Here is a 54784-nt window from a genome sequence, read left to right on the forward strand (position 1 = left end):
GCTGATCTTCGTGCATCGCGTCGTCGTGAAGCGGCGCCACTTTCTGATTTCAGCGTTGCTCCCCTACTGCTACATCATGTTTCTCGGCGTGGGCCTCTTGATCGTCACGTTCGTATCGAGCGCGCTCGACACCATCGGCGCCGAAGGTCTGCAACTGTTCGGCCTGCATGTGTCGTTGCAGGGCTTCACGCGAGTGCTGCTGTATCTGCTCGGGCTCGCCGGTGAAATCTTCGTGCTGACTTCGGTGTATCTGGTGATGCCGGTCGGACGTCCGTCGCTCAAACATGCGCTGATCGGTGGCGTGGTGGCCGGCGTGTTGTGGGAGGTTACGCGGCACGTGCTGGTCTGGTATTTCGCCACGCTGTCGCAGGTCAGCCTCGTCTATGGTTCGCTGACGATGGCGATCGTGATCCTGCTGAGCTTCGAATGGCTCGCCACTCTGCTGCTGTTCGGCGCGCAGGTGATATCGCAGTACGAGCGCTTCGGCACCGAAGCGCTCGACGCGCCGCAGCCGAAGATCAAGACCGGCTAAGCAAGCCAGTCGCAAGGTACAGCCCTTGCTCGTTCGATACCGACCCAAGCCGCCCATGCGACACGGCGGCTTCGACTGGATATTGAGGGAGCAAGGATCATGGCTGAGACGGTTGGCGATTTCATCATCGAGCGGCTGCATGCATGGGGCGTGCGGCGTATCTACGGCTATCCGGGCGACGGCATCAACGGCGTCTTCGGCGCGTTGAACCGCGCGCAGAGCGAAGCGAAGAAACGCCATAAAGGCACGGATCAGCCGGGCCCGATCGAATTCATCCAGGTCCGCCACGAAGAAATGGCCGCGTTCATGGCCGCCGCGCATGCCAAGTTCACCGGCGAACTCGGCGTGTGCATCGCCACCTCGGGGCCCGGCGCTTCGCATCTGCTGACGGGCCTCTACGACGCGCGCATGGATCACATGCCGGTGCTGGCGATCGCCGGTCAGCAGGCGCGCGCGGCGATCGGCGGACACTATCAGCAGGAGCTGGATCTGCCGGCGATGTTCAAGGACGTGGCCGGCTCGTTCGTCGGCTTTGCGACGATGCCCGCGCAGGTGCGTCATCTGGTCGATCGGGCGGTGCGTATCGCGCTTGCCGAGCGCGCGGTGACCGCGCTGATACTGCCGAACGATCTGCAGGACATTCCGTATGAACCGCCGGGGCGCAAGCACGGCACGCTGCATTCGGGCATCGGTTACGCGCGCCCGCGCGTGGTGCCGAGCGACCAGCAGTTGCGCGAGGCCGCCGACGTGCTGAACGCCGGCCGCAAGGTCGCGATCCTGGTCGGCGCGGGCGCGCTGCACGCGACCGACGAAGTGATCGCGGTCGCCGAGAAACTCGGCGCCGGCGTCGCCAAAGCGCTGCTCGGCAAGGCGGCGCTGCCCGACGATCTGCCGTGGGTGACCGGCTCGATCGGCCTGCTCGGCACGAAGCCGAGCTACGACATGATGACCCATTGCGATACGTTGCTGATGATCGGCTCCGGCTTCCCATACTCGGAGTTTCTGCCGAAGGAAGGCGACGCGCGCGGCGTGCAGATCGACATCAAGGCCGACATGCTGAGCCTGCGTTATCCGATGGAAGTGAACCTCGTCGGCGATAGCGTCGAGACGCTGCGCGCGCTGCTGCCGCTCATCGAGCAGAAGGAGGATCGGCTGTGGCGGGAGCGCATCGAAGGCTGGGTGTCGGACTGGTGGAAGACGCTGGAAAAACGCGCGCACGAACCCGCGAAGGCTGGCCTGAATCCGCAGCTGTCGGTATGGGAGCTGTCGAAGCGCATTCCGTCGAACGCGATCGTCACCAGCGATTCGGGTTCGGTCGCGAACTGGTACGCGCGTGATCTGCAGGTGCAGCGCGGCATGATGTGCTCGCTGTCGGGCGGGCTCGCGTCGATGGGCGCGGCCGTGCCGTATGCGATCGCCGCGAAGTTCGCGTATCCCGAGCGGCCCGTGATCGCGCTGGTCGGCGACGGCGCGATGCAGATGAACAACATGGCCGAGCTGATCACGGTCGCGAAGTACTGGCAAGGCTGGAGCGATCCGCGCTGGATCTGCATGGTGCTCAACAATGGCGATCTGAACCAGGTCACGTGGGAGCAACGCGTGATGGAAGGCGATCCGAAGTTCGAGGTGTCGCAGGACATTCCTTCCGTGCCGTATCACCGCTTCGCGGAGCTGATCGGTTTGAAGGGCATCTATGTCGACAATCCCGAGCAGATGGCGACCGCCTGGGACGACGCGCTCGCGTCGAATCGTCCGGTCGTGATCGAGGTGAAGTCCGATCCGAACGTGCCGCCGTTGCCGCCCCACGTTACGCTCGCGCAGGCCAAAGCGTTTGCCGAGACTTTGCTGAAGGGCGATCCCGATCAGGGCAACGTGGTGGTAGAGACGGCCAGGCAGGTGCTCGGTGCGGTGCTGCCGGGACATCACGACAAATGATGCGGTAGCGGCTCGACGACGTGTGCGCGCGCCAACGGTTCGACAGAGGACGTGACTGTTAAAATGGCGCGCGCTTCGCGCACACGCTCATTGGGCCTGCTTCAACGCAGGCCATCACGTCGCCCCTTATCTCATGCTCACACACGTCCTCGCCGTTTTCGCGGCGGCCCAGACTGCGTCATTCGCGCAGGTCGCATCGTTTGCATCACCTGGCATGGACGCCCTCGCCCATGCTTGACGAAACCCGCATCGCACGCGCACTGACCGCGCGCGGCATCACGCCCGATCCGCGCCAGCGTGAGGCCATCAGCGCGCTCGCCGGGTTGCTCGGCGCGCAGCAGCGCGCACGGCATGCATGGTCCACCGCCGCGTTCGGGCCGCAAGGCGTCTACTGTCACGGCTTGCCGGGGCGCGGCAAGAGCCTCGTCGTCGATACGCTGTTCGAGCTCGCGCCGTGCCGAAAACGGCGCCTGCATTTCCACGAGTTCCTGCGCGAGATGAACCGCCGGCTCGTCCAGGCGCCGCGTGGCGACGACCGACTCGGCGACGTCTCGCGGCAATGGCTCGACGGTATCGAGCTGCTGTGCTTCGACGAATTCCATGTGCACGATATCGCCGACGCGTTCCTGATGGGGCGCTTTCTCGATACCGCGATCAACCTCGGCACGCGGATCGTGCTGACGTCGAACTACGCACCGGACGATCTGCTGCCCGACCCCGAGTTCCACGAGCGCTTTATGCCGACCATCGCGCAGATCAAACGTGCCTTCACGGTGATCCATTTCGACGGCGCGCGCGATTACCGTTTCGGCGGCGAAGCGGCCGAAGTGCCGCGCTTTTTCTCGCCGCTCGATGCGTCGAGCGCGGCCGCGTTGCGCGATATCTTCGCGAGCCATGAAAGCGGCGCTGCGATCGAACCGGTCAGGCTGAGCGCGGCGGGCCGGCCGCTCGAAGCGCGCGCGGCCGGCAACACGCTGCTGTGGGCGGACTTCGAGCAGTTGTGCGTCGCGAGCCGCTCGCACCTCGACTACCTCGATCTCGCCGAGCAATGGCAAGGCTTGATCGTCGATCGTCTGCATACGCAAGCACTGAGACAGTCGCATACGCTGCAGCGCCTCGTGTGGCTGATCGACATCTTCTACGACCGCAAGCGCGCCCTCTTCATCGCGTCCGATCAGCCGATCGAGACCGCGTTGATCGGTCTCGAAGGCGCGCATGATCTGTCGCGTACGCTGAGCCGGCTCGCCGAGATGCAATCGCGCGCGTATCGCGGCGCGCTCGAGCGAGGCGGCGCGGACGAAGCGCAAGACGGCATCGACGCCGAAGCTTGAAAGCCGGGCATCTGACCCGCGCCCATTTCTGGAATTCTTGCAAGGCAGCGGTAAAGCGTGCCAGCGCCCTCTCGCGTCGACACACGCGCTCCAGCGGCGCGCGCTGCGCCGGAGCGACAGCGAAGCGGCCCCGGAGCCGGCCCGCCGCTTGCGCGGGAATGGGTTCTGCTAACGCCGAGCGCAGACTCCATTGTTCAGCGGATTACCGCCGCTCGCGCCCGCCCATGCTCAGAACCGCTTCCGTAGCCGCCGCATTGTGCGCGGCCTGCCTCACGTCCGCCTGCGTGCATATCGGCCCCTCGCGTCTGAAGGCCGATCAGGTCGACTATGCACGCGCGCTCGGCGACGCGAAGAAGCGCGCGATCCTCGCCGCCGTGATCGGTCTGCGCTACGGCGATGCGCCCGCGTTCCTGACCGTCAGCAGCATCATCGCCGCCTACACGTTCGACACCACCGGCGGCGCGACGCTCAACGCCGGCTCGGGCACCATGCCGAACTACGCACAGGCGACCGGCAGCGTGTCGTACTCGAACCGGCCGACCTTCACGTTCACGCCGACCACCGGTGAAGCGTTCGCGTCCGCCTATATCCGGCCGCTCGCGCCGGCGCTCGTGTTGCCGCTCGCCGAGGGCGGCGTGCCGATCGATCTGCTGTTGCGCATCACCGCGCAGTCGATCGGCGGTCTGCGCAACGGCGATGTGCTCGGCGGCAACAACAGTGCGGGCGCGCCGGGCTTCTTCGAATTGCTGCAGGCGTTGCGTCGTCTGCAACTGGCGGGCGAGCTGAACGTGGAGACGCGTCAGCTCGATGTAAAGGCCGATCTCAAAGGCGGCCAAAGCCCCGCATTGGCCGTGTTTCTGTCGATCGGTGCGACCAGCAGCGGCGAGTCGCCGGGCACGGCCGCCGATGTCGCGCGCGTGCGCAGGCTGCTGCATCTGTCTACGAAGACACGTAGCTATGAGGTCGTGTATGGGCCGTCGTCGACTTCCGCGAAGGGCGAGCGCATTACCATGGTCACGCGCTCGGTGCTCGGCATCCTCAGCGATCTCGGCGCGCAGGTGCAGGTGCCGCAGGAGCGCATCAGCGACGGTTCGACGAAGCCGACGGTCGGATTGGTCGGCGGTGAAACCAGGCCGACGATTATCGTGCACTCGGGCAACGCCGCGCCGGCCGATGCTTATGTGTCGATCGCATATGGGCCTTCGGTATATTGGGTCGAGCGCAATGACTTCGATTCGAAATACGCGTTTACAGTCGTGCAGAATATGATGGCGCTCGCGGAATCGGATACGAGCAGTAAGGCGCCGGTGGTGACCATTCCGGCGAATTGACGAGTGAATGAAAACCACCCGCCGCTCACCCGCCGCCCTTTCGCGGCAAAGGAGAAGCCATGCAAAAGATCCCCGTTACCACGGCCTTGTTCATCGCAGGCTTTGGCCCGATCGTGACCGACGCCCAGCCAAGCCGCGATCTCTACCGCCGCGCCTTCGGTATCCCCTTCAAGGAAGAGAACGGCGGCTATCTCCATACGGAGAGTCTGAACGGCGCAAACTCTTTCGCGTTGTGGCCGCTCTCTCACGCCTCTCAGTCGTGCTTCGGCACGCAATCGTGGCCTGCCGACGTACCCATCCCGCAAGCCTGGATCGAGTTCGACGTCGACGACGTCGAAGCGGCAACGGCAGAACTTGAATCGCAAGGGTATCGAATGCTGGTCAGGAACCGGACTGAGCCGTGGGGCCAGACTGTCAGCCGCTTTATCGGGCCGGAAGGATTGCTGACCGGCATCACGTTTACGCCATGGATGCGTGACAAGAAATGATCGCGGCCGCCGTGCCGATTAGGAACGAGCGCGCATCAGACTGCCCGGTTAATTCCGAAAATCGATATTCACCATTGTGAATAATGCGCATAACTATCAGCCTTCGCTTTCCTAAACTTGGAGTTTCGCGACACTGACGGAAACGTACGAGAGCATCGCGTTTGCGTCGAAATCGCAATCCATCAAAGGAGAAGCGCTTCATGAACAAGGCAACCAGCACATTGATCGCGGCCGTCGCCGCGCTGATGCTGTCGGGCGGCGTATATGCACAAAGCAACAACACGCTGGCGACTCCGTCCACGAAGTCGCCGGCCGCTCCAACGAGTGGCTATGGCACGCCTGGCGCCACCGGCACGGACAGCGGCGCGGCGTCGCCCACCTCGGGCCAGCCGATGAACACGATGAGCACGGACGGTAGCTCGACGTCCCGCCAGCCCGCTTACGGGGTCAACAACTCACTGGCGACCCCATCCACGAAGTCGCCAGTCGGCCAATAAGCGCAAGCTTGGCTGGAAACACCGCGCGGTAAATCGGACGTCGCCTGTGCCCCGGGCATACGGTCGTTCGATCCGCGTATACGTGGACTCGCCGCGCGCGACCTCGGTGGGCGCTGACCTAGAATAAAAGCATGGTCGCGACCCAACGAGGAGGCTGCCATGACACTCACGCTAACGTCGCAAGCCTTCCGACAGAGCGGCGAGATTCCGGTGCAGCATACCTGCGAGGGCGCCAATGTATCCCCGCCGCTCGCATGGTCCGGCGTGCCCGCGAACGCTAAAAGCCTGGCGCTGATCGTCGACGACCCCGACGCGCCGGACCCCGCCGCGCCGAGAATGACCTGGGTGCATTGGGTGCTCTACAACATCCCGCCGACAGCCACCGGGTTAGCCGATGGCGCTGATGCACAGCCTTTGCCGGGCGGCACGCTCGAAGGCACCAATGACTTCAAGCGTGCCGCTTACGGCGGCCCGTGTCCGCCCGTCGGACGTCACCGTTATTTCCACAAGCTGTACGCGCTCGACACCGTATTGCCCGATTTGAAAAGCCCCAGCAAGGCTGCGCTCGAGAAGGCCATGCAAGGGCACGTACTCACGCACGCCGAACTGATCGGCACCTATCAGAAGCGATGAGCGCAGACGAAGAGAATCCAGCGGTGCCGGTGCCCCAGAATCAGTGCGACGACACGTAGGCCGTATCAGCGAATGCCGCCGGGATCGCGAAGCTCTCGCGCATCCGCCTTGCCTCCGCGGCCGGCGTCAAGCCGAACAGACGCCTGAATTCCCTGCTGAACTGGGACGGGCTCGCGTAACCCACAGCGTGTCCCGCCGCCTCCGCCGTCAGGTCGTGGCGCACCATCAACAGGCGGGCCTGATGAAGGCGCGTCGACTTCACGTATTGCATCGGCGATACCTGTGTAATGGCCTTGAAGTGGCTGTGGAAGCTCGGAATGCTCATACCCGCTTCGTCGGCCAGTTGCCTTACGTCGAGGGGCTGCGCATAGCTTGCATGAATCACGCGCAGTGAGCGGCCTATCTGGCCGAACTGTCCTCGCATCGCCAAAGCCTCGCGCAACGAGCTTCCCTGGGCTCCGGTGAGCACGCGGAAATACAGTTCACGCAGCAGCCCGGCACCCAACACAGCAGCTTCGAGTGGCCGATGCATCGCCTCGAGAAAGCGCAGCGCGGAAGCTTGCATCGCATCATCCATCGGCGTCGACATCATGCTCTGAGGTGCTGGTGGGCGCTCAGCCACGCCTTCGCGGTCGATGCGCTCCGCGAGTTCGGCGGCCAATGCGAAATCGAGGTGCAGATACAGCGCGAGCAGTGGATGCTCCTCGGTTGCGTCGGTCTCCATGCTGAATGGCACAGGCACGGATACGGCCAGATAGTGGCTCTCGTCATACAGGTACAGCTGGTCGCCGAAATAACCACGCTTGCGGCCCTGGCAGACGATCACGATACCGGGGTCGTACAGAACGGGCGTGCGGGATAGCGCCCGGTTCGACCGCAAGATGCGGACGCTCGGCAGTGCCGTCAGGTTGTAGCCCTCGTCGGGCGCCAACGCGCGCAGCAACGCAACCATGCGTTTCTGGCTTCGCGAGGATAAAGCTGGGTGCTGGGTCGAAGCGCGGATTGTGCTCATAGTTTTGTGCAAGATACTCAGCGGAATTCGGCTTATTTTGCCTCGTTTGCCAGATTAGTATGCACTCTCCAATCGACATTCGGGAGAAGCTTCAATGGCATCCAGCAAAACTCTGCTCATCACCGGCGTCAGCAGCGGCTTTGGCCGCGCGCTCGCACAGGAAGCGCTGGCGATGGGTCACAAGGTCGTCGGTACGGTGAGAAGTGCCCAGGCAAAGCGCGAATTCGAGTCCCTGGCCGCGAACGCCGCTTGCGCACGCGTGCTCGACGTGACCGACTTCGACGCGATCGACGGCGTCGTGGCGGAAATCGAGGCCAGCGTCGGACCCATCGACGTGCTGGTCAACAATGCCGGCTACGGTCACGAGGGCATCATGGAGGAATCGCCTCTGTCGGAGATGCGCCGACAGTTCGATGTGAACGTTTTCGGTGCGGTCGCCATGATGAAGGCCGTCCTGCCATTCATGCGTGCGCGCCGCCGCGGTCACATTGTGAATATCACATCGATGGGCGGCTACATCACGATGCCCGGAATCACTTATTACTGCGGCAGCAAGTTTGCGTTGGAAGGCATCTCCGAGGCGCTCGGCAAAGAGGTCAAGCCCTTCGGTATCGCCGTGACGGCGGTGGCGCCGGGCTCGTTTCGCACTGACTGGGCGGGTCGCTCGATGACTCGGACGCCCCGCTCGATTCCGGATTACGACGAGATCTTCAATCCCATCCGCCAGGCCCGCGAGGAAAAAAGCGGTAAGCAATTGGGAGATCCAGGGAAAGCGGCGCGGGCAATGCTGGCCGCCATCGCAGCGGAACATCCGCCCGCGCATCTTTTGCTCGGTAGCGACGCACTCGGGCTCGTTCGAGACAAGTTGTCGGCGTTGAACGCGGAAATCGGCGCGTGGGAGGCCACCACCGTTTCGACGGATGGCTAATGACCGAAGTCTTGTTGACGCTGTCGGGCGGCCTCACTGTCAGGCAGCCGAAGCGTTCCGCTCTTGCAAACGCAGACCGCATGGCGATGCCCGCGTCGGCCGCGGCGGCGGAACATCTGACAACATGCTGCTGGAGTAGATACCGACAGTGGGATCCTTCATCCGCTAGCCCAACTGCAATGGGTTTTCAACGTTAGCAAACCAGGCCGCCTGATGACGGCATCGTCGACACACGGAGGCAGCACCATGAACGTTCGCAATCTGCCCGCCCATCCCGTCCAGTACAAGACTCGACAGGTCGGTGATGTCGAAGTGTTCTACCGGGAAGCCGGTCCGACAGACGCGCCCGTCATCCTGCTGCTGCATGGTTTTCCCACGTCGAGCCATATGTTCCGCAATCTGATGCCGCTGCTGGCCGACCGCTACCGGCTCGTCGCACCGGATCTTCCTGGCTTCGGTCAGACCAAGGCGCCGCCGCGCGGCGAATTCGACTACACGTTCGACAATCTCGCCAAGGTCATCGACGCTTTCACCGAGATGCTGCAACTCAGTCGCTACGCGATCTACGCATTCGACTACGGTGCGCCGACCGGTTACCGGCTCGCTGTTGCACATCCCGAACGTGTGACGGCGATCATCAGCCAGAATGGCAATGCCTATGGACGCGATATTCCATCGGCGGAAGTCCATTTGCTGGATGCCGGACACTTTGCGCTCGAAACGCACGGCGCGGAAATCGCCGCGTATATCGACGAATTTCTTTCGCGCAAGCTGTCGCATAGTCGTGCGTGATCGGCGATAAACGTGCAAACCTGCACAACGCGTGGAAAGTTTCCTTTGTGTGCGACGCGCGACTTTGCCTACACTTCATCTCACTCGCTCGAGTGATGTAGATAGAAGCTGTTCTTCGCAAATCGGCACGCGCAGTCTTCACCCTCTGGAGCTCGAATCATGAAATACGATCCCACGGATACCGCCGTTGTGTTTATCGATCCCCAAATCGATGTGCTCAGCCCTTTGGGGAAGAACTGGGGCGCTGTTGGAGCCAGCGTGACGGAAAACCGGACCGTCGAAAACATGCTGCAGATATTCAAGGCGGCAAAAGCGGCGAAATTCAGCGTTTTCATCTCGCCGCATTACTTCTATCCCACCGATCGCACGTGGAAATTCAATGGCCCGCTGGAGACGGACGAGTTTGCAACCGGCACTTTTGCTCGCACAGGCGCACTGAATCTGAGCGGATTCGAGAAATCGGGCGCTGACTGGCTGGAGGAGTTCAAGCCGTTCATCGACGATGGGGAAACCATCGTCGTGAGCCCGCACAAGGTTTTTGGTCCGCAAACGAACGACCTGACGCTGCAGCTTCGCAAGCGCAACGTACAGAAGGTCGTGCTGGGCGGCATGCTCGCCAATATGTGTGTCGAGGCTCACCTGCGCGACCTGCTCGAACAGGGCTTCGAAGTATCCGTCGTCGCCGATGCCACAGCGGGACCGCGGCATCCGGTTTGGGGTGACGGTTATAAGGCTGCGTTGACCAACTTTGCGTTTCTTGCGCACGCCGTCGTCAAGACCCGGGACGTCGTTGACGCAATGACTCAACGATAGATCAGCAGACCGGCGCAGGAACACGCTCGATGCTGATCAGGTGAAAGGGCCGCCTCAACTTGAACCCCAAGCGTTCATACAAGCCGATCGCAGCATGATTGTCATTGCGAACATGCAGGAACGCCGTGTCCCCGCGTGCCTCGATGTTCCTGCGCAAGACATTCACGAGTCGGCCTGCGAGGCCCTTGCCGCGATAGTCGTTATGCACGCAGACCGCGCTGATCTCGACATAACCATCGACCTGCATGCGCTCACCCGCCATCGAACCACCTTGCCGCAGATGCACCTGTCGGGTCGTCAACGCAGAGCAGATGGGGGTGCCCAGAATATGTTGGGACGGCTGATTCATATCGACTGCTTGTGCTCGTCAAACGGGTTTCGGTGACGAGTAATGTAGGTGCGCCGTTCCCGCTGTACCATTGCGGTAAATGTCAACTTTGATAGCGTTTACGCCATGAAGCTGGGCGTCCTCGCCCTCGACGACGTGTTCGATACCGGCCTCACTGCGGTACTGAATGCCATCAACACCGCAAACGATGTGGCGGCGCAGCAGGACCCGCACTCACGGCCCGTCGACCTTCGTGTGGTGGAAATGAAGCGTCAGGTGCGCACGGCGCTCGGAATGCGGATGTCGGTCGAGGCGCCGAGCGCAGCCGACGGGTTCGATCGGGTCATCGTGCCTGCGCTGGGAGGAGTTTTGCCATGACTGAACCTGTCGATCCCGCTGCCGATACCGGAGCAAGCGGGTTTCAGGGTGTCACGCGACGCGTGCTCGAACGTATGCCGATGCCGGGAAGTGGTCAGGAACTCGTTCTGACCGAGGTGAATTATCCACCCGGTGGCGTGGCCCCGCTGCACGCGCATCCGGTTGGTGGAATCGTCTACATCCTGGAAGGCGTAGCCGAGTCTGCATACGGCAGCGACGCTCCCCGACGATACTCGGCCGGCGCGTCTTTGCAGGACAGGACGGACGTGCCGCATACGCTTTTTCGCAACTGCGACCCGGAACGCCCACTTCGCTTTCTGACAATTTGTGCGCTGGAGCCCGGCCAGTCATACGTCATCGAGCTTTGAAGATCAGTTGCGCTGCGGACGCTTCGGTGGCATTGTCACCCTCGACGCTGGCCGAAGTTGCCGCCGAAGCAGGCACGGTGACAAGCATTGGAGGTAATTCGCGACCGCTTTGAATGTGTGCGATAGCGCACCAAATCGTCCCGATGTTGGGGGAGCATTGCGAGGCACTCCCTACCCACCAACCGGCGCTGCCGGTTGTGGGTACCCACGTGTTGTTGTGGCGTTAGGCTCCTCACATCACCCTGTGCAGGTTGCTACGGAATCGAAATTCAAATGCTGAACATCGATCTGAGGTCACAACTGCAGACGTATCTGCGAAACCTTCGCAGACCCGTCGAATTGATCGTGTCGCCGGGCGGTAGTCAAACATCGCACTTAATGCTGGCGATGCTGAACGAAATTGCGTCGTTGACCGACCTGGTCACGGTCGTCGAGGAGCAGCACGGCGACGAGCGCAAGCCCTCCTTTTCAATCAGGCAGGTGGGAGCAGATGCCTGCATTCAGTTTGCCGCCACCCCAACAGGGCCTGAATTTTCGTCCCTTGTCCTTGCAATCCTCCACGTTGGCGGGCATCCGGTCGTCGCAGACCATACGACCATCGAACGGATTCGAACACTGGAACGTGACTACTATTTCGAAACCTATATTTCGTTATCGTGCGGCAGCTGTGTGGACGTCGTGCAAGCGCTGAACATGATGGCGGTGATCAATCCACGGATTCACAACGTTACGATCGACGGCGGAATTTTTCAGAGTGAGCTGTCCGCGCGTGATATCAGCGTCGTGCCGACGATCTACATGAACGGCGAAATTTTCGGCGAGGGGCGCAGCAGCTTCGTGGAGCTCGGCGCAAGACTTCTCGACATAGAAATGAGCATGCGAGCGGCACTGCGTGCGGCGAGCAAGTCGTAACGCCGCCCCTGCAAGCCGCGAACGACACCAGCAGCGTCATGCCCTCGCTCGCCAGATCGCGCACGATATTGGGTACCTCGGAGACCGGCGTGGGGTCCAGTACCGAAGTAATTTCATCGAGAAACAGCACCATCGGGTCCATCGCCAACGCGCGCACGAACGCCACGCGTTGCTGCTGACCGCCCGACAAGCGATCCGGATATTCCTTCGCCTTGTGAGCGAGGCCAACGCGCTTGAGCAGCGTCATCGCGCGTTCTTCTGCTTCGTCTTCCCGCTGTTTCAGAACGCGAATCGGCGCGAGCGTCACGTTCTCGAGAACGCTCATGTGCGGAAACAGGGGCAAAAGCCCGGCTGGTCTCACTTCAAGCGTTTCCGGTAAGAATGCGGGCAAACGCCTACTTGGCGCCGCCCAGCAGTGGATGCAACAGCCCTTAACTGCCCCAACTCAGCCACGCCTGACTTCCCCAGCTGTAGAGGACATCACCGCATCACCCGGATGCCATTACGCGCAGCACCGGGTGTCCGTCTACGTTCTTCAGCGGGAAATACGAGTGATGGGTGGCAGGGTCGATTGCGACTACATGCGCGTTTGGACCGACCCGGCCCTCAGCGATTTTGGCAACGTTAGGGCCTTTGACATTGAAGATCGAGACAACGCCAGCTTCGCCAGCGACATAGACCCTCCCCAGGCCGGGATCGAACGCGAGCACGTCGGGGTCCTTGCCGACGGGGAATGACTGGACGACGCGCCGTGCTTCCATATCGAAGACGAGCAGTTTGTCATTGCCCTGACAGGCGACAAAAGCAAGCCGGTCTATCGAATCGATCAACAGTCCATGGTTGTGATCGGCCCCCGGGAGGGCAAACCGGGCGACGATCCTGTCGACTGTCGGGTCAATTTCAACCAGTTCATTGCGCGTCTGCACGTTGACAAAGATGTGATGCGATTGCGCATCGTATTGCGTGTTGCCAACCTCTCCACCAAGCGGAATGGTCGTGACGCGCTGGTTGGTCCGGACGTCAACGACTGTCTCCGTGCTCCCGGTCTCGTCTGACGCGTAAAGCTTATGCACATCCGGCGCATAAGCCATCCCGTCCGGGTAATGTCCGCCCGGCATGCGCGCGACGATCTTGAGTGTTGCTTCATCGATGGCCACAATCTCGTCCGTTCCCGTCGCCGAGGCATACACGCGCGACATCCCGGGAATGGCGAGCACGCCATGCACCGATGAAACATCAGGAATCCGTGCGACCACGCGCGAAGCATTCACATCAACGACAATCACCTCTGCGTCGCCGAGGTGCGCGATGAACAGCAGATGGCGCTCGGGATCGTAGCTTTCGTAGTCAAGCCGCGTGGCGCGACCCGGCAGCGGGATATCAGCGACGTGTGTCAGTGGGAGATTGTTGACCTCCTGCCCGGCAGCGGGCGGAATCATATGCACCAGCACACCCAAGGCTGTACACAGTCCGAGTAGGACGAGGTACAGGAGCACCGCCGGGCGCAAACGCCAAGGTTGAAAGATTTTCATCAAACCCTCCTGCGGCACGACGGCCACCGCTGCGCGCGAATGGCGGCTGCGGTGGCATCGCGCAGAATATGGCCGCGCAGCGTTAGCGCGTGATTGCGGCCTGCGCATCCAGAGCCGCCTTGACACCCCTGGCCAGGTCGGCGGCCTTACCCTTGCCCCAGTAATGCAGGAACATGATGCGGGGCGACTCGCCCGTCATATGCTGATGGATGGCCACGATATTGATCCCCGATGCGCGCATGCTCTTGAGTACCGCCTGCAGCTCGCTTTCACGCATCGCGAAATCGCCATCGACAACCGCTTCGTCGTCTGTGCCGGCGAAGGCGGCCCACGTGTTGACGCCCATCTCGTTGCCAACGGTGACGCCATGCATGGTGGCTGTCCTGCCGACGACCACCTTGAACATGCCGTTGTTCGTCTGGCCCTTCGCGCCGAACACCGCTTCCAGCGGTGCAGGGGTGATGTTGCTCTGCTCCGCAATGTGGCCAGCAAAGGCATTTTCTGGGTCGGTGTGGGCGGCCCGGACTTCAGCGATTCTGTCGTAGACCTTCTTGACACCCTCCGCGAGCTTTCCGGCATCGCCCGTGCCGCCGATATGCATGAAGTACACCTTGGGCTGGTCAAAGAAGAAATGATTGTGAAGCGCCGTCACTTCCAGTCCCGCGTCGAGCGCTGCACTCATGGCTGGACCGACTTCATCTTCGAACAATACGGTGTCGCCCATCATCATGACCTGCGAACCGTGTGCCGGCTTGAATGCTGCATAGGACGTGAGTCCCATGAACGGTGGCATTGTCCAGCCGTCTACCTGGACCTTTACATCGTTGCGCGGTTTCGTGATCTTGAACACGCCCTCCTGTTTGGAAAGTGTGCCCTTCAGGCCGGTGATCTGTTCAATGCGAGCCGTGTCCATTGACGCAGGCTGCCTTGCATTGGCTGAGCTGGTAAACGCACAGACACTGGTGGCGATCATCAATGCATGCGAGAGGCGTCTTAACGATGACATCAGAAATTCCTCCTTGAACTGGGTGCATCCAGTACGCAGCATTTTTTTGCTCTTCGGGAACTGCGCTCTGTCTGGTTTCCTCCCGCCTGCGTGGTGGAACTAGTCCGGGCCGTTTCGTTCAGCGATCCGGTTTGACGTGACGGAAGACGAAAAGTAGCGAAAGGTCATACGCGATCTTGAGCGCGCCGCAGGCGACAAGCGGCGCGCCAAGCCACCCGATGCCAATCAGGCCGCCCGCCAGAGACGGTGCGAGCGATGCAGCGAGGCTCCGTGGTACCGAAGTGAAGCTTGCCGCGGCGGACCGCTCGGCCGGCGTAACGACGGCCATCACGTAGGCGGTGCGCGTGGGAACATCCATCTGGGACAACGCGCTGCGCGCGAGCAGCAGCGCCAAAGTTACTGGCAACGAAGCAGTAAAGGCCGCGGCGATGAGGCACAGGCTTGCCGGGATGTGCGTGAACACCATCGTATTGAGCAGCCCGATCTTGCTGGCGAGTCGCGGTGCAGCAAGCTGGGAGAGAGCGGTAAGCAGCCCTGCCCAGAAAAAGAACTGGCCCGCCGCGCCCGCGGACAGGCCGAAGCGTTGCATGAGCCACAGCGACATCAGTGAATTGACGACCAGACCGCCGGCAAACGCATCGACACTGAACAGCAACGCCAGACGTGTCACGATGCGCCGTGACTTGCCGAGCGGTGCGCTCAGGCCAGAAGTGTGTGCGCCAGCAGGCGGCAAGCGACGATAGAGCAACCAGATCGCACCGCCCGTCGCCGCATACACGATGAACATCGTGCGCATGGCCGTGAGTTCCGCCATGTGTGCATGTGCTACCAGCCACGCGGGCACGCCCGCTGCGAGCGAACCGACTGCGGCTGAAACGGCACCGACCAGGCTGTAGCGGGCGAATAGCGCCGTTCGTGCATCGCCCGTCGCCATCCCGGCAAGCTGGGATTGTTCGAGGGGGAGAAAAAGGCTGACGTCGCCAGAGCTTGGGTTGAGCGTACCAACAAAGGCGACGATGAGCAGAGGCAGCAACGACGATAGCCCCGCAAAGCCAAGGCCAGTCGCGACCATCAGTACAGCGGCGAAAATAAACATCCGGCGTGCCGCAAAGCGATTGGCAAGCACACCGACCGCGATCGTGGCCACTGCGGAACCGACCAGCGTCGCGGTGCTGATCAGCCCGACGTCGACCTTGGCGAACCCAAGCGCAAGCAGATATGCGGGTAACAGCACCGCGATGAAACCGTCACAGAGGCCCCGCAGTCCACGGCTTACCAGCAGCAGTTGCGCCGCGCGGTCGGCTCCTGCTGGCAACACCCGTCTTGACATCCGCGCTGCCAGCGAAACAGTGTGACCTTCCTCACGTGTGTTCATTGCTGCTCTTGCACCAGGCATACAGCGCGTCGTAGACGATCATGCCTTGTCGCAACTGCTCATGATCGTCTGTGAAATTGCGTGACAGGCCGATAGAGATGGCATAGAGCCCGGTCGCCTCAGGAGCCAGATCGAGCCGGCTGGTGTCGGCGCCTCGCACGATGCGCGCGAGCCTGATCAGCGCGGGTTCGTCCAGTTGATATTTCTGCAGGAAGGCATCGAAACTGCAGAGTTCGCCGTGATGACCGAGTTCGACGTCCGGCACATCGAAGGGAATCGCCCCTGTTTGCTGAGCGAGGCGCATAACCACGTCGCGAGGCACGTAGAGGAACTCCGGTTCCTTGTCGATGAAACGGGCAATCAGCCACGGGCAGGCGATACGGTCGACTTTGGGTCGTTCGCGCGTAATCCATTTCATAACGCTGCTCCTCCTTGAACACAGCTGTGCAAAACGCTTGATCAGTCGTCGTCTTCCTCGGTTCTTTCGCCAGGCCGCTGCTTGCAGCCGGCGGGCGCAAGCATGCAGGCAAGCAACGGACTGGCGATCAAATATCGTCCTTTGGGAATCAACATCGCGTCCGCTTCCATTAGCCGTGCGCATGGATGAGCGGGTACACAGCAAGACCGATGAGGGCCGCGGCGATGACGATGATTGGCTCCTGCAGCTTCTTGAAACGCCACAGCAAGAGCACGGTTGCGAGCGCGAGCAGAACCGTCGGCAAGTCGACGATTGAGCGCCGCGCAATCACAATCACTGAGCCGGTAATGGCGCCCACTGCAGCGGCTGTGATGCCGTCGACAAATGCCTTGACGGCGGGCAGCTTGCCGTACTTCTTGAAGTACGGTGCCGGCAGCACCGTGAAGAGATAACAAGGCAGGAAGGTGCCGAGAGCCGCCACGCAGGCGCCCGCGAGTCCTGCGACCAGATAGCCGATGAAACCAACCGTGATCACGACCGGTCCCGGCGTAATCATCGCGACGGCCACAGCATCGACAAACTGCTTGTCGTTGAGCCAGTGATGCTCGGTGACCACCCCACCGTAAAGGAACGGGACGATTGCCAGCCCGGAGCCGAACACGAAAGCGCCCGCCTTCATAAAGAACAGCCCGATCTGGCCGAGCAGCGGCCAGTCAAGACCACTGAGCATGCCGCTCGCAGCCGGCAGCTGGGCGGCTGCGGCTGCGTTCAGTCCGCCCCTGCTCAACCATTTCGGTGGGGCAACGACGAACCAGTTGATGAGGCCGCCCGCAATGAACAGCCACACGATCTCCGATTCGGTGATGACGGTCACCGCCGCGAGCGTCAGGTAGATCGCCCACAGGAGCCTGTTCCTGCCGATGGTCTTCGTGGTGAGCTTGTACGCGCTCATCGCGATGATCCCCACGACTGCGGCACCGACCCCGTAGAAGGCAGCCTGCATCCATGAGAGACCGCCGAAATGAGCGTAGGCCCAGCCAAGGCCAACCACCATCAGGAACGACGGCAGCACGAAGGCGATACCGGCGAGCGTTGCACCCACGATGTGATAGTGCACGTGGCCCATATAGATGCCGAGCTGTGCCGCGAGTGGTCCCGGCATCATCTGCGCGAGCGCCAGTCCCTCACGGTAGTCCGACTCGCTGATCCAGCCGCGCCGTTCAACGAGGTCGCGGTGCATGTAGCCGACGAGCGCCACAGGTCCGCCGAATCCGAACGTGCCAAGCTGCAGCATGTACAGGACCAGTTGGCTGAGCGTGTAACCTGGAGCCGTCACCGTCGCGGTGTTCACGATCGTCCTCCAGCGTCCCTGCCTTTCGCGGCCGACGCAAAGTGCGTGTAAAGCGAATCCAGCACGCGGCCCATTTCATCAAGCAACTGGTCATCATTCGGCGCGCGTTCCCTCGCCCCTGCCATCACGGCTTCGAACCCAGTGGCTTCGGGCACGGGGGCGCCGCCCACGTCGAGCGCGTGAACCATCTCGCCGAGCCGCAGCAGCGCGGGATCCTTGTCGAGACCGAAGCTGACGACCAGCACTTCGAACGTCACGCGTTCGCCGACGTGGGTGAACGCGGCACCGTCGAAGTCGAAACCAAGCACATTGGGTGGGCAGGCACTGGGCGATGTGAGCCAGATGAAGTGCGCATCGCGATCGATGAAGCGCCGGATCAACCAGGCGCTTGCTACGCGGTCGACCCACATGTGTTGCCGCGTGGCCCACGTGCGCCCCTTGTAGTCGCTTACTGACAGGCTTCGGATGGGCCGCTCGGCGGAATGGGGTTCACCCGGCGAAAGCACGGTATCGACCAGACCGATGAAGTCCTGCCACGCCGCCTCGGCGCGAGTTGCGGAGTCGCCCGGAAAGAAATCGATCGCGACGATGCTTTCGTAATCCTTTCGCAGACGCCGAAGCAGCTTTGTAAGGTCCGCCGCTGACTGGCCGGAAACTGTCTTGCGTGCGTCCTTCAGCGTGCGCATGAACTCCGCATGGTCGTCACTGCGATCGAAAAGTGCCCGGAATTCCGCTTCCTGCGCGGCGTCGAGGCTCGCCGCGCGTAGCAGGTGCGCGGTGCCGCCACTATCAGCGATGGCTCCTGCGAGTTCGCGCAGCACCTGCTCGCGCTCTTCCGTGTGAGGCAGCAGATAAATGCCGTCCCGAAGCACAGCGCAGCCACGGGCCTTCAGCGCACGCCAGTAACGCATGCGCGCGGTAGCGTTCTCTGTCGGGAGAGTCAGCACCAGTAGCGACCAGGTTGAAAGTGTAGTCATGTAGATTACGTTACATTGCAGTAACGCTCCCTACAAGTTAACTTTTTGCTGCGTACGACGAATTGCATCCGTCGCCCCAGCAATGGTCGGTAAACTGTCCCTTCTGCCGCGAACATGAGGTTGAAGTTGTGAGATCAGGATATGGCGCGATATTCACCGCGTTGGCCGCTGCGGCGCTGTTCGGCGCCGCGACACCGCTGGCCAAGGCGCTGCTCGGCTCAGTCAGCCCATTCATGCTCGCAGGCCTGTTTTATCTCGGTAGCGGCCTGGGGCTTGGCGTCGGCATCGCGTGGCGCGCCTTCCGATCCCGCGGGCATCGGTCCGGCGCGCATACCCGCATCACCAAAGGCGAACTGCCCTGGCTGATCGGGGCGATAGCGATGGGCGGCGTCGCCGGGCCCGCACTGCTGATGCTGGGCCTGTCCACCACTCCAGCGGCAACCAGTTCGTTATTGCTCAACCTCGAGGGCGTGTTGACCGCCGTGATTGCCTGGGTGGTCTTCCGGGAAAACGTCGACCTTCAGGTTTTTCTCGGGATGGTGGCGATCGTTGCGGGCGGCGTGCTTCTGTCGTGGCATCCGGGACAGACAGGCGTGCCGGTAGGTGCGTTACTGATCGTCGGCGCGTGTCTGTGCTGGGCAATCGACAACAACCTGACGCGCAAGGTCTCGGCGAACGATGCGATGGTGATCGCGTGTCTCAAAGGGTTGGTGGCCGGTCCCGTGAATCTCGGCATCGCGATCGCGGCTGGCGCTGCGCTGCCGTCAGCAGGAACCATGACCGCAGCGATGCTGACCGGGCTCGGCGGTTACGGCATCAGCCTCGTGCTGTTCGTTGTTGCGCTTCGCCATCTTGGTACCGCGCGTACAGGTGCGTACTTTTCCGTTGCGCCGCTGTTCGGTGTGATCCTTTCGCTGATCATCTGGCCCGCCCTGCCCAACCCGTCTTTCTGGAGCGCCGCGGTCCTGATGGCGCTCGGTATCTGGCTACATGTGCGCGAGCGGCATGAGCATGAGCACCGTCATGAGTTTCTCGAACACACGCACCGGCATCGCCATGACGAGCATCATCAGCACGAGCATGATTTTCCTTATGCCGGTGACGAGCCGCACACGCACCCTCACGTGCATCTGCCTATTACCCATTCGCACGCGCATTTCCCCGATATTCATCATCGGCATCAGCACTAGTTGGGCGCACGAGGATCGAACTAGTCCAAAGTCGAGAATGCGTCTGGCGTGAAGTCTGCGATTTCATCGAGCAGAACGTCGAGTTCAGGCACGAGGTTTTCCGGGGTCGAGTTGCGAAGGCCGCCGGCTATAACGCGTCTATCCATGCGCTAATCGCGGCGTTAGCGTCGCCACTTCGGTCCTGCATGATCCAATGACCCGTATCGGTCCAAACCTCCACTTTCGACTTTGGATGCGAGAACCAGGGGCGCATGCGATGCGCCTGCTCGGGGTCGCGACACAAGTGATAGACGGGAACGGTAAGGCTCCTGCAGAACGTTGCGCTCCCTTCTCCGATGCCGACCTGATCGCTGCCGAAGAACAGCGGACCGAAGGATTCGCGCACGACATGCGCCGGCATGCCCTGCACGCGCCTCGCGTGCCAACGTTTGAATGCCGGGTCGGTGTTGCGGTCGTAAACGTGCTCAAACAACGCTCGAACAACGATGCCGGGATCGCTCGCATTCAGGTCATGCGTGGTTTTCGCAAAGAGCTCGGCAGCAGCGCCGGAAAAGCCGAGCGCGCCGTCGACGGACACGACCGCGCTGACCAGATCGGCGCGCTTTGCGGCGAGTCGGGCGGCGATCTGGCCGCCCATCGAATGTCCGACGAGAATGAACTTCTGTCCGGGATGCCGTGTTTCGATAAGCGCCTCGATGTCCGCGACGTAGTCGGCGGGCGCATAACTCCCGGACGGCATCAGTTCCGACCTGCCATGCCCGCGCAGATCGACAGCGACGACACGGAACCTGCTTTCGAAGAACGGCAGTTGCCAGCTCCAGTCGTGGGAATCGCAGGTCCAGCCGTGGATGAACATGACGCTCCTGCCCGTGCCTGCCACGGTCGCGAACAATGTGGCCAGTGGTTTCGTTGCAGCAAAGGCTTCATGGTTGCCGAGAGTGGCCCCAATCGCTGCCGCACCGGCGATCTTCAGCATGTCACGACGCGAAAGTTCGCGCAGTTTGATTTCCATGTGTCGTCCTAACCTACTCATAAAAAAACATGAACGAACGCGGGCGGCTGTGTGATTTTAATGAGCGCCACGCACGAAGCGATTACCTTGGCGCCATGTTATACAGCGGATATCTATAGTCAATTACGCACCTTCGGGTGCGCAGATATACAGGAGGATACCGGCATGACTTGCGAGGTGGACCAGGTGTTCTTTGCGGACTGCGCGGCGCGATCCTTTTTCGATCAGGTGGCGAACAAATGGTCGGTGATGATTCTTACGCTACTGACGCAGAAGCCAACGCGTTTCAATGAGGTCAAGCGTCGGCTGGAAGGGATCACTCACAAGGCACTCACCCAGGCGTTGAGGCGTCTCGAACGCAATGGCCTGATCGCTCGGGAGGTGCTCAACACTTCGCCCGTGGCGGTCGAGTATTCGATCACGGACCTCGGGCGGACGCTCCAGGTCCCGTTTGGCGCAGTGTATGACTGGTCGATCAAGCACCTGCATGTGATCGAGCAGGCGCAAAGAGATTATGACCAACATGCATTGGGGGAGCGATAGGCTTGTCAAATCATTCGGCCAGACTCGACGTCGGTCATTCGCAATGAGCGGGACGGCGGTGTCCACGCGTGCCGAACAGCACGGTTTACCGCTGCCCCCGCGAGTCCGGCTGAACGTTATCTTCCGGCGACGTTTCGACGCCATCGTCAGGCGCCGACTGCACGTTTTCTTCCGGAAACGACTCGATACTCTGCACGGCGGGCGGCTGCACGCGTTCGACCACGACGGGCGGACCGGCACTTGCCGCCGGCGCCTTGCGCTGCACATCGCTCGAAACGCTGCCAAGGCCCGTGCCGACGGTCGAGGTCGTGGTACTCGCGCTCTTGAGAATGCCCTGCGGGCCGAACATGAACACGGCTGCGGAGCTATGTGTGTCGGAGCCGCCAACCAGCGACCCGATGAACGGAAGAAAGCTTTCCGGGTGAGGCCGCGAGGTCACGTAGGTGTAGACGAGTAACGTCGAGCCGTCGTCCAGCGCGCTCTCCACCGAAGCGAGACCGAGCGCGGCCACGACTTCTTGCAGCGTAGTCACGCCCGGCTTGAAGTTCGACATCTGTTCCGGGCTCACATCGACACCGGCCGACACGCATCCGGCCAGCACCGCACCGCAAATGAGCCCAACGACCTGACCACGTTTCATGGCCCCTCCTACCAATCATTCTAGGTCGCTGGTTCCATTGCGGGGAGGCGCGAGCCTCCACCGCCGCCGCCTCGCTCAAAACCGATGCCGCAACCCCGCCAGCACCGCGATCTGACTATTGCGCCCCGCCCCAGCCGGTCCGAAGAAGTTGATTGCGACGGTGCTCGCGTCGCCGGCCAGACGCTGATAGACCATCGACATATGCAGATCGGTGCGCTTCGACAGCAGGTAACTGATGCCCGCGTCCACCTGGTGCCATTTCGGCCGGTCGCCGGTTGCGAACGACGTCGCGCCGGTGCCGGTATAGCCACCGCCATCGGTGAAGATGTAGCCGAGCCCCGCCATCAGCGCCGGCGTGAAGTAGTAGCGCCCGTTGATCTCGTAGTTGTTGACACGCAGGCTGTGGCCGCCGCGATAGTCGAGCAGCGTGTTGGTGAAGATGAAGTTCACGTTTGCAGCGCCGAACGTATAGCCGGCGCCGAGCGCCGAGATCCGCTGACGCTCGACGAAGCCCGCGTTATAGAAGATGCTGGTCGAGCCGCTGTACTCGTCGCCGATCGCGCCGGTCGGATTGTTCCCCGACGCGAGCCCCGCCGACGGATTGTTCAGTTGCAGGTAGCTCGCAACCACGTGCAGCGGCCCGCGCAGGTAGTCGACCCCGAAGCCGTACGCGCGGTTGTTGGCGAAGCCCTGGCCGGCGTCGCCGCCCGCCTGGTTGCTGAACGCGTAGAGCGCGCCGAGCTTCAGACCCGTAAGCGGACTCACCTCGTACTTGACGCTGTTGTTCAGGCGAAACGTCTGGAAGCTGTCGTCGACGTCGCCGATGTGCGCGCCGTAGATGCTGCCGAACATCAGCCAGGACATCAGCGGCGCGACGTAGTCGAACGTGTAGTCGTACTGGCGGCCGAGCGTCAGCTTGCCGTACTGCGTGCTCGCCAACCCGACGTACGCCTGCCGCCCGAACAGCCGGCCGCCCTGCGACGACGTGCCGTTCAGTCCGCTGAAGCCGGCTTCGAGCTGGAACACGGCGGACAGGCCGCCGCCGAGGTCCTCGCGTCCGAGGAAGCCGAAGCGGTCGCCGCTGCCCCAGCCGGTCGCCATCGACCAGCGCGAGGCCCCTTGCGCCTTGATCGACGACGCGACCGTATTCGTCCAGGCAATGCCCGTATCGATGATGCCGTACAGCGTGACCGAGCTTTGCGCGTCGGCCGTGAGCGGCGCCGCGAAGGCGCAAACCACCGCAGCAGTGCAGACTGCTGTTTTCATTGTGCTTCTCCGGTTTCGATTTAATCGGGTGATGCGGATGAAAGGCGCCAGCGAGCCGAGTGCGCGACGGTGCGCCGCGCACAGCCGGCCCTGCCGCCGCTGCGAGTCCTACCGCTCGGCCGCGGACAGCGGCGGCTCGGCGCCGCCCGCGAGATCGTGCGCGGCGAGGCTGTCGTCGTGCGCATCGCCGGGCCGGTACATGCGACCGAGCACGAACATCAGCGCCGCGACGGTGACGACCGGCAGCGCCGCGACCTGAAATAGCTCGCGCACCGGCAGATGTCCGGCGAGCAGCATCCCGCCGATCATCGGGCCCGAGATCGAGCCGATCTTCGCGACGCCGATCGCGGTGCCGGTGCCTTTAGAACGGAAGCTGGTCGGATAGACGATCGATGCGACCGCATTGAGACCCGCCTGGGTGCCGGCCACGCAGAAGCCGACGCCGAACACGGCTGCGGTCAGCAAAGCCGTATTCAGGTCCATGCCGAGCGCCGCGACGAGCGGAAAGCCAACCAGCGGCAAACAGGTGACGAGCCGCACGCCGTGGCGATCGATGAAGCGCATCAGCACGAGGCCACCGAGCGTGCCGCCGACCGAGAACAGCGTGGTCATCAGCGCGGCGCGATGCGCGGCGACGCCGGTCGCCTCGATCAGCACGGGCAGCCAGTTCTGCAGGAAGAACAGCGCCATCGAATTCGCGATGTACGCGAGCCACAGCGCGGTCGTCACATAGCGCAGGCGGCCGGCGAACAGCATGCGTGGCGAGAACCTGGCGACGCGGCGCTCGTCGGTGACGACGAACTGCGCGCCGGGCGGCAACGCGAGTTCGGGCCGCACCCGCGCGGCGGTCGCCGCGATGCCGTCGCGGGGCCAGCCTTTGAGCACCTGATAGCGCAGCGACTCCGGCATCACGAACGACAGCCCGGCCGCCACCACGAGCGGCGCGAGCCCGCCGACCACGAATACCGCGGGCCAGCCATAGTGCGGCACGAGCCACACGGCGACGCCGCCGCCGAAGCCAGCGCCGAGCGTGTAGCCGGTGAACATCAGCGTGACCCAGGTCGCGCGCAGCCGCTTCGGCGCGAATTCCGACACCAGCACGAACGCGTTCGGCACCGCGCCGCCGATGCCGATGCCCGCCGCGAAGCGCAGCCACAGCAGCGGGTCGACACTCGCGGCCCATGCGGTCGCGAGCGTGATGAGCCCGTACCAGCACGCGCCGAGCAGGATCGCGCGCTTGCGCCCGATCCGGTCGCCGATATAGCCGAACAGGATCGAGCCGACCATGATGCCGAAGATGTTGGCGCCGAACACCGGACCGAGCACGCTGCGCTCGATGTGCCACGCTCGAATCAGCGAAGGCGCGGCGAACGCCAGCGCACTGAGCTCGTAGCCGTCGGTCAGCATCACGAGCCATGTGGACGCGATCAGCAGGATCGCGAAGCGGCCGATCCTCTGTTCGTCGATCAGGCGCGACACGTCCACCGTGCGCGCATCGGGCAGGGTTTGAATCATCGTCTCCTCCTGAGGTGCCGCGTCGGCGGCCGGGCAACTCCCGGCGCGTCGCGCGGTTCCGTCATATCGTCTCTAGCCGGCGCGGCAGTGGGTGCTCGTCACGAGCCTCCTAGCGGAGCTCGCGCTGCACCTCTTTGGTATTGCCGCGCCGCCGGCGGGTCGTGCGTCAGTTCTTCAGATGCGGCGGATCGATGCGATCGACGTTGTCCGCGAGCCGCTCGCGCAGCCTGCCGCGATCGATGTCGTGGACACTGCCGCCGTCGGCGAGATCGAACGCATGCGCGGCCGCCGCGCCCATCGCGATGCACGGCCCCATCACCCGCACGCTCGACAGCGCGGTCGCATCCGCGTCGATGCAGCGGCCGGCGGCGATCAGGTTGTCCGCGTCCTTCACGACGAGGCTGCCGAACGGCACGGTATGCAGATGGTCGTCGCCGAACGGCTTCCATTCATAGCCTTCGGCGCGATCGTGCAATTCGATCGGCCACGACGTGCGCGCGACCGCGTCGGGAAACTGCCGGGCGGCGATCACGTCTTCGGAACTCAACTGCTGCTCGCCGACGATCCAGCGAGTCTGCCGGATGCCCGGCAGACCGTAGCTGCGGATGTGCGCGTTGCGGTAGATATGCGGATACTCTCCGCGCAGGAACTCGAACGCGCGGTCCGCCTGGTCGCGTCCGATGAGCGCCGTGTGCGACGCCGCCATCGGTTCGAGCGGCGTCTCGATGTGCGTCATGTTCGCGATGCCGATATTGCGGCCACGGAAATAGAACACGAGCCCGTCCTTGCGCTCCAGCCCGTACGCGTGCGCCTTTTCCTCGACGCGCTCGCGAAACGCGGGCGGCGTCGGCAGATCGGTTTCGTCGAGGTTCTCGAGCACGATCATCTGCGTGCCGCGAATCGGCGTTTCCGGCTCCTGGCAGTCGAAGCCGGCCAGCCACGTGAGCGCCGCGTCGCCGCTCGCATCGACGAAGCCGTTCGCCGCGATGCGCACGTCGCCGTAGCGCGTCGCGACTTCGAGCTCGCGCACCCGCCGCCCTTCGCGCACGACGTCGCGCAACACCGCGCCGAGCACGACCGTGATGCCGGCGTCGAGGATCTTCTGCTCGATCCAGCGCGCGAGCGCGACTTCGTCGTACAGCACGACGGTCGTCAGCGGCCCTTCCTTGTAGTGCAGCGCGCCCTTCTCGCCGAGATCGCGCAGGATGCCGTCCGCGATGCCGTGCGTCACCTGGAAGCGCTGCGGCCCGTTCGAGAACAGCCCGCAGAACGTGCCGATGATCGAGTTGACCGCCTGGCCGCCGAGCGCGGGCAGGCTGTCCACCAGCACGACCTTGCGGCCAAGCGCGGCCGCTTCGAGCGCAGCCGAGGTGCCTGCGATGCCCGCGCCGACGATGCACACGTCAGCGTCGAGTTTCCAGCCCGTCGGTTGGCCGCCGCGGCGGACGATACGAGTACCAGTCTTCAAAACATTTCCTCCTTGAAAAACCATCGCGGTTGCGCGCGGCGAGATCAGGCGCGGTTGCGTTTGAGCACTTCGACGACGCCACGCTCGGCATCGACGCGCACCCAGTCGCCGGTTTCGATCACGTCGAGCGGATCGATGTCGAAGTCGGTCAGCGACGGCGCATGGCTCACCACCGCGCCGAGCGCGATCTTCGTGGTCATCTCGTTGAACAGCATCGCGGCCGGCGCGGTGCCGGCGATCCGCGCGATATGGAACTGGCTCGACCAGCCCGACGAGCCCTTCGCGCCGGGAAACACCAGCACCTTGTTCGCGAAGCTCTGGCCGCGCAGTTCGTGACGGGTCTCGATGATCGTGCCGGTGCGCGGGTCGATGCCGCCCCAGCCGGAGATGCGGTCGCGCGTGACGAGCGCCTCGCCCTCGACATAGCCGCCGACCACCTTGCGGCCGCGCAGCACGATCGGTGCGGCCGGCTCAGGTGCGGCCGGCTCAGGTATGGCCAGCTCAGGTATGGCCGGCTCAGGTATGGCCAGCTCAGGCGCGGCCGGCTTCTCGTTGTTCATGCTCATGCAGCCAGCCCTCCAGTCCAGCGGCCGCTCACCGCGGCCTCGATGCAATCGGCCGTGGTGCCGAACCAGGCCTGCACGCCCATGATCGCGGGCAGGTAGTGCGCCTGCTTCGCCGAGTCGAGCGCGACGACGCGCGTGCCCTTCGGCATCACGCGGCCGATCGCCGAGCAGGTGTCGGTCATCAGCACGCCGCCCGCGTCCTCGATCAGCTTCGTATAGCCGGCCTGGTCCGCGAGCTGACGGGTCGCGCGCGCGGTGAAGATCCACAGTTCGGTATTCGCGCCGATGCGGCGGCCTTCGAGTAGCTGGCAGACCTCCCAGATCTGCTCGATCGAATAGTGCGGACAACCGAGCATCACGAAGTCGACCTGCGCGTCTTTCGCGGTGGTGTTCACGCGCTCGTACGCGAGGCGCCGCTCGGCCGCACCGTAGCGAATGACCTCGAGCGGCTTGCGGCCGCGGAACGCTTCGTCGCGCGTGCGCGCCTCCGGTGTCTGGCCGACGATGTGATACATCTCGACACCGCCCGAGGACGCCGCGGCCGCGCCGAAGTGCTTGAGCTTCGGCAGGTTCGGCACGTCGCGCAGCCCGTCGATCACCGGAATGCGGTCCTGCACGAGCTCGCCGACGTAGTAGCCGAGCAGCCCCAGTCCTGCACCGTTTTCACGTCGATGTCGAGCTCGATCAGATGTGTGCCGCCGCGGTTTTCGTCGAGGTGCAGACCCCAGTACGGAATCTTGCCGGTCAGCATCGCGGCGCCGGTGCTCTCGCGCCCTTCCGCGTTGGTGCGCGCGCCGAGCACCGCGTTGATGTAAATGACGGCCGACGATTCCATCCACGCGCAATGCTCGCCGCGCACCGGCACGTTGCCGGTCAGGTACGGCGCACAGGTGTTCAGCGGCTGGATGCCGAGCCGCCCCGTGAACGCCTCGCCCTGGCGGTACAGCTTCACGACCTCGCTGTCGATGCCCTGACGCTGCGCATGCTGCGGGTCGAGCCCCTGCTGCAGATGGCTGCTGAACACCCTGGCCTTCGGCACCTCGACTACCTCAGGGCTATCGAGGTTGAATTCGGAAAACACCGCGTCGAGGCCGCCGTGCTTCGCCGCGTAATCGCGCAGGAACGGCATCGTCGCGCCGACCGTGCCGCACACGTTGTTCGTGTCCACCAGCCTCGGCGCGCCGAGCGCCTCGCCGTAGCGCACCAGCAGATCCATCGCGCGCTGCACGGCCGCGCCGTCGCGTCCGTCGAGCATCGCCCGTTCGTCGTCGTTCAGCTGCATTTAGCGCACTCCGTGGGCAGGTTCGAGTTGCTCCGCTTGCGGCGCCGCGTGCCGGTCGATGTCCACCGTCGTCGCGCGCCGCAGCTCGCGGCGCACCGACAGATCGTGACGGCGGCCCCGGTGCAGCGTGCAGCGGTTGTCCCAGATCACGAGGTCGCCGGGCTGCCAGCGATGCGAATACACGAAGCGGCGCGCGGTCGCGTGTTCGAGCAGGTCCATCAGCAGCACCCGTCCTTCGGCAAGCGTGCGATCGGCGATATGCGTCGCGTGCGCGCCGATGAACAGATGCCGGCGTCCCGAACCGGCGTGCTCGCGCACGAGCGGCCAGCGCACCGGCGGCAGCGCGTTGCGCTGCTCTTCGCTGTAGTCGGTGTCGCCGAGCAGGAAGCGCGAGTGCAGCGCGTAGTGCTCCGCTTCGAGCCCTTCGAGTTCGCGCTGCTCGCGCGGCTCGAGCGCATCCCACGCGGCGCGCATGTCCGCGTATTCGGTCTCGCCGCCCGACTCCGGCACGACCACCGCGTGCAGCATCGAATAGCGCGCGGCCGGCTGCTGAAACGAGCTGTCGCTATGCCACAACTGGTTCGCCAGATTGCCGACGATGCGCCGGTGCGCGCGGTCCGCGATCTGTCCGGACTCGTCGACGTTCGAAATATCCGCGAGCTCCTGGTACGCGAGCCGCGCATGCGGACGCGCGACGCGCTTGAAACCGAGATCGAGCGGCCCGAGCGAGCGCGCGAACGCGAGCTGCTGATCCTGCGTGAGCGGCTGAGCGCGGAACACCAGCACCGCGTAGCGGTTCATCGCGGCGTCGATCGCGCACGCGAGCCGTTCGGAAACCGGCGCCGTCAGATCGATGCCGCTGGCGAGGCCAACGAAATCCGGATGCGCGGCGTCAATGGGCACGACTTCAAGCGACATGGGCTGCTCCTGTTTGAGAGTTGTCCGGCGCGGCATCGTCGCGGCGACGATGCAGACGGCCGAGAGCGAACGCGAGCACCGCGACGAACGCGACCGGCACCGCGCCGAGGAAGAACAGTTGCTCGACCGGCAGATGCGCGGACATCAGCATCCCGCCGATCACCGGCCCAGCGATCGCGCCGATCTTCTGGATGCCGACCGCCGCGCCCGTGCCTTTCGCGCGCAGCGCGGTCGGATAAACGAGCGCCGCGACCGCGTTCAGGCCGAACTGGGTGCCGACCACCGTGAAGCCGGTCAGGAACACCGCCGCGACCAGCATTGGACCCGGCAGCCCGGTGCCGAGCAGCGCGACGAGGGGCGTGCCGACGAGCGGCAGCGCAGTGATGATGATGGCGCCGCGTGTGTCGACGAAGCGCATCAGCGCGAGGCCGCCGAGCGTGCCGCCAAGCTGGAACATCGTCGATACGAGCGCCGCCTCGCGCGGTGCAAGGCCGACGCTTTCGATCAGCACCGGCAGCCAGCTGCTGAGGAAAAACAGCGCCATCGAGTTCGCGATGTACACGGCCCACAGCACCGGCGTCAGCGCGCGCAGCCGTCCCGCGAACAGCAGCCGCAGCGAGCCGTCGCGGCCGTCGCCATGTGCGTCACCGCCCGAAGCGCCGCCGGTCGCGAAGCGCGCCCCCGGCGCGACGTGGAAACCCGGCGCGATCCGCGCGACGATTCGCGCCACTTCGGCGTGACGCCCCTTGAGCGTCAGAAAGCGGATCGACTCGGGCACCGCGAACCACAACATCGCGCTCGACACGAGCGGCGCGATGCCGCCGATCACGAACACCACCTGCCAGCCGAACTTGGGCACGAGCCAAGCGGACACGAGGCCGCCGACGCTGCTGCCGATCGTGTAGCCGGTGTACATCAGCGTGACCCACGTCGCGCGCCAGCGCTTCGGCGCGAACTCCGTCGTGTACGCGATCGCGTTCGGCACCACGCCGCCGATGCCGATGCCCGCGAGGAAACGCAGCACGAGCAGCTGGTCGAGCGCGGTGGCGCGCGACGCCGCGAGCGTGAACCCCGCAAGCACGACGCTGCCGATCACGATCATGCGCTTGCGGCCGATCACGTCGCCGAGATAGCCGAGCACGAACGCGCCGATCATCGTGCCGAACACGAATGCGCCGAACACCGGGCCGAGCACGCCGTGCTCGAGATGCCACGCGCGGCTCAGCGCCGGGGCCGCGAAGGCCATCGCAGCAAGGTCGTAGCCCTCGGTCATCATCATCACGCCCATCGCGACGATCAGCAGCACGCCGAAGCGGTTCGTCTGCTGCCGCTCGATCACCGTGCCGATGTCGATTACGGTCTGGTCGCCCATCTCAACGCTCCCGCGCCGGGCGGTCCGCGCCGAGAACCGCGCCTTGCGGCATCGTGCCGACCGTCGCGCGATAGATCTTCAGCCAGCCGGTGTCGTTGACCGGCGCGGGCCGCTGCCACGCGGCGCGACGCCGCGCCAGCTCGGCTTCGCCCACCTTCAGATCGCAGACGCGCCGCTCGAGGTCGATCTCGATCGTGTCGCCGTCCTCGACGAACGCGAGCGGGCCGCCGGTCGCCGCCTCCGGCGACACTTCCGCGACCACCAGCCCCTTGCAGACGAGGCCGGACAGATGCCCGTCGGTCAGCATCGCGACCTGCTCGGACAGGCCCGCGCCGTCGATCGCGAACACCACGCGCGACGCACCGCCGCCCATCGCCGGGCCGCCGCACACGCCCGCGCCGCGCATCACGACGACCTTGCCCGGTTGCACACGGCCATCCTTGATCGCCGCGATCGCATCGTCGGAGGTGGAGAAACAGATCGCCTCGCCCGTGAAGTGGCGCTGCTTGGTCGGCGAGATGCCGAATTTCACGATGCCGGCTTGCGGCGCCAGGTTGCCGCGCACCAGCACGATGGCCGGATGGTTCGCGAACGCGCGCTCCGGCGGGCGGATCACGTCGTCGTCGGCGATCCGGACATCGGCCAGGTTGTCCTTCACCGTGCGGCCGGTCACGGTCAGCGCGCCGGTGTCGAGCCATGCTTCGAGCCGCTTCATCACGCCGCGCCCGCCGCCCGCCGCCTCCAGTTGCTCGATCGTGTGCGAGCCGACCGGACGCACGCCGGTAAGCACCGGGATCTGCGCGGCGAATTCCTCGAACAGCGCGTACACGTCGACATCGAGCTGGCCTTCGGCCGCGACCGCCTGCAAGTGCTTGACCGTGTTGATCGAGCCGCCGACCGCGAGCACCGTCTTCACCGCATTCGCGAACGCGCCGCGGGTGAGGATGTCGCGCGGCTTCAGGTCGTCGCGCACCATCTCGACGATACGCGCGCCGGCTTCGCGGACGAACGCGAACATCCTGTCGCTATTGGCGGCGACCGGCGTGCTGCCGGGCAACGACATGCCGAGCGCCTCGCTGACCATATGCATCGAGTTCGCGGTGCCGAGACCGGAGCACACGCCCGGCCCGCGAATCGCGTTCTGGCTCATGCCGATCAGGTCTTCGACGGGCAGCTTGCCGGTAAGCGTATGCATCGCGCCGACGAACACGTCCTCGATGTCGACATGCTCGCCGCGGAATTCGCCGCTCGGCTGATAGCCGCACGCGACGACGATGCTCGGGATGTTCAGCCGCGCGGCGGCCATCAATTGGCCCGGCACGGTCTTGTCGCACGAAGCGAGGCACACCATGCCGTCGAGCTGCGCGCCTTCGACGGCCACTTCGATGTCGTTCGTGACGAGGTCGCGCGCGGCCAGCATGTACGCGCCGCGCGCGCCCGCGCCGGTGATGAAGTCGCTCGGCGCCGCGGTGCGGATTTCGAACGGCAGCGCGCCCGCCGCCCGGATCGCCTGCTTTAGTTGCGCGGCGATGCCGTCGAGGTGGCTAAAACAGGTAGCGAGCTCGGATGAGGAATTGACGATGGCGATCTTGGGCTTGTCGAGGTCTTCCTCGCTGATGCCGAGATTGCGCCATTGGGCGGCGCGCACCGCGCCGAGATAGGAACCGCGCGGGAAATTGCTGCGCAACGGGCGTTGCGGCTTGCGTCCATCGGACATGGCGTCTCACTCCTTTGTTGTGGAAACGATGTTAGGAAGCACGATAAAATCCGTCAATTATGTGACATCGATAGGCATCATCCAAACCATGGATATTCGTCAGGTCGACCTGAATCTGCTGAAAGTGTTCGATGCGCTGCTGAAAAAGCGGCATGTGACGCAGGCGGGCGTGAGCATCGGGCTCAGCCAGCCGGCAATGAGCTATGCGCTATCGAAGCTGCGTGAGCTGTTCGAGGACCCGCTGTTCGTGCGCACGGGTCGGGGTATGGAGCCGACGCCGCGCGCGCAGGCGCTCGGCGATCCGGTTGCGCGGCTGCTGGATCTCGTGCAGACCGAAATCCTGCCGATGCCCGAATTCCGTCCGGCCGAGTCGTCGCGCAGCTTCGTGCTGTGTATGTCGGACATCGGCGAAATGGTGTTCCTGCCGCGCCTGCAGAACTTTCTCGACAAGACCGCGCCGCACGTGAGCATCAAGACGGTCGCGCTCAGCATGCCGGAGTTGGAAGAAGGTCTGGCGAGCGGCGACGTCGATCTCGCGATCGGCTACTTTCCGGGTTTGAACAGCGAGTCGCTGAAGCGCAAAGCGCTGTACCGGCATTCGTACGTGTGTATCGCGCGCGAAGATCATCCGGAAATCGGCGACACGTTGTCGCTCGATCAGTACCGCGCGGCCGCGCACGTGATGGTGCATCCCGAAGGCCGCGAGCAGGACGTGCTCGCTCGCACGCACGAACGCCTCGGGATTCGCATCAACGTGCGCTTCAGCGTGCCGCGTTTTATCGGCGTGCCGTTCGTCGTCGCCGGCTCGGACATGATTGCAGCGGTGCCTCAGGCGGTCGGGCGGCGCTTCGCGGAGTTCGTGAACGTCAAGCTGCTGCCGCTACCCTTCCCCGCGCCCAAGTACGACTTTTATCTGCACTGGCATCCGCGCTTTCATCACGAGCCGGCCAACCGCTGGATCCGCGATGCGATGAGCGAGCTGATCAAGGGGCCGATGCAGCACGAGCCGTTGCCGAATACGAAACGGACGCGCTTGAACGCGGCGCTGTAGCGCACGCTGTTACGGCGCTACGCGCTCATGATGCGGCAGTGGCGTCGCTCGCGTGGATCAGCAGAATTGGCGTTTGCGTGATTTGCAGGACCCGCCCAGCGACGCTGCCGAGTATCCAGCGTGTGATGCCGCGCCTGCCATGCGTACCCATCACGATCAGTTGCGCCTCCCAGCCGCCCGCCTCTCGCACGATCGCATGCGCAACGTCATCGTCGGTTCGGTTCGTCCTGACGAGCGCCGTCGAGACCCGCGCCGACACGCGCGCCAGAATCGGCTCCGCAGCGGCTATTGCCTCGTTGCCTTCGCCGACGAACGAGTCCTCGAGCGAATCGATGGGGATCCAATCGGAGAGTCGCACCGCGCGATCGATCACATAAACCGCTCGCAATTCGGTGCCGGACGTAGCGAACCGTATGCCGTACTGCAACGCGGACATCGACTGAGAACTTCCATCGACCGCGAACAGGATGCGTTCGGGCAGCTCGCTATGCGTCGTGCTGTAGCTCTGCGGAACGACCAGCATCGGGCAGCGCAGACGTCTCGTCAGCCGTTCGGACACCGTACCCTCGGCCCAACGCTGCAAGCCTTGATGTTGACGCGCGCCCACCACCATCAGGTCGGCTCTCCATGTGTCGGCCGCATCGATCAGGGCATCCACGACGTCGTTACCGCGTTTCGCGAGGTCGATGACTTCTGAGTCGATACGTGCATCACACGCGGCTAGCGATCGTGTCGCTCGTTCGAGCGCCTCGACCGCATCGCGGAGCAATTCGTCGCGAGCCAGATCCAGCATGTGGCCGACGCGCCGGCCCGTCGGAAAAAGCGTATGGGGATTCTCGGCCACGCTCACGAGGCGGACGTCGCATCCGGCGGGAAGGAGGTTTCGCGCGTAGTCGAGCGCCTGTCGAGAGGCTTCCGATGAATCGACTGCGATCAACACTCTGCGCGGCAGCGTCGAGATGGCGTCGCGTGAATGGAGAGAATTCATGGTTGGCTCCGTACTCGCAGGTTTGCAGCGTTCCGATCACCATCCTACTGCCGAAGACTCGTGGTTGGTTGATCAGGATCAACTGCTGCGGACCGATGGTCGGTTAGGCGCGGCGTCGATTCCGGGCGGCCAGTTCCTGCAGATACGACAGGGTTGGACCTGGCCACGAGGACGTTTCTGTCTGCGCGAGATCCCACACAACACACGTCATTTAGCCCACGGAAATCCCCAATGCCGTCGACCTTGCATTCCGGTCCTGGCAAATTACCCTTCTAAAGCTAGCCGTTCGGGATTGAATGTACTGCTCTGAGGTGCGTTCCGACCACCCACGAGCACAGCTCGTCTGCTGTTATCTCTTCAGGAACTCCGACCATGCCCGACCGGCAAACAATCATCACGCAGCTCAAGGAGCTCGGCCGCGGCCAGCTCGAGAACTTCAATATGTCCGAGCCGCAGCGCAAGGCGAACGCGAAAACCGGTGCGTTGCCAGTCGCGGGCTACTCGCCCGACAATGGCTACTGTCATGGCGTTTGCGTGGACTGGATCCGGCGCGTGTTGCAGGGCGGGCGGCCGCGCTTCGGCCCCAACCCGGAGAAAAACACCAAGGCAAGCTACGACTACCATACGCGGCGGCAGGGGCAGGCGAAGCGGCAGGGGTACGCCTGGGCCAGCTTCGACAAGATCAGCAACCACTACATCGATCTCGCGAATGTGCAGAAGCAGAGCAACAAGGCTGCCTACGATCAGGCCTACGACAAGTACGTCAATGACTATCAATTGATGTCTGACGTGTACCAGCAACTGATTAGCGATTACAACGACCACATGTACCTCGGTGAGGCACACCAGGTGCAGATCGGCTACGGCGCCAAGCTGCAGAAGATTTTTCCGCAGTTGAAAACACCGCCGGCGGTGCTCACAGTGCTTCAGCTCGATCAGCTTTCGGAGAGGGTCCTGGAGAGACACAATGCACTGGAGGCACCGGTGCAGGCAACAGCGCCGTCACTCTCGGACACTCACAAGAGTAGCTTCGCCGCCTTCACGAAAAACATCGACGCGAAATTTCCGAAGAAAAGGAAGTTCGGCGGCATCGCGCTGCTGCAGAAGAGCCCGATGAAGCAGTATGGTTCACTGCTAGCGGCGATCGAGGATGTGACGAACCCCGCGCCGACGGACTTCTCAATCGGCCGTGCAATGACGCTCGGGTTCGGCATGCAGAATGGCAACGAAGACTCTGGACACGCCGTCGCCCTCTACTGGCATCCGGGTGACTTCTTCATCCTGCTGGACCCGAACTACGGCATGTTCATCTACGAACGGCTCGCCGGCGCGAAGTCGGTCGGCTCGGCGCTGAGTTACCTGTTCGGCACCGCTTACCCGGAGCCCGGCGTAGTGGTGACGAATGGCGTCGACTACGAGATCTACGCGAAACGCGACGCCTGAGCGGCCCCTCTGCGATGCCCCGCTCATCGCACAGGGCCGTCCACGATCAAGCCCGGGGCGCTTGCCGTTCCTCCGACGTCATCATTTCCCCCGGGCGGCGCAGCATCTTGTCGACCTCGCCCGCGTGCATCTCTTCTACGTGGATCATCTGACGGGCGAACTCCTCGAGTGCCACCGAGCGGTCTTCCACCAGCGCCAGCAGGTCGCGATACAACTGCAACGCGACATTCTCGGCTTGCAACGACTCGCGAAGGATCGAAGCGATATCGAAGGTATGCGAGTCGAGCAGAGGACCGATCGCCAGCGACGGATAGGCGCCCAGCGTGGTGATCCATTCGCCCGCCTGCTGCGCGTGCAGCAACGATTCATCCGCCTGAGCGCGCAACCACTCCCTGATCGGGATACGTCCGAATCCGAAAACAAGGAACGAATAGTGCGTATATCGGACGACGCCGGCCAACTCGGATTCGAGAATCCGGTTCAGCACCGCAACCACGTCCTCCTTATTGATCTCGGCCATTTGAACTCTCCTTTCACTCAAACCGTCGCCGCACGCTCAAGCACCCTTCCCCTTCTTCACCCGCTCGATCTGCTGCTTCGCCGCCTGATACACCGCATCAGGCGTGAAACCGAACTTCTTCTTCAGATCCGCAATCGGCGCCGACGCGCCGAACGTATGCATGACGACCTGCGCGCCGAGCCGCCCCGTATACCGATCCCAACCGAGCGACGCAGCCTGCTCGACCGCGACGCGCGCCTCGACGTCCGCCGGCAGCACCGACTCCTGATACGCGCCGTCCTGGCGCTCGAAGATGTCCCACGACGGCATCGACACGACGCGCGCCGCGATGCCCTCGCTCTTCAGCTTCTCGTACACGTCGGCGCAGATCGACAGCTCGCTGCCGGTCGCCATCAGGATCACCTCGGGCTTCTTGCCATCGGGCGCATCGGCAAGCACGTACGCGCCGCGCTTGACGCCGCTCGCTGACGCATAGCGGCTGCGGTCGAGCGTCGGCAGCGGCTGGCGCGACACGACGATGCACGCCGGCCGATGCGGCTGCGTCAGCGCGACCCGCCATGCTTCGGCCGCTTCGTTCGCATCGCCGGGACGCAGCACCGTGAGGCCGGGCACGCCGCGCAACGATGCGAGCTGCTCGATCGGCTGATGCGTCGGACCGTCTTCGCCGACGCCGATCGAATCGTGCGTGAACACATAGATGGCCGGCACTTCCATGATCGCGGACAGGCGGATCGGCGGCTTCATGTAGTCGCTGAAGATCAGGAACGTCGAGCCGTAAGCGCGCAGATTTGAAAGCGCAAGCCCGTTGAGCACCGCGCCCATCACATGTTCGCGAATGCCGAAGTGCAGATTGCGGCCGCCATAGCTATCCGCCTGGAAGCTGCCGGCGCCTTCGAATTTCAGGTTGGTTTTCGTCGACGGCGACAGGTCCGCCGCGCCGCCGATCATCCACGGCACGCGCGCGGCAATCGCATTGAGCACCTTGCCCGACGATTCGCGCGTCGCGATGCCCTTCGGGTCCGCGTCGAAGCTCGGGATGTCGCTGTCCCAGCCCTGCGGCAATTCGTGCGCCTGCATCTGCGCGAATTCGCGCGCGAGATCCGCGTACTGCTTCTTGTAGCTGTCGAACTTCGCCTGCCATTGTTCGCGCGCCGCCTTGCCGCGCGCGCCGATGCCTTGCGCGAAGCGTTCGTGCACGCCCTCGGGCACGTAGAAGAACTTGTCCTCGGGCCAGCCGTAGAACTTCTTGGCCAGCGCGACTTCGTCGACGCCGAGCGCTTCGCCGTGCGCGGACGCGGTGTCCTGCTTGTGCGGCGCGCCCCAGCCGATGATGCTGTGAACCACGATCAAAGTCGGCCGGTCGGTCACGCTCTTCGCCTCGATCAGCGCCTTTTCGAACGCGGCGGTGTCGTTCGCATCCCCGACGTTCAGTGTGTGCCAGTTATAGCCGTGAAAGCGGCTCGCTACGTCGTCGCTGTACGCGAGGTCGGTATGGCCTTCGATCGTCACGCGGTTGCTGTCGTAAATCCAGATCAGGTTCGACAGCTTCAGATGCCCCGCCAGCGAGGCCGCCTCGTGCGAGATGCCTTCCATCATGTCGCCGTCGCCGCACAGCGCGTACACGCGGTAATCGAACAGCGGCGCGTCCGCGCGGTTGAAGTGGTTCTCGTACCAGCGCGCGGCCATCGCCATGCCGACGCTATTGCCGAGCCCCTGGCCAAGCGGTCCCGTGGTGGTCTCGACGCCGGTCGTCATCCGGTACTCGGGGTGGCCGGGCGTATTGCTGTCGATCTGGCGGAAATGCTGGATGTCGTCGAGCGACACGGCCGGCGCGCCGGTCGGCTTGCCGTGTTCGTCGACGGCTTTCACGTTGGCCAGATGCAGCAGCGAATACAGGAGCATCGATGCATGCCCGACCGACAGCACGAAGCGGTCGCGATTCGGCCACAGCGGCTCGTCAGGGTCGTAGCGCAGATGGTGTTGCCACAGGTGATAGGCGATCGGCGCGAGCGCCATCGGCGTGCCGGGGTGGCCGGAATTGGCCTTCTGCACGGCGTCCATCGACAGCGTGCGGATCGTGTTGATGCACAACTGGTCGAGGGAGGGATCGTTTTGCATGGGACGCTCCTTGTTCGGCAATTCGGGAGACGGCCGACGCACACCGCTGAGCGCGCGGACGGATCGGCGCATCGTGTCGACATGGAAAACGCGCGCGTCCGGGCGTGTCCCCAGGGACGCGAAGCCGCACGTGGAACCGCACACGTGCCGAAGTTACTGCCGAAAGCGCGCGGGAAAATCGCGGCGAAGCCCACAGATGATGCGCCTAACCGCGCAACTCTGCACGCCACCCCGCAACAGACCGGCTGCTTCGCGAACGACGAAGTTCACGCCGCCTGCAGCCAAAGCTCGACCACCGGACCATGCTTGCCGTCGATCGGATCGAGCGGCGGAAACGGCAGCGCCAGCATGTCGGTGAATTCCTGCGGCGTCAGCGCTTCGCGGCGGATGTCCCACTGCTGCCCCAACGGATAGCCCGCCACCACCTGAAAATGCGGCTCGAACGATTGCAGACAATGACCGGTGCCAGCCGGCAGCAGCAGCACGTCGCCCGCATGCAGCCTCACCACCCGTCCGCCCGGTCCGCCGACGATCACTTCGGCGCTCGCGTCGGTCACGCCGAGCACCTCGTGCGCGGTCGCGTGAAAGTGATGGAAGTCGAAGATGCTGTTGCGCCACTGCGCGGGCCATGCATTGCGCTCGAACAGGATTTCGAACGCGGCGGGCAGATTGCCGCTGCCGGGCGACAGCGCGCGCCGGTACAGCACGACCGGCAGCTTGCTGTTGTTCGGCACCCAGTCGTGCGGTTCCAGCATGAAAGCTTCGTATTCGGTCTGCGCGGCGTCGAAGCCGTGCTTTGACTCGTTGAACATGTTTGCTCCTGGCTTGTGATGCGGTTGCCGCGAACCGGCGGTCCAGCGTCGGCTAGCCGCCGCCGATCCCCTGCAGCACCTTGCCCGTGCCGCCGCACACGGTGCAGCGAGCACCGTCGACCTTGCCGGTGCCGTGGCAGGCGCGGCAAATGTCTTCGCCCGCGCCTGGTGTGTTGGGCGGCGCTTCGTCGCCGGGGTTCATCGATTCGGTTGAATTGTCCGGTTGCATGCGCTTTCTCCGGTTGAAGGTTGACGGATTGGATGCTCGGGCTGGCTCGCAACGCACCGCGTCATTGCTCGCCCGGCTGCTTGCGATGCGATTCGCGCCCGCCGCCGCCCGGCGGTTCGGCGTGCTCGCCGGTGCCGAGCGGCACTTCGGCGCCGTGCCGCGGGCTCTCGCTCGAGCGTGGCGGATTGGTCGCTTTATCCACGCCGGTCTGCACGACCGGTTCGATGCCGAGCGGACTCGGCTCGACGTAGTGGGTGCCGCTCGGTTTGTTGCGGGCCTTGACTTCGTCGGACACCGCGGGCGCGGCGCGCTGATCTGGCCGCGCGGACTGCTCGCCGCCTGGTGTCGCGCCCGGCTGCTGGGTGTCGGTGTTGGTCGATTGGGGATCTGGCATCACGCCCTCCTCGTGGGTTCTGCCGTCGATTCGCGTCGTGACGCGGCATCTCGAACGGGCACCTGGTTAATGCAGCAACATTCGAGCCTTGCCGCCGAAGTCCGAGCGTAGCGCGACAGGCACGGCCATTGCGATTTCGATGGCAGTAGCGCCGCACGTTCGCTTTGTAAAAAGTAGAACCCAAAGGAGAACCCCATGAGCATCACGACTATTCGCGTATCCGACACCGAGGTGCAAGTCGAGCGCACGCTGTACACGTTCGCGCAAAAGAGCGACGCCGATGCGTTCCAGAACTGCCTCGTCGAAGGTCCGGTCGACACCTGCTATCGCGATCATCCGCCGCTGTCGACGCGCCCCACCGTGCCCGACGAACATCCGGACGATCCCGCGCGTGGCAGCACGATTTCGCCGTCGCTCGGCGGGATGCCTTGATCGCGTCTGCGCGTGTTGCGGGACAAGCACCACACCGGCTGCGCGCGCTCAGCCTTCGGGTGCGGCGCGATCGGCCGCGACGATCTCGCGGCCATACGCAATCGCGGCGCGGCGAGCTTCGTCGGCGGTCGCATAGGGGCCGATCTGCGGTGCGCCGTCGAACGGAAACAGAATCCGCCTGTCCGCTTTCCTCACGACCCTCAGTCCACCTATGTATCGGCCGTCGCCTGTTCCGTGATAGCTGGCGAAAATCTCGAACTCGTCGTCAGCAACGTCGGCCTTGTGTCGCGCCATGTGCGTTCCTCTGCCTGTGTTTTGCGGGGGGATGTCCGATGCGAGCCGGGCGCGCGCGGTCATCGCGATGCGGCGTGTGCGAAGTTTCAGCAAGTGGTGTTCCACACAACGGCACCCGTCGCCATGCGGCACGAGCATTGCGCGTCTGAACGAAGACTTTGTGGAGACCCTGATGGATTTACCTGACACGAGCCGGCAAGCGCCCCGTGCAATCGGGACATTCGACCTGGACGCACGACCCCTGACGCGGATTTCGATGCAGTCGCCGCATCTGCATCTGCATGTGCCGACGCCGCCCGAGGTCGACCCCGAGATCCCGCCTAAGACGCCGCCGCCGAACATCGACCCCGATCCGGTCCCGGACGACCCGCTCGGCGACCCCCACGAACCACCGGAAGGCGACCCGCCCGCGGCACCGCCGCCGTTGCACGCATGGCGCCGGCGTCTGCACGGAGATCGAAGCTTGCCATGAGCGCGCCCGACCTGGACGACAACCTCACTGTCTATCGGCGCGCGACACAGAGCGGGACCACCGAATGGTGGCGCGTGACGATGCGAAGAATCTTCGCGCGACGCGGCGTTACGGGGTGGCCGCCCGCATCGTCGCGATCGGAGTCAGGAATTCGGACACGCCGGTCAGGATGATCTGCACGCCGATGCATAGCAGCAGGAACGCCGACACCCGCAATGCGACCTTGGTGCCCTCGACGCCGAGATAGCGCGCCAACACGGTCGCGCGGCTATAGATCAGATAGACGCAGACGGCCACCGCGAACGTGATCGCGACCGACGCGATGCCCGAGATCACGAACGCCGACAGCTTGTGCGTGCGATTCGCGGACAGCGCGATCGCGGTCGCGATCGAGCCGGGCCCGGTGGTCAGCGGCACGGTGAGCGGAAAGAACGCACGGGCCTTCGCGGTCTCGGCATCGACGCGCTTGACGTCCGTCTGCTCGGCCGGCGTGTCCGGTGCATTGAGCATCTGCCAGCCGCCCACGGCGAGCGCGAGCCCCCCGCCGATGCGCAACGCCTCCATCGAAATACCGAAGAAATGCAGGATCGGCGTGCCGATGAAGAACGCCACCAGCAGCACGCAGGCGGCGTTGATCGCGACCTTGCGGGCAAGCGCGTCGCGCTCGTCGAGCGTCAACGATGCGGTCCGATCCAAAAAAACGAACGCGCCTCCGAACGGATTGATGATGCTGATCATGCCAATGAAACCGAACATAATGTCCGAGATCAGACTTTCGACCATGTGCTTGTCCGTGTGTCTACGTGTGCCTGCATGTGTTCGCGCGGGTTCGCGCCCGCGCGCGGCGCCGGTCATGAATCCAGCCCGCCTCGCGCGGTCCGGAAAATGCTGCAATGCTCGCAGATCCTATCGCGGCGCGCCAGTCGCCCCAGTAAAAAAGCCGCGCGATACCTGGCGCGTCACGTCGCGTCCCGCTTTGCACCGCAGCATTCCGCGCGGGAAAGATGCAATTGCAACGGTCGAAACCTCACATTTATTTTGACCGACTTTACGGGAGCGAAGCATCCGGCATACAGTCATCAGCGAAGCCGGAATTTCAACGACACATAACTACTGGTTCGAGGAGTTGCCCGCATGCTTCTTCGTGTACTTGCCGCGTTGCCGTTCATCGGCATTCTGGTCGGCGTTACGTTTGTCAATCGGGTCGAGCCCATCGTGCTCGGCATGCCGTTCGTGCTGGCCTGGATCGTCATGTGGGTGGTGTTGAGCGCGATCATCATGGCGATCGTCTACAACCTCGATCCGTCCAACCGGCGCGTCGCCGCCAATGGCGAGGAGGTTCGCCCATGAGCGCACTCGTCATCATCGCTGCCGTTACGCTGTTCGCGCTGTTCCTCGGCGTGCGCGCGAGGCGCGGCCACGACATGAGCCTCGAGCAATGGAGCGTGGGCGGCCGCAGCTTCGGCACCGCGTTCGTGTTCCTGCTGATGGCCGGCGAAATCTATACGACCTTCACGTTCCTCGGCGGCAGCGGCTTTGCGTACGGCAAGGGCGCACCGGTCTACTACATCCTCGCGTACGGCACGCTCGCGTACATCCTGTCGTACTGGATGCTGCCGCCGATCTGGCGCTACGCGAAAGCGCACCGCCTCGTGTCGCAGCCGCACTTCTTCTCGCGCAAATACGAAAGCCCGGCGCTCGGCACGCTGGTCGCGCTGGTCGGCGTTGCCGCGCTGATTCCATATCTGGTGCTGCAATTGAAGGGCCTCGGCATCATCGTCGCGACCGCGTCGTATGGCGTGATCTCGTCGACGGCGGCGATCTGGATCGGCGCGATCGTCGTGACCTCTTACGTGATCGTGTCGGGCGTGCGCGGCTCCGCATGGAACTCGGTGGTCAAGGACCTGCTGATTCTCGCGATCGTGCTGTTCCTCGGCATCTATCTGCCGCTGCATTACTACGGCGGCTTCGGCGCGATGTTCCGCACCATCGACGCCGCCCGTCCCGGCTTCCTGACCTTCCCGGCGCACGGTTCGAGCGTCGTGTGGTTCCAGTCGACGGTGCTCCTGACCGCGCTCGGCTTCTTCATGTGGCCGCATACGTTCGGTTCGATCTTCACGGCGAAGGACGAGCGGATCTTCCGCCGCAACGCCGCGATCCTGCCGCTCTATCAGCTGATCCTGCTGTTCGTGTTCTTCGTCGGCTTCGCGGCGACGCTGCGCGTGCCGGGCCTGAAGGGCGCCGACATCGACCTGTCGCTGTTCCGCCTGTCGCTTCAGACGTTCGATCCGTGGTTCGTCGGCGTGATCGGCGCGGCCGGTATCCTGACCGCGCTGGTGCCGGGATCGATGATTCTGACCTCGGCCTCGACGCTGCTCGCCAACGACGTCTATCGCGGCATGGTGAACCGCAAAGCGTCGGATGCATCGGTCGCGATGATCGCGCGCGTCCTCGTGCCTATCGTGGCGCTGGTCGCGGTCTTCTTCACGCTGAACGGCGGCGAAACCATCGTCGCGCTGCTGCTGATGGGTTACAGCTTCGTCACGCAACTGTTCCCGGCCGTGATCTGCAGCCTGTTCCCGCACAACCGCGCGACGAAGCAAGGCGCGTTCTGCGGGATCATCGCGGGTGTCGCGGTGGTCACGCTGACCACGACGCTGCACTGGAGCGTCGGTCAACTGATGCCGTTCCTGCCCGAGGCGCTGAAGGACGTCAACATCGGCTTTCTCGCGCTCGCGGTGAACGTGATCGTGTTCGTGATCGTCAGCGCGGTGACGCAGCCGAGCGCGGCCGAGCAGGAGAAGCACGCGTCGGTGCATTGAAAGACAGCTACGGCTGATGCATCTGAAGGGGCTGTTCGCTTCGGCGACAGCCCCTTATTCTTCCGGTTCACGGTTTGACCGCTCATCCCTCGATCCACGGAGCCCCGACATGTCCTACGTTCTCTACTACTCGCCTGGCGCGGCCAGCATGCCCGTGCACTGGATGCTGCTCGAAATGGGCGTGCCGTTCGAAGCGCGCCTCGTCGATATCGACGCGGGCCAGCAGCATGATCCCGACTATCTGCGTTTGAATCCGGCCGGACGCGTGCCGACGCTGGTCGTCGATGGCGTGCCCCGGCATGAATCGGCCGCGCTGCTGATGCTGCTCGCCGAGCGCCACGCCGACGCCGGGTTCGCGCCCGCACCCGGTTCGGCCGCGCGCGGCGAATGGTTCGAGTGGATGATCTACCTCGCGAACACGCTGCTGCCCGCGATGCGCGACTGGTTCTACGCCGGCAGCGACGGCGACCCGGCCGGCGCCGACGCGGTGCGCGCGCTCGCGCAACGCCGCATCGAAGCAGCGTGCGAGCGGCTCGACGCGCATTTCGCGAGCGGCCACGCGTACCTCGCGGGCGATATGCTCAGCACCGCCGATCTGCTCGCGCTCGTACTGATGCGCTGGACCCGCAACATGCCCCACCCGGCGACGGTGGGCTGGCCGCATCTCGCGGGCTATATCCGCAGGCTGCGCGCACGGCCGGCGTTCATCGAGCTCAATGAGCGCGAGAAGCTGACCGAGTGGCGCAACGAGGCTCAGTAACGCCCGGCAGCTTCACATCGTCGCTTCCCTGCCCGTCTGCGCCGCGAATGCGAAGCCGTTCTTGCCGTCGCGCTTGACCTGATACATCGCGGCATCGGCGGCGGCGATCAGACGGCGGTGATCGTCGACGTCGTCGGGATAGCTCGCGATGCCCACGCTCGCGCGCACGCGGCCGATTCCCATCTGCTCGTCGGTCTCGACCACGCAGGCCATCAGCCGGCGCGCGATCTCGGCGAGCTCGTCATCGCCGGCGAAGGTGCGCACCAGCACCGCGAACTCGTCGCCGCCGATGCGCGCGACCAGATCGCCTTTGCGCACCGACGCGCGAAACCGCTCGGACACCGCGGCGAGGAACTCGTCGCCGGTGCGATGCCCGAACGAATCGTTGACCTGCTTGAAGCCGTCGAGGTCGATATACAGCACGGCGAGGCGCGGCTCGACGGCCGCGGTCCGCGCATTCCTGGCGGCGGCGTCGAGCGCGCCCAGCAGCTTGCGGCGGTTCGACAGGCCGGTCAGCGAATCGTGCAGCGACGCCAGTTCGAACTCGTGCGACTGCCCCGCGAGCTGGCGGTTGCGCTTCGCGTACATGCCGAGCGCGGTGATCAGCATGCAGAACAGCAGCGCGGCGAGCGCGATCAACGTGCGCGCGACGTGCGCGACGCGCAGCCGCACGTCGGCGCTCGACGCATCGCGTTGCGCGCGCCAGTAGGCCGAGACGCTGCCGAGCACCGCCGCGACGGCTTCGGGCGTCGCCTGGGTCGGTGACATCGACGGAATGGGGGGCGCCGGCGACGGACTCGCGTTGACGAGCGCCGCGAGCGACGCGAAACGCCGCGCGAGTTCCGCGCGCGCCGCGTCATAGGCCGGCACGAACGACGCGTCGTGGCTCGCCGGAGTGTCGGCCATGCGCTTCCACGCGGCCAACTGTTCGCGCGCGCTGTCGACGCGCTCGACGGCTTCGAGCACGAGGCCCGCGTACTCCTGCTTCAGCTGATCGGAAAACACCGTGCGCATCTGCGTCGCCACATACAGCAGGCCGAACAGCAGACACAACAGCGCGGCCACGGCGACGCTCGCGGGCCCCGGCCGGAAGCGCCATACCGGCGCGCGCGCGCGCGCGGCGCCGCGCAGCCCCGCTTGCCCCGCTGACCCGGCGAGCGCGTGCTCAGGGGTGGGAGTAGGGATCTCGTTGCTGTCGGCCGTTGTCATGTTGACGATAGCTCACGCGTCGAAAGAACTGTCCGATCCGCGCAAACAGACCGCCGTTGTGCTGCGACGACGCGCGCCGCTCCTGCTGCGCGACGCGCGTTTCTTTCGCATGTTGACCGCCCGCGGGCTTCGCGGTCGAATTCGCGACGTGCCGCACGGAGCGCGGCGGTGGCGTCGGAACAATCGGGGCGGTGGGCGGGTCGTCCGACAGACCGGCCGACAGATCCGCCGAGGCATCGACCGGCGTATCGGCCAGCGCGGCGGTGAGGTTCGGGTCAGGCGTACTCGGGTGGATCTGACCGGACCACACGGCCGGGTTGGTGTCCTCGAAGCCGCCGTTCGCGCCGGCCGTTGCGAGCGCGACATCCGACGCGGTGGGCTGCGCGGCTGATTGCGCGGTGGCGGGCGTGGCGGCCTCCTGCGGCGCGTGCGCGACGGCCACCGTCGGCACCGCGGGCGCCGACGAACCGAGCGCCTGGCGTGCGCCCGCGATGGCATCCGCGTAGGTCTGCTGATCCTGGTTGAACCAGACACCGTAGGCGACGGTGCCCATCACGCCGAAGGTCAGCGCGCCGGCTGCCGCGAGGCACAGCGCGAGGCGGCCGAAGCGCGGCGGCGGTACGCCCGATTCGTCCGTGCCGTCGGGTTCGAAAGAGGAACGGCTGTCCGTGGTGGAATGACGCAAGTCGGTATCGTCGGGATCGGTAGCCATCGCAATACGCTCCGGGTATGCCACTTCCTGCTGACAAGCTGGCGCACTGGCGAGCCGCCGCGTAAGCCGCGCTCGCGGGCTGCCGCCGCACGCAATGCTCAATGAATGTAACCCTGTCGCGAACGGCCGACAACACAGCAGCGTTGCGTTTCCGCCTCGCTTCCAGGTGCTTCAAACGACGCCGTCAGACACCGCGTAAGTTGGCAAAAAAGTGCGCAAAGCTGGTAAAAACTCCAACTCCGCTAATCGCTCGATAGCCAGCCGCCCGCCCGCCGTCACCGCGACGCCCGATGCGACGCGGGTTCCGCGAAACGCGCCATCGCGGTCGCCGTTTCGCATGCAACAAGCGGGCCTGAAGGCGCACTCATGCGCGACCCCGATAGCGCCGCTTGAAACCCTCGTGAGACTGAGCGCCGCGCGCCCTTAAGCAGCATCGCGCGAACCTGCTACCGTGCGAATTCCCGAAGCCGTTCGCGCCCGGTGGTAAGGTCACCTGCCGCATGTCGCGAACGCGCGCCATGCCTCACCCGGCCCGGCCTGACGCGGCCCCGGCCCACCTCATCGGTCAGCATGAGAATCATGTCGAACAGGTATCAGCACAAACCACTCACGCCGTTGCGCCGCGCGCTCGCGCGCTTTTCTCTTTCAGAAACCGCCAAGTACACGAAGCTGACGCTCGGCCTGTGGATCGGTTTCGGCATCCCGTACCTGCTCGGCTTTCCCGACGCGGCCGTGCCGCTCGCCGGTTCGACGATGCTGACGCTGGCGCTCGGTAGCTCGATTTCGGCGGCGCGAAGCTACTTCTACAAACGGGTGTTGTCCAACGTGGTGGCGATGCCGATCGGCACGCTGCTGATCTGGCTGACCGCGCCGCACCTGTGGATGGCTGCGGCGCTGCTGCCGCTGGTGATCTTCAGCATCGTCGCGCTGCGGCCGTCGCTGTTCCAGATGACCAGCATCACGGTGCCGATCACGCTGGTGCTCTATACCGGCGAACATCTGCCGCTGCTCGAACAGCGCCTGATTGGCGTGGTACTCGGCATGTTCCTCGGCTTCGTGATCCAGCAGATCGCGTTTCCGCCCGATCACGGCTATTGGGCGAACACGCTCGTCAACGACGGCAACGAACTGGCCACCGATGTCGTCGCGCAACTAGCCGCGGGTCAGTTCGACAAAGCGCAGATCAAGCCGGCAGCCTCGAAGCTGCGCACGCTGAGCACGAACCTGAAGCAGGCGCACCTGCTGCTGAAGACCGACCTCGAGCAGGCGTGGGTGTCGCCGCATCTGAAGCGCAACGCGGCGCGGCTGCCGGTGTTCGCGTGCTATCAGGAGACTTTCGATTCGCTGGTCAACTTTCTCGAAACGATGGACACGTTTCACGATCAGTTCGCCGCGCTCGACGCCGGCTGGCGCGAAATGTTTCTCGCGCGGCTCGCGCGGCTCGTCAGCGCTCACCGGCAACTGGCCGAGGCGGCGGACCTGCGCGTCGAGCGTGCGCCGCTCGACGCGCCGCCGCTGCATATGGAGGACCTGCGTCAGCTGACCGAGGACCTGCCCGCGTCGAACGTGTTTACGAGCGTGTACCTCGGGCATCTGACCGGCTACGGGATTCTGCTGTGCCGGTTGAGCGAGCTGCATACCGCGTGAGCGGCGCGGGTCGTCCGGTTCACCGCTCATTGCACGGTGATGGTCGCCCTCATGTTCGGATGGATGCCGCAGAAGATCTTGTACACGCCCGGTTTATCGAATTTGAATTGATAGGTGTCGTCCTGATCGAGCGCGGCCGAGCGGAACAGCCCCGCGTCGTTGACCACGGTGTGCGGCTCGCCGTCGAGATTTTTCCATGTGACCGTCGTGCCCGCCTTGACGGTCAAATCCGTCGGCGTGAAATTAAAGTTTTTCATGAACATCGCGTTAGGCGTCGACGCGACGGTCTGCTGCTGCGCCGCCTTCATCGGCATCGGCATCTGCATCGGCATGGTGGTTTGCGCGAAGCCGAGCCGCGGCGACATCGCCAGGAGCGCGGCACTGCCGAGCGCAACTGTGAGTACTCGGCCCATCAGCTTGGTAGGCATCATTGATCTCCTCGAGCGTAAAAGTAGCGGGTGCGGTCAGGCGAGCGTCGTGTCGTCGAGCGTCGCCTTCAGCGGATGCCGCGCGATACTGACGCTCGTCACGCCGAGCATCTTCGGCAACTGGTCGCTCGCGACCTTCAGCGGCCCCGGGCCATCGCCCTGGCCGGCGGTCGGTTGCGGATAGGCGGTCGAGCGCGCGGTATGGAACGTCACGTTGCCTTCGACCTTCGTCACGATCTGGTGAATGTGACCGTTCAGCACCGTCACCGAACCGAAGCGCTTCAGATAGTCCATCGCCTGTCCGGCGTCACCGGTGCCCCAGCCCCACGGCTCGTAGATCGTCCACATCGGCATGTGCGCGAACACGACCACCGGGGTGCTCGACGAGCGGCCTTTCAGATCGTTTTCGAGCCATTCGAGCTGCTCGCTGCCGAGACCGCCGAGGCCGTTCGGCTTGAAATGCATCACGTTGACGAGGCCGACGAAATGCACGCCCTGGTGATCGAAGCTGTAATAGCCGCGGTTATCCGACGCCTTGCCGAAACGGCTGAAGTACTCGGTGCCGGGGCCGTCGGTGACGTCATGCTCGCCGGGGACCGTGTGCAGCTCGGTGATCTTCAGTCCCGACATCAGCTGCGCGGCCAGATCGAATTCAGAGGGCTTCGACAGGTGCGTGATGTCGCCGGTGTGAATCGCGAGCGGCGGGCGCGACGGCATCGCGTTGACGTAATCGATCGTCTGTTTCAGCGTGCCCGCGACGTCGGGATTCGCTTCCTTGTTGAAGCCGATATGCGTGTCGCTGATCTGCAGGAAAAGCGGCGTGCCCGCTGCTGGCGTCGCGGTTTTGGCGTCGGCCGCGAGCGCGAGTTCGACCGGCGTCAGCACGCCGCCCGACAGCATGAACACCGTGCCCAGACCACCGAACGCAAGACACTTCAGCGCGCCGCGACGCGCCGGATCGAATGAATGTTGTGACGACATGATGACCTCACGATAGGGATTCGCCGAACCACCCGGTTCGTGAGGCATGACTGTCGTGTCGCGGGTTTTATTCCCGTGTTGTGTGGCGTTTGCGGGACGCGGCGAGTGTATGCAAATGGAAAGCAGCCAGTAAACGCCGTGACGGATTGCACACTGGATTGCGCATCGCGTCAGCCGCCGACCGCCGCGATGATCCGCGCGCGCATCGCGGCGTCGGGCAGCGGACCCGATCCCGCGCGCACGTTGTCCGCCATGTATTGCGGCCGCCCGGTGCCCGGAATCACGACTGTCACCGCCGGCTGCGCGAGCACGAACTTCAACAGAATCTGCGCCCAGCTCGTGCAGCCGATTTCGGCGGCCCATGCGGGCAACGGCGCTTTTATCACGCGCGCGAGCAGACCACCACCGCCGAACGGCTGATTGATCACGACGCCGATACCGAGACCGGCCGCGAGCGGCAGGATGCGTTGCTCGGCCGCGCGATCGTCGGCGGCGTAGTTGATCTGCACGAAGTCGGGCTTCTCGCTGCGCATCACCGCCGCGACGTCGTCGAATGCGCTCGACGTGTAATGCGTGATGCCGAGATAGCGAATCCGGCCGCGCGCTTTCCAGTCGCGCAAGGTCGCGAGCTGTGTGCGCCAGTCGAGCAGATTGTGGATCTGCATCAGATCGACATGCGGCTGCTGAAAACGCCGCAGCGATTCCTCCATCTGCGCGATGCCGGCTGCGCGTCCCTCGGTCCAGACCTTGGTGGCGACGAAGGCCTTGCGATGCGCGTCGAGCTGAGTGAGCAGCGCGCCCGCGACCGCTTCCGACGAACCGTACATCGGCGAAGAATCGATCACCGAGCCGCCCGCTTCGAACAGGATGCGCAGCACCTCGGCGAGTTGGGCGCGCGCGGCGGCATCGTCGCCGACGTCGAAGGTGCGCCACGTGCCGCAGCCGATCACGGGCAGCGCTTCGCCGGTAGACGGGATCGCGCGGCGGTTCATGCGCGGTAAGGTGGTATCGGCTTGCGCGGGTGTTTCAGTCTGCGCGGAGGTGACGCGCGATAACGCGAGCGTTGCCGGTAACCCGAGCGCCGCGCGCAGAAAGCGGCGGCGGCAAGCGTGGTTCGACGAAAGTGCCATAGCGGGTAGCTGCCCTCGTGCATGGAAGTTCGACCGTCATCGCAGCGGCTAAAGCACACCCCGCCGCGCGAATTCGACCGCGAGGCCATCCGCGTCGACGAACCGGTAGCCCTGCAACCCAGCCGCGAGCGCGCCGTCCACGTTGGCCTCGCTGTCGTCGATGAAGAGCGTCTGCGTTGCGGCCGCGCCGAGCCGTTCAACGCAGCGCAGATAGGTTTGCGTGGCGGGCTTCGCCGCGCCGAAGGCCGCCGACGAATAGACGTGCGGTCCAAAGAGCCGCGCCACGGGCGGATTCAGATAAGCGATGTGATCGGTCAGCAGGCGGCAGTTGTTCGTCAGTATCGCGATGCGGCAACGCTGCGCCGCGCGCGACGCCAGCGCGAGCACCGCTTCGTTTGGCCTGATTGACGCGAGCCGCGCGTCGAGCCATTCGGCGCGGCTCACCGGATAACCGAGCAGCGCGCCGAGTTCGCGCAGATATTCGTCGTCGCTGATTTCGCCGCCGTCGGCGCGCGCCTCGAGTCCCGAGCCCCAGATCGCATGACGCACGGTCTCTTCCGCGCAGCCCGCGACCGCCGCGAGACGCTCGACACGCGCGGCGCGGTCGTAGTGCGACAGCACACCTTCCAGGTCGAACAGAAGCAGCGTGACGGGTGCGCTCATGCCGTCGGTCTCCCGGGTTGAAGTTTGCGCGATGCGCTTTTTGCGCGCTACGCTGCGGCCTAACGTGTTTTCTGCCGCAACGGCCTGAAGAACTTGCGAATCTCGGCCGCCAGCAACTCGGGCTTTTCCATCGCCGCGAAGTGCCCGCCGGCAGGCATTTCGCTCCACTGCACGACGTTGAAGGTCCGTTCGAGCCAGCTGCGCGGCGGATGATTGATCTCCTTCGGAAACAGCGCGAAGCCGACTGGCGTGTCGATGCGCTCGCCGTCGGAGAAACGCATCGGCTGCAGGCGGTTTTCCCAATACATCTGCATCGCCGGACCGATGCACTGCGTGAACCAGTACAGCGAGATATTGGTCAGCAGCTCGTCGATCGAGAACACGCTTTCGACGTCGCCGCCGCAATCGCTCCACGCGCGAAACTTCTCGCCGATCCATGCGGCGAGTCCCACGGGCGAGTCGTTCAGCGATGCGGCGACGGTCAGCGGCTTGGTGCTGTGCTGATGCGCATAGCCGCCTTCGAGTGCGGCCCAGTCGTTCTTCTCGCGCAGATAGTCCTGCTCGGCCGGCGTCAGCTCCCGCTGCGCCGCGCCGATCGCGGGCTCATAGGAACTCGGCAGGAAGTTCAGGTGAATGCCGTCGACCACCCGCGGATGATGCGCGGCCAACGCGATCGACACGCCCGCGCCAAGATCGCCGCCCTGCGCGCCGAAGCGCTCGTAGCCGAGCCCGCGCATCAGCGACACCCACAGGTCCGCGACCTGGAACGCGGACATGCCGGCTTGCGCGGGCGCAGGCGAAAACGCGAAGCCCGGCAGCGACGGCGTGACCACGTCGAACGCGTCGGCGGGATCGGCGCCGAACGCGGCCGGGTCGCACAACTGATCGAGCAGCGCGTGAAACTCGAAGAACGAACCGGGCCAGCCGTGCGTGATCACGAGCGGATAAGCCTGGAAGCCCGGCGTCACACTCGCGGCACGCCGATGCGCGAAGTGCACGGTCTGGCCGTTCACGTCGACGAGAAATTGCGGCAGCCGGTTCAACTTGCGTTCGGCCGCGCGCCAGTCGAATTGCCCAGCCCAATAGCTCGCGAGTTCGCGCAGCCAGGCTGGGTCGGCGCCCTGCTGCCATGCGGGCGCGGGCGTCGCGGGCGCCCAGCGGGTCGCGCGGATGCGGTGGCGCAGATCGTCGATGTCCTGATCGGCGATCGCAATCTCAAACGGGTCGATCTGCATGGGGTCGTCCTGGGTCGGTTGGCGGCTCAACGTCATCGTACGCGCGTCGAATGAAAGCCGGATAATGGGCGTCCCTTCCGTACGATTCATTGACCGACCCACAGGAGATTGACGCGATGTCCGCTTACGAATCCAAGGTGCCGCGAGTGCTGCTGACGAACGACGACGGGATCGACGCGCCCGGCCTCGCCGTGCTCGAAGCGGTGGCCGCCGAGCTCGCGCACGAAGTCTGGGTGGTCGCGCCCGAGCACGACCAGAGCGGTACCTCGCATTCGATCAGCCTGCATTCGCCGCTGCGCGTGAGCCGCCAGGGCGAACGCCGTTTCGGCGTGACCGGCACGCCCGGCGATTGCGTCGTGATGGGGGTGCGTCATCTGATGCGCGAGGCGCCGTCGCTGGTGCTGTCCGGCGTCAATCGCGGCGGCAACCTCGGCATCGAAACGATGTTCTCCGGCACGGTCGGCGCGGCGATGACGGGTCTGCTGCTCGGGCTGCCGTCGTTCGCGCTGAGCCAGGTATTCGCCGATCGCGAGCGCGTGCGCTGGGACACCGCGCGCACGCTCGCGCCCGGCGTGATCCGCCAGTTGCTCGCGATCGAGCATGCGGCGCCGACCTGCCTGAACATCAACTTCCCGGACGTCGATGCCGCCGATGCGGGTCCTCTGACGCCGACGCGCCAGGGCGTCGGGCTCGTCAGGGACATCGAGGTATTGCCGGAAGTCGATCCGCGCGGCATCGCGTATCACTGGCTGCGCTTCGATCGCGGCCCGCGCGAGAACGAGGCCGACAGCGAAACGGCGACGGTCGCGGCGGGTCGCGTCTCGGTCACACCGCTCGCGTTCGATCGCACCGACGAAGCCACCTTCGCGCGGCTCGCCGCGTCGTTGATCTGACGGTTGCACGGAACGCGGCGCAATACCCCGCTTCAGTGCGCTCCAGGTCCCGACGGTGCGGGTCTGCCGAACGCGGGCATCGTGCCGTTCTCTCTCGCGCGCGCGAGTTCGGCCTGTACCTCGGCGCGGGTTTTGGGGCCGCTGTTGACAATCGCTTCAGTCGTGGCCTGGCTGCTTTGCCCCGAGCGCGGCATCGACCATGCCGATTCGACGCCTTGCGTTGCATGTTGCGGCGACTGCCGTACCTCGGGCGCGACGCCAGCCGCTTTCTTCCCGGAGCGCTCCGCAGTAGAACTTTTCCGGTGGCTGCTGCCCCGCGCATGATTACCCGATGTCGTCGCAGCGCTTTGCGCTGAACGCGGTTTCGTCGTGGTGCCCGATGCAACCTGGCTATGGTGTGAGCGCACCGTCTTTGCCGCAGGCGGCGCCTGGGTCCGGTTCGAACTGACCGCGGGCTGTGGCGGCAGATTCGCCGGCTGCGGCTGTGGTTGCACCTGCGGTTGCGGCTTGTTCGACTCCCGCGCGAACTGGAGCGCCGCGATGGCCAGTGCGTCGCCTGCCTGCGCTCCGATCGATGGCGCCGGCTGAGACCGCAACGCAGTCACGTCGTCGGGCAGCGCATGGTGCCGCGCCGCCGCCGCGCCCGTCGCGCCGACACTCCGTTCGCCATCGGCGACGAGGCTCACGTCCCGGCCGGACGACCAGTCGTTGTCCAGCTGCGACACGTAGGCCCCAATCGTCACCGCGCCGAAGACGAGCCCCGTCAACACGATCATTCTCGGTTCGCTATACAAGGCACGCTCCCCCTTTCGACAGAACGACGACCCATTAGTCAAAGTGTCGGCGATCCGAAGAACAGTGTTTCGCTTTTAGACCCAACAACTGACGAATCGGCGGATCTGGTCGTGGATGTGTCCGAAACCGACGGGCATTCTTCTGTCCAAAGGGCCCTTTAATCGGAGTGCCAGGAGGGCTCAAACGAGCGGTCCTTCCTCGGTCTTGCCGCGCATCGCGACGGCAACCGAACTGCCGACGATCAACGCGATACCCAGCATCGAGATCCCGCCGATCGTCTCGCCCCACGCCAGATAGCCGAACAGCGCGGCCCACACGATGCTCGTGTAG

The 54784-nt window shown here is 64.4% G+C and carries 58 protein-coding genes and 2 pseudogenes (2 of these 60 cut by a window edge); 24 read left to right on the top strand and 36 right to left on the bottom strand.

Annotation, left to right across the window (positions count from 1 at the left end; translation table 11 throughout):
* From AB3X89_RS12835 to AB3X89_RS12865, 7 genes are all read left to right on the top strand, one after another.
* Positions 1–532: the 3' portion of a YihY/virulence factor BrkB family protein gene (locus tag AB3X89_RS12835; RefSeq protein ID WP_368583605.1), read on the top strand. The gene continues 371 nt to the left of window position 1, outside the view; only the last 532 of its 903 coding nucleotides appear in the window; the start codon falls outside the window, past its left edge; its stop codon occupies positions 530–532.
* Positions 533–631: 99 nt separating this feature from the next.
* On the top strand, positions 632–2467 hold the full coding sequence (locus AB3X89_RS12840) for a thiamine pyrophosphate-requiring protein (protein WP_368583606.1): 1836 nt from the start codon (positions 632–634) through the stop codon (positions 2465–2467).
* A gap of 230 nt (positions 2468–2697) precedes the next feature.
* Entirely contained in the window at positions 2698–3798 is a 1101-nt protein-coding gene (zapE, locus tag AB3X89_RS12845; protein ID WP_368583607.1) for a cell division protein ZapE, read from the top strand.
* A 224-nt stretch (positions 3799–4022) separates the two neighbouring features.
* Positions 4023–5129 carry a hypothetical protein gene (locus AB3X89_RS12850; RefSeq protein ID WP_368583608.1) on the top strand — a complete coding sequence of 369 codons (1107 nt, stop codon included), beginning with the start codon at positions 4023–4025 and terminating at the stop codon, positions 5127–5129.
* 59 nt (positions 5130–5188) lie between these two features.
* On the top strand, positions 5189–5617 hold the full coding sequence (locus tag AB3X89_RS12855) for a VOC family protein (protein WP_368583609.1): 429 nt from the start codon (positions 5189–5191) through the stop codon (positions 5615–5617).
* Positions 5618–5817: 200 nt separating this feature from the next.
* A complete protein-coding gene (locus AB3X89_RS12860; RefSeq protein WP_368583610.1) occupies positions 5818–6114 on the top strand; it encodes a hypothetical protein in 297 nt (98 codons plus the stop codon).
* Positions 6115–6273: 159 nt separating this feature from the next.
* Positions 6274–6747, top strand: a complete 474-nt coding sequence (locus AB3X89_RS12865; protein ID WP_368583611.1) for a YbhB/YbcL family Raf kinase inhibitor-like protein — start codon at positions 6274–6276, stop codon at positions 6745–6747.
* Between the two features lie 40 nt (positions 6748–6787).
* Here AB3X89_RS12865 and AB3X89_RS12870 read toward each other — a convergent pair whose 3' ends face one another.
* The gene (locus AB3X89_RS12870) at positions 6788–7759 is read right to left on the bottom strand and encodes an AraC family transcriptional regulator N-terminal domain-containing protein (RefSeq protein ID WP_368583612.1); all 972 of its coding nucleotides are present in this window, start codon (positions 7757–7759) and stop codon (positions 6788–6790) included.
* A 94-nt stretch (positions 7760–7853) separates the two neighbouring features.
* Here AB3X89_RS12870 and AB3X89_RS12875 point away from each other — a divergent pair, with 94 nt between their 5' ends.
* The 3 genes from AB3X89_RS12875 to AB3X89_RS12885 all read left to right on the top strand — a co-directional run bounded on the left by AB3X89_RS12875 (position 7854) and on the right by AB3X89_RS12885 (position 10292).
* Positions 7854–8687 carry an oxidoreductase gene (locus AB3X89_RS12875; protein ID WP_368583613.1) on the top strand — a complete coding sequence of 278 codons (834 nt, stop codon included), beginning with the start codon at positions 7854–7856 and terminating at the stop codon, positions 8685–8687.
* Between the two features lie 246 nt (positions 8688–8933).
* Positions 8934–9479: an alpha/beta fold hydrolase gene (locus AB3X89_RS12880; protein ID WP_368583614.1), complete on the top strand. Its 546-nt coding sequence runs from the start codon at positions 8934–8936 to the stop codon at positions 9477–9479.
* A 159-nt stretch (positions 9480–9638) separates the two neighbouring features.
* Positions 9639–10292 carry a cysteine hydrolase family protein gene (locus AB3X89_RS12885; RefSeq protein WP_368583615.1) on the top strand — a complete coding sequence of 218 codons (654 nt, stop codon included), beginning with the start codon at positions 9639–9641 and terminating at the stop codon, positions 10290–10292.
* A 1-nt stretch (position 10293) separates the two neighbouring features.
* Here the strand turns inward: AB3X89_RS12885 and AB3X89_RS12890 are convergent, their stop codons facing one another.
* On the bottom strand, positions 10294–10641 hold the full coding sequence (locus AB3X89_RS12890) for a GNAT family N-acetyltransferase (protein ID WP_368583616.1): 348 nt from the start codon (positions 10639–10641) through the stop codon (positions 10294–10296).
* A gap of 105 nt (positions 10642–10746) precedes the next feature.
* On the opposite strand from AB3X89_RS12890, the gene AB3X89_RS12895 reads away from it, so the two are divergent.
* The 3 genes from AB3X89_RS12895 to AB3X89_RS12905 all read left to right on the top strand — a co-directional run bounded on the left by AB3X89_RS12895 (position 10747) and on the right by AB3X89_RS12905 (position 12278).
* Positions 10747–10998 carry a hypothetical protein gene (locus AB3X89_RS12895; protein WP_368583617.1) on the top strand — a complete coding sequence of 84 codons (252 nt, stop codon included), beginning with the start codon at positions 10747–10749 and terminating at the stop codon, positions 10996–10998.
* Complete coding sequence (locus AB3X89_RS12900; protein WP_368583618.1) at positions 10995–11366, top strand: cupin domain-containing protein; 372 nt, start codon at positions 10995–10997, stop codon at positions 11364–11366. Before AB3X89_RS12895 ends, AB3X89_RS12900 begins: the two co-directional genes overlap by 4 nt.
* A gap of 273 nt (positions 11367–11639) precedes the next feature.
* Positions 11640–12278, top strand: coding sequence for an alkyl hydroperoxide reductase (locus AB3X89_RS12905; protein WP_368583619.1), 639 nt, complete (start codon positions 11640–11642; stop codon positions 12276–12278).
* Positions 12279–12444: 166 nt separating this feature from the next.
* Here the strand turns inward: AB3X89_RS12905 and AB3X89_RS12910 are convergent.
* From AB3X89_RS12910 to AB3X89_RS12940, 7 genes and pseudogenes are all read right to left on the bottom strand, one after another.
* Positions 12445–12603 (bottom strand): annotated as a pseudogene (locus tag AB3X89_RS12910) (peptide ABC transporter ATP-binding protein); the annotation flags it as partial.
* A 163-nt stretch (positions 12604–12766) separates the two neighbouring features.
* On the bottom strand, positions 12767–13810 hold the full coding sequence (locus tag AB3X89_RS12915) for a hypothetical protein (protein ID WP_368583620.1): 1044 nt from the start codon (positions 13808–13810) through the stop codon (positions 12767–12769).
* Between the two features lie 82 nt (positions 13811–13892).
* Positions 13893–14816: a DUF1259 domain-containing protein gene (locus AB3X89_RS12920; protein WP_368583675.1), complete on the bottom strand. Its 924-nt coding sequence runs from the start codon at positions 14814–14816 to the stop codon at positions 13893–13895.
* A 118-nt stretch (positions 14817–14934) separates the two neighbouring features.
* Positions 14935–16191 carry an MFS transporter gene (locus AB3X89_RS12925; protein WP_368583621.1) on the bottom strand — a complete coding sequence of 419 codons (1257 nt, stop codon included), beginning with the start codon at positions 16189–16191 and terminating at the stop codon, positions 14935–14937.
* On the bottom strand, positions 16178–16609 hold the full coding sequence (locus tag AB3X89_RS12930) for a chromate resistance protein ChrB domain-containing protein (protein WP_368583622.1): 432 nt from the start codon (positions 16607–16609) through the stop codon (positions 16178–16180). Before AB3X89_RS12930 ends, AB3X89_RS12925 begins: the two co-directional genes overlap by 14 nt.
* 169 nt (positions 16610–16778) lie before the next feature.
* A complete protein-coding gene (locus tag AB3X89_RS12935; protein ID WP_368583623.1) occupies positions 16779–17960 on the bottom strand; it encodes a chromate transporter in 1182 nt (393 codons plus the stop codon).
* The gene (locus AB3X89_RS12940; protein WP_368583624.1) at positions 17957–18937 is read right to left on the bottom strand and encodes a chromate resistance protein ChrB domain-containing protein; all 981 of its coding nucleotides are present in this window, start codon (positions 18935–18937) and stop codon (positions 17957–17959) included. The genes AB3X89_RS12935 and AB3X89_RS12940 overlap by 4 nt, the downstream gene beginning before the upstream one ends.
* Before the next feature lie 128 nt (positions 18938–19065).
* On the opposite strand from AB3X89_RS12940, the gene AB3X89_RS12945 reads away from it, so the two are divergent.
* Complete coding sequence (locus tag AB3X89_RS12945) at positions 19066–20127, top strand: DMT family transporter (protein ID WP_368583676.1); 1062 nt, start codon at positions 19066–19068, stop codon at positions 20125–20127.
* 127 nt (positions 20128–20254) lie between these two features.
* Here the strand turns inward: AB3X89_RS12945 and AB3X89_RS12950 are convergent, their stop codons facing one another.
* On the bottom strand, positions 20255–21139 hold the full coding sequence (locus tag AB3X89_RS12950) for an alpha/beta fold hydrolase (protein WP_368583625.1): 885 nt from the start codon (positions 21137–21139) through the stop codon (positions 20255–20257).
* 165 nt (positions 21140–21304) lie between these two features.
* On the opposite strand from AB3X89_RS12950, the gene AB3X89_RS12955 reads away from it, so the two are divergent.
* A complete protein-coding gene (locus AB3X89_RS12955) occupies positions 21305–21682 on the top strand; it encodes a winged helix-turn-helix transcriptional regulator (RefSeq protein ID WP_368583626.1) in 378 nt (125 codons plus the stop codon).
* 85 nt (positions 21683–21767) lie between these two features.
* Here AB3X89_RS12955 and AB3X89_RS12960 read toward each other — a convergent pair whose 3' ends face one another.
* From AB3X89_RS12960 to AB3X89_RS13000, 9 genes and pseudogenes are all read right to left on the bottom strand, one after another.
* Entirely contained in the window at positions 21768–22322 is a 555-nt protein-coding gene (locus tag AB3X89_RS12960) for a hypothetical protein (protein WP_368583627.1), read from the bottom strand.
* Between the two features lie 75 nt (positions 22323–22397).
* Entirely contained in the window at positions 22398–23588 is a 1191-nt protein-coding gene (locus tag AB3X89_RS12965) for a porin (protein WP_368583628.1), read from the bottom strand.
* Between the two features lie 108 nt (positions 23589–23696).
* Positions 23697–25103 (bottom strand): MFS transporter, encoded by a 1407-nt coding sequence (locus AB3X89_RS12970; RefSeq protein ID WP_368583629.1) that lies wholly within the window; start codon positions 25101–25103, stop codon positions 23697–23699.
* Between the two features lie 166 nt (positions 25104–25269).
* A complete protein-coding gene (locus AB3X89_RS12975; RefSeq protein ID WP_368583630.1) occupies positions 25270–26595 on the bottom strand; it encodes an FAD-dependent oxidoreductase in 1326 nt (441 codons plus the stop codon).
* A 20-nt stretch (positions 26596–26615) separates the two neighbouring features.
* On the bottom strand, positions 26616–27137 hold the full coding sequence (locus AB3X89_RS12980) for a DUF126 domain-containing protein (protein WP_368583631.1): 522 nt from the start codon (positions 27135–27137) through the stop codon (positions 26616–26618).
* Positions 27134–28419, bottom strand: a pseudogene (locus tag AB3X89_RS12985) (aconitase X). The gene AB3X89_RS12980 and the pseudogene AB3X89_RS12985 overlap by 4 nt, the downstream one beginning before the upstream one ends.
* Entirely contained in the window at positions 28420–29337 is a 918-nt protein-coding gene (locus AB3X89_RS12990) for a TauD/TfdA dioxygenase family protein (RefSeq protein WP_368583632.1), read from the bottom strand.
* Positions 29327–30709, bottom strand: coding sequence for an MFS transporter (locus AB3X89_RS12995; protein WP_368583633.1), 1383 nt, complete (start codon positions 30707–30709; stop codon positions 29327–29329). The genes AB3X89_RS12990 and AB3X89_RS12995 overlap by 11 nt, the downstream gene beginning before the upstream one ends.
* A 1-nt stretch (position 30710) precedes the next feature.
* Entirely contained in the window at positions 30711–32426 is a 1716-nt protein-coding gene (locus tag AB3X89_RS13000) for a dihydroxy-acid dehydratase (RefSeq protein WP_368583634.1), read from the bottom strand.
* An 88-nt stretch (positions 32427–32514) separates the two neighbouring features.
* Between AB3X89_RS13000 and AB3X89_RS13005 the strand changes: the two genes are divergently transcribed.
* The gene (locus AB3X89_RS13005) at positions 32515–33477 is read left to right on the top strand and encodes a LysR family transcriptional regulator (RefSeq protein ID WP_368583635.1); all 963 of its coding nucleotides are present in this window, start codon (positions 32515–32517) and stop codon (positions 33475–33477) included.
* 25 nt (positions 33478–33502) lie between these two features.
* On the opposite strand, the gene AB3X89_RS13010 is transcribed toward AB3X89_RS13005, so the two are convergent.
* Positions 33503–34465, bottom strand: a complete 963-nt coding sequence (locus tag AB3X89_RS13010) for a universal stress protein (protein WP_368583636.1) — start codon at positions 34463–34465, stop codon at positions 33503–33505.
* A gap of 372 nt (positions 34466–34837) precedes the next feature.
* On the opposite strand from AB3X89_RS13010, the gene AB3X89_RS13015 reads away from it, so the two are divergent.
* Positions 34838–35908, top strand: a complete 1071-nt coding sequence (locus AB3X89_RS13015; protein ID WP_368583637.1) for a hypothetical protein — start codon at positions 34838–34840, stop codon at positions 35906–35908.
* Between the two features lie 46 nt (positions 35909–35954).
* On the opposite strand, the gene AB3X89_RS13020 is transcribed toward AB3X89_RS13015, so the two are convergent.
* The 5 genes from AB3X89_RS13020 to AB3X89_RS13040 form a co-directional block, all read right to left on the bottom strand.
* Positions 35955–36428 (bottom strand): bacterioferritin, encoded by a 474-nt coding sequence (locus AB3X89_RS13020; protein ID WP_368583638.1) that lies wholly within the window; start codon positions 36426–36428, stop codon positions 35955–35957.
* Positions 36429–36464: 36 nt separating this feature from the next.
* Positions 36465–38546, bottom strand: coding sequence for a transketolase (gene tkt / locus AB3X89_RS13025; protein WP_368583639.1), 2082 nt, complete (start codon positions 38544–38546; stop codon positions 36465–36467).
* A gap of 266 nt (positions 38547–38812) precedes the next feature.
* On the bottom strand, positions 38813–39358 hold the full coding sequence (locus AB3X89_RS13030; RefSeq protein ID WP_368583640.1) for a cupin: 546 nt from the start codon (positions 39356–39358) through the stop codon (positions 38813–38815).
* A gap of 52 nt (positions 39359–39410) precedes the next feature.
* Entirely contained in the window at positions 39411–39587 is a 177-nt protein-coding gene (locus AB3X89_RS13035) for a hypothetical protein (RefSeq protein ID WP_176123809.1), read from the bottom strand.
* Positions 39588–39648: 61 nt separating this feature from the next.
* The gene (locus tag AB3X89_RS13040; protein ID WP_368583641.1) at positions 39649–39981 is read right to left on the bottom strand and encodes a hypothetical protein; all 333 of its coding nucleotides are present in this window, start codon (positions 39979–39981) and stop codon (positions 39649–39651) included.
* 195 nt (positions 39982–40176) lie between these two features.
* Here AB3X89_RS13040 and AB3X89_RS13045 point away from each other — a divergent pair, with 195 nt between their 5' ends.
* Positions 40177–40413 carry a hypothetical protein gene (locus AB3X89_RS13045; RefSeq protein ID WP_368583642.1) on the top strand — a complete coding sequence of 79 codons (237 nt, stop codon included), beginning with the start codon at positions 40177–40179 and terminating at the stop codon, positions 40411–40413.
* A 48-nt stretch (positions 40414–40461) separates the two neighbouring features.
* On the opposite strand, the gene AB3X89_RS13050 is transcribed toward AB3X89_RS13045, so the two are convergent.
* The gene (locus AB3X89_RS13050) at positions 40462–40707 is read right to left on the bottom strand and encodes a DUF6723 family protein (RefSeq protein WP_368583643.1); all 246 of its coding nucleotides are present in this window, start codon (positions 40705–40707) and stop codon (positions 40462–40464) included.
* A gap of 172 nt (positions 40708–40879) precedes the next feature.
* Here AB3X89_RS13050 and AB3X89_RS13055 point away from each other — a divergent pair, with 172 nt between their 5' ends.
* Positions 40880–41179 carry a hypothetical protein gene (locus AB3X89_RS13055; RefSeq protein WP_368583644.1) on the top strand — a complete coding sequence of 100 codons (300 nt, stop codon included), beginning with the start codon at positions 40880–40882 and terminating at the stop codon, positions 41177–41179.
* A gap of 108 nt (positions 41180–41287) precedes the next feature.
* Here the strand turns inward: AB3X89_RS13055 and AB3X89_RS13060 are convergent, their stop codons facing one another.
* On the bottom strand, positions 41288–41962 hold the full coding sequence (locus AB3X89_RS13060; RefSeq protein WP_368583645.1) for a MarC family protein: 675 nt from the start codon (positions 41960–41962) through the stop codon (positions 41288–41290).
* 351 nt (positions 41963–42313) lie between these two features.
* Between AB3X89_RS13060 and AB3X89_RS13065 the strand changes: the two genes are divergently transcribed.
* From AB3X89_RS13065 to AB3X89_RS13075, 3 genes are all read left to right on the top strand, one after another.
* Complete coding sequence (locus AB3X89_RS13065; protein ID WP_013091742.1) at positions 42314–42529, top strand: DUF3311 domain-containing protein; 216 nt, start codon at positions 42314–42316, stop codon at positions 42527–42529.
* Positions 42526–44001 carry a sodium:solute symporter gene (locus AB3X89_RS13070; protein WP_368583646.1) on the top strand — a complete coding sequence of 492 codons (1476 nt, stop codon included), beginning with the start codon at positions 42526–42528 and terminating at the stop codon, positions 43999–44001. The genes AB3X89_RS13065 and AB3X89_RS13070 overlap by 4 nt, the downstream gene beginning before the upstream one ends.
* 109 nt (positions 44002–44110) lie before the next feature.
* Positions 44111–44761, top strand: coding sequence for a glutathione S-transferase family protein (locus AB3X89_RS13075; protein WP_368583647.1), 651 nt, complete (start codon positions 44111–44113; stop codon positions 44759–44761).
* 12 nt (positions 44762–44773) lie between these two features.
* Here AB3X89_RS13075 and AB3X89_RS13080 read toward each other — a convergent pair whose 3' ends face one another.
* Both AB3X89_RS13080 and AB3X89_RS13085 read right to left on the bottom strand, forming a co-directional pair.
* Complete coding sequence (locus AB3X89_RS13080) at positions 44774–45970, bottom strand: diguanylate cyclase (protein ID WP_368583648.1); 1197 nt, start codon at positions 45968–45970, stop codon at positions 44774–44776.
* Positions 45927–46682, bottom strand: a complete 756-nt coding sequence (locus tag AB3X89_RS13085) for a hypothetical protein (protein ID WP_368583649.1) — start codon at positions 46680–46682, stop codon at positions 45927–45929. Before AB3X89_RS13085 ends, AB3X89_RS13080 begins: the two co-directional genes overlap by 44 nt.
* Positions 46683–47261: 579 nt before the next feature.
* Here AB3X89_RS13085 and AB3X89_RS13090 point away from each other — a divergent pair.
* On the top strand, positions 47262–48329 hold the full coding sequence (locus tag AB3X89_RS13090) for an aromatic acid exporter family protein (protein WP_368583650.1): 1068 nt from the start codon (positions 47262–47264) through the stop codon (positions 48327–48329).
* 26 nt (positions 48330–48355) lie between these two features.
* Here the strand turns inward: AB3X89_RS13090 and AB3X89_RS13095 are convergent, their stop codons facing one another.
* The 5 genes from AB3X89_RS13095 to AB3X89_RS13115 form a co-directional block, all read right to left on the bottom strand.
* Positions 48356–48757: a cupredoxin domain-containing protein gene (locus AB3X89_RS13095; RefSeq protein ID WP_368583651.1), complete on the bottom strand. Its 402-nt coding sequence runs from the start codon at positions 48755–48757 to the stop codon at positions 48356–48358.
* Between the two features lie 36 nt (positions 48758–48793).
* Positions 48794–49738, bottom strand: coding sequence for a metallophosphoesterase (locus tag AB3X89_RS13100; protein WP_368583652.1), 945 nt, complete (start codon positions 49736–49738; stop codon positions 48794–48796).
* A 170-nt stretch (positions 49739–49908) separates the two neighbouring features.
* Positions 49909–50868, bottom strand: coding sequence for an aldo/keto reductase (locus AB3X89_RS13105; RefSeq protein ID WP_368583653.1), 960 nt, complete (start codon positions 50866–50868; stop codon positions 49909–49911).
* 48 nt (positions 50869–50916) lie between these two features.
* The gene (locus tag AB3X89_RS13110; protein ID WP_368583654.1) at positions 50917–51531 is read right to left on the bottom strand and encodes an HAD family hydrolase; all 615 of its coding nucleotides are present in this window, start codon (positions 51529–51531) and stop codon (positions 50917–50919) included.
* A 59-nt stretch (positions 51532–51590) separates the two neighbouring features.
* Positions 51591–52766 carry an epoxide hydrolase family protein gene (locus AB3X89_RS13115; protein ID WP_368583655.1) on the bottom strand — a complete coding sequence of 392 codons (1176 nt, stop codon included), beginning with the start codon at positions 52764–52766 and terminating at the stop codon, positions 51591–51593.
* Positions 52767–52882: 116 nt separating this feature from the next.
* Here AB3X89_RS13115 and surE point away from each other — a divergent pair, with 116 nt between their 5' ends.
* A complete protein-coding gene (gene surE, locus AB3X89_RS13120) occupies positions 52883–53659 on the top strand; it encodes a 5'/3'-nucleotidase SurE (protein ID WP_368583656.1) in 777 nt (258 codons plus the stop codon).
* A 32-nt stretch (positions 53660–53691) separates the two neighbouring features.
* Here the strand turns inward: surE and AB3X89_RS13125 are convergent, their stop codons facing one another.
* Entirely contained in the window at positions 53692–54453 is a 762-nt protein-coding gene (locus AB3X89_RS13125) for a hypothetical protein (RefSeq protein WP_368583657.1), read from the bottom strand.
* 180 nt (positions 54454–54633) lie between these two features.
* Positions 54634–54784: the 3' portion of a DMT family transporter gene (locus tag AB3X89_RS13130; RefSeq protein WP_368583658.1), read on the bottom strand. 749 nt of this gene lie beyond the right edge of the window; only the last 151 of its 900 coding nucleotides appear in the window; its start codon lies beyond the right edge, outside the window; the stop codon is at positions 54634–54636.

The sequence above is a fragment of the Paraburkholderia sp. BR14320 genome (assembly GCF_040948665.1).
In the GTDB taxonomy this organism is placed as follows: Bacteria; Pseudomonadota; Gammaproteobacteria; order Burkholderiales; family Burkholderiaceae; genus Paraburkholderia; species Paraburkholderia youngii.

Bases quoted from the DNA above. Each gene is read 5' to 3' on its own strand.
- AB3X89_RS12970 (WP_368583629.1), bottom strand. From the start codon at position 25,103: ATGATTCAAACCCTGCCCGATGCGCGCACGGTGGACGTGTCGCGCCTG.
- AB3X89_RS13060 (WP_368583645.1), bottom strand. From the start codon at position 41,962: ATGGTCGAAAGTCTGATCTCGGACATTATGTTCGGTTTCATTGGCATG.
- AB3X89_RS12890 (WP_368583616.1), bottom strand. From the start codon at position 10,641: ATGAATCAGCCGTCCCAACATATTCTGGGCACCCCCATCTGCTCTGCG.
- AB3X89_RS12925 (WP_368583621.1), bottom strand. From the start codon at position 16,191: ATGAACACACGTGAGGAAGGTCACACTGTTTCGCTGGCAGCGCGGATG.
- AB3X89_RS13085 (WP_368583649.1), bottom strand. From the start codon at position 46,682: ATGGCTACCGATCCCGACGATACCGACTTGCGTCATTCCACCACGGAC.
- AB3X89_RS12960 (WP_368583627.1), bottom strand. From the start codon at position 22,322: ATGAAACGTGGTCAGGTCGTTGGGCTCATTTGCGGTGCGGTGCTGGCC.
- AB3X89_RS12840 (WP_368583606.1), top strand. From the start codon at position 632: ATGGCTGAGACGGTTGGCGATTTCATCATCGAGCGGCTGCATGCATGG.
- AB3X89_RS12980 (WP_368583631.1), bottom strand. From the start codon at position 27,137: ATGAGCATGAACAACGAGAAGCCGGCCGCGCCTGAGCTGGCCATACCT.
- AB3X89_RS12990 (WP_368583632.1), bottom strand. From the start codon at position 29,337: ATGTCGCTTGAAGTCGTGCCCATTGACGCCGCGCATCCGGATTTCGTT.
- AB3X89_RS12950 (WP_368583625.1), bottom strand. From the start codon at position 21,139: ATGGAAATCAAACTGCGCGAACTTTCGCGTCGTGACATGCTGAAGATC.
- AB3X89_RS13045 (WP_368583642.1), top strand. From the start codon at position 40,177: ATGAGCATCACGACTATTCGCGTATCCGACACCGAGGTGCAAGTCGAG.
- AB3X89_RS13075 (WP_368583647.1), top strand. From the start codon at position 44,111: ATGTCCTACGTTCTCTACTACTCGCCTGGCGCGGCCAGCATGCCCGTG.
- AB3X89_RS12940 (WP_368583624.1), bottom strand. From the start codon at position 18,937: ATGACTACACTTTCAACCTGGTCGCTACTGGTGCTGACTCTCCCGACA.
- AB3X89_RS13090 (WP_368583650.1), top strand. From the start codon at position 47,262: ATGTCGAACAGGTATCAGCACAAACCACTCACGCCGTTGCGCCGCGCG.
- AB3X89_RS12975 (WP_368583630.1), bottom strand. From the start codon at position 26,595: ATGGTTTTTCAAGGAGGAAATGTTTTGAAGACTGGTACTCGTATCGTC.
- AB3X89_RS12915 (WP_368583620.1), bottom strand. From the start codon at position 13,810: ATGAAAATCTTTCAACCTTGGCGTTTGCGCCCGGCGGTGCTCCTGTAC.
- AB3X89_RS13040 (WP_368583641.1), bottom strand. From the start codon at position 39,981: ATGCCAGATCCCCAATCGACCAACACCGACACCCAGCAGCCGGGCGCG.
- AB3X89_RS13030 (WP_368583640.1), bottom strand. From the start codon at position 39,358: ATGTTCAACGAGTCAAAGCACGGCTTCGACGCCGCGCAGACCGAATAC.
- zapE (WP_368583607.1), top strand. From the start codon at position 2,698: ATGCTTGACGAAACCCGCATCGCACGCGCACTGACCGCGCGCGGCATC.
- AB3X89_RS13055 (WP_368583644.1), top strand. From the start codon at position 40,880: ATGGATTTACCTGACACGAGCCGGCAAGCGCCCCGTGCAATCGGGACA.
- AB3X89_RS13065 (WP_013091742.1), top strand. From the start codon at position 42,314: ATGCTTCTTCGTGTACTTGCCGCGTTGCCGTTCATCGGCATTCTGGTC.
- AB3X89_RS13015 (WP_368583637.1), top strand. From the start codon at position 34,838: ATGCCCGACCGGCAAACAATCATCACGCAGCTCAAGGAGCTCGGCCGC.
- AB3X89_RS13020 (WP_368583638.1), bottom strand. From the start codon at position 36,428: ATGGCCGAGATCAATAAGGAGGACGTGGTTGCGGTGCTGAACCGGATT.
- AB3X89_RS12855 (WP_368583609.1), top strand. From the start codon at position 5,189: ATGCAAAAGATCCCCGTTACCACGGCCTTGTTCATCGCAGGCTTTGGC.
- AB3X89_RS13110 (WP_368583654.1), bottom strand. From the start codon at position 51,531: ATGAGCGCACCCGTCACGCTGCTTCTGTTCGACCTGGAAGGTGTGCTG.
- AB3X89_RS12860 (WP_368583610.1), top strand. From the start codon at position 5,818: ATGAACAAGGCAACCAGCACATTGATCGCGGCCGTCGCCGCGCTGATG.
- AB3X89_RS12895 (WP_368583617.1), top strand. From the start codon at position 10,747: ATGAAGCTGGGCGTCCTCGCCCTCGACGACGTGTTCGATACCGGCCTC.
- AB3X89_RS12995 (WP_368583633.1), bottom strand. From the start codon at position 30,709: ATGGGCGACCAGACCGTAATCGACATCGGCACGGTGATCGAGCGGCAG.
- AB3X89_RS13105 (WP_368583653.1), bottom strand. From the start codon at position 50,868: ATGGCACTTTCGTCGAACCACGCTTGCCGCCGCCGCTTTCTGCGCGCG.
- AB3X89_RS12905 (WP_368583619.1), top strand. From the start codon at position 11,640: ATGCTGAACATCGATCTGAGGTCACAACTGCAGACGTATCTGCGAAAC.
- AB3X89_RS13115 (WP_368583655.1), bottom strand. From the start codon at position 52,766: ATGCAGATCGACCCGTTTGAGATTGCGATCGCCGATCAGGACATCGAC.
- AB3X89_RS12965 (WP_368583628.1), bottom strand. From the start codon at position 23,588: ATGAAAACAGCAGTCTGCACTGCTGCGGTGGTTTGCGCCTTCGCGGCG.
- AB3X89_RS12955 (WP_368583626.1), top strand. From the start codon at position 21,305: ATGACTTGCGAGGTGGACCAGGTGTTCTTTGCGGACTGCGCGGCGCGA.
- AB3X89_RS13010 (WP_368583636.1), bottom strand. From the start codon at position 34,465: ATGAATTCTCTCCATTCACGCGACGCCATCTCGACGCTGCCGCGCAGA.
- AB3X89_RS13095 (WP_368583651.1), bottom strand. From the start codon at position 48,757: ATGCCTACCAAGCTGATGGGCCGAGTACTCACAGTTGCGCTCGGCAGT.
- AB3X89_RS12870 (WP_368583612.1), bottom strand. From the start codon at position 7,759: ATGAGCACAATCCGCGCTTCGACCCAGCACCCAGCTTTATCCTCGCGA.
- AB3X89_RS12850 (WP_368583608.1), top strand. From the start codon at position 4,023: ATGCTCAGAACCGCTTCCGTAGCCGCCGCATTGTGCGCGGCCTGCCTC.
- AB3X89_RS12900 (WP_368583618.1), top strand. From the start codon at position 10,995: ATGACTGAACCTGTCGATCCCGCTGCCGATACCGGAGCAAGCGGGTTT.
- AB3X89_RS13005 (WP_368583635.1), top strand. From the start codon at position 32,515: ATGGATATTCGTCAGGTCGACCTGAATCTGCTGAAAGTGTTCGATGCG.
- AB3X89_RS12885 (WP_368583615.1), top strand. From the start codon at position 9,639: ATGAAATACGATCCCACGGATACCGCCGTTGTGTTTATCGATCCCCAA.
- AB3X89_RS12875 (WP_368583613.1), top strand. From the start codon at position 7,854: ATGGCATCCAGCAAAACTCTGCTCATCACCGGCGTCAGCAGCGGCTTT.
- AB3X89_RS13050 (WP_368583643.1), bottom strand. From the start codon at position 40,707: ATGGCGCGACACAAGGCCGACGTTGCTGACGACGAGTTCGAGATTTTC.
- tkt (WP_368583639.1), bottom strand. From the start codon at position 38,546: ATGCAAAACGATCCCTCCCTCGACCAGTTGTGCATCAACACGATCCGC.
- AB3X89_RS13000 (WP_368583634.1), bottom strand. From the start codon at position 32,426: ATGTCCGATGGACGCAAGCCGCAACGCCCGTTGCGCAGCAATTTCCCG.
- AB3X89_RS13100 (WP_368583652.1), bottom strand. From the start codon at position 49,738: ATGTCGTCACAACATTCATTCGATCCGGCGCGTCGCGGCGCGCTGAAG.
- surE (WP_368583656.1), top strand. From the start codon at position 52,883: ATGTCCGCTTACGAATCCAAGGTGCCGCGAGTGCTGCTGACGAACGAC.
- AB3X89_RS12865 (WP_368583611.1), top strand. From the start codon at position 6,274: ATGACACTCACGCTAACGTCGCAAGCCTTCCGACAGAGCGGCGAGATT.
- AB3X89_RS12920 (WP_368583675.1), bottom strand. From the start codon at position 14,816: ATGTCATCGTTAAGACGCCTCTCGCATGCATTGATGATCGCCACCAGT.
- AB3X89_RS13080 (WP_368583648.1), bottom strand. From the start codon at position 45,970: ATGACAACGGCCGACAGCAACGAGATCCCTACTCCCACCCCTGAGCAC.
- AB3X89_RS12880 (WP_368583614.1), top strand. From the start codon at position 8,934: ATGAACGTTCGCAATCTGCCCGCCCATCCCGTCCAGTACAAGACTCGA.
- AB3X89_RS12930 (WP_368583622.1), bottom strand. From the start codon at position 16,609: ATGAAATGGATTACGCGCGAACGACCCAAAGTCGACCGTATCGCCTGC.
- AB3X89_RS13070 (WP_368583646.1), top strand. From the start codon at position 42,526: ATGAGCGCACTCGTCATCATCGCTGCCGTTACGCTGTTCGCGCTGTTC.
- AB3X89_RS13035 (WP_176123809.1), bottom strand. From the start codon at position 39,587: ATGCAACCGGACAATTCAACCGAATCGATGAACCCCGGCGACGAAGCG.